At 72.5% G+C, this 57,494-nt stretch carries 51 protein-coding genes, 1 tRNA gene and 1 pseudogene (1 of these 53 only partly in view); 44 read left to right on the top strand and 9 right to left on the bottom strand.

Going from position 1 to position 57,494, the window contains the following annotated elements:
- From ACIO9K_RS19120 to ACIO9K_RS19100, 5 genes are all read left to right on the top strand, one after another.
- Window positions 1–894 carry the 3' portion of an amino acid ABC transporter permease gene (locus ACIO9K_RS19120; RefSeq protein ID WP_363619314.1) on the top strand. It extends 210 nt beyond the left edge of the window, so the window shows 894 of its 1,104 coding nt (coding positions 211–1,104); its start codon lies beyond the left edge, outside the window; it ends in the stop codon at window positions 892–894.
- Window positions 891–1,682, top strand: a complete 792-nt coding sequence (locus tag ACIO9K_RS19115) for an amino acid ABC transporter ATP-binding protein (protein WP_363619313.1) — start codon at window positions 891–893, stop codon at window positions 1,680–1,682. Before ACIO9K_RS19120 ends, ACIO9K_RS19115 begins: the two co-directional genes overlap by 4 nt.
- Before the next feature lie 107 nt (window positions 1,683–1,789).
- Window positions 1,790–2,773, top strand: a complete 984-nt coding sequence (locus tag ACIO9K_RS19110; RefSeq protein WP_400331244.1) for an ABC transporter substrate-binding protein — start codon at window positions 1,790–1,792, stop codon at window positions 2,771–2,773.
- A gap of 93 nt (window positions 2,774–2,866) precedes the next feature.
- A complete protein-coding gene (locus ACIO9K_RS19105) occupies window positions 2,867–4,075 on the top strand; it encodes a serine/threonine-protein kinase (protein WP_400331241.1) in 1,209 nt (402 codons plus the stop codon).
- Window positions 4,076–4,283: 208 nt separating this feature from the next.
- Entirely contained in the window at window positions 4,284–5,135 is an 852-nt protein-coding gene (locus ACIO9K_RS19100; protein ID WP_400331238.1) for a fumarylacetoacetate hydrolase family protein, read from the top strand.
- A gap of 51 nt (window positions 5,136–5,186) precedes the next feature.
- Here the strand turns inward: ACIO9K_RS19100 and ACIO9K_RS19095 are convergent, their stop codons facing one another.
- Complete coding sequence (locus ACIO9K_RS19095; RefSeq protein ID WP_363619309.1) at window positions 5,187–5,942, bottom strand: TetR/AcrR family transcriptional regulator; 756 nt, start codon at window positions 5,940–5,942, stop codon at window positions 5,187–5,189.
- A gap of 162 nt (window positions 5,943–6,104) precedes the next feature.
- On the opposite strand from ACIO9K_RS19095, the gene ACIO9K_RS19090 reads away from it, so the two are divergent.
- From ACIO9K_RS19090 to ACIO9K_RS19075, 4 genes are all read left to right on the top strand, one after another.
- Window positions 6,105–7,811, top strand: a complete 1,707-nt coding sequence (locus tag ACIO9K_RS19090) for a DUF885 domain-containing protein (RefSeq protein ID WP_363581966.1) — start codon at window positions 6,105–6,107, stop codon at window positions 7,809–7,811.
- Between the two features lie 179 nt (window positions 7,812–7,990).
- A complete protein-coding gene (locus ACIO9K_RS19085; protein ID WP_400331234.1) occupies window positions 7,991–9,511 on the top strand; it encodes an MFS transporter in 1,521 nt (506 codons plus the stop codon).
- A gap of 81 nt (window positions 9,512–9,592) precedes the next feature.
- Window positions 9,593–10,510, top strand: a complete 918-nt coding sequence (locus tag ACIO9K_RS19080; RefSeq protein WP_400331231.1) for a carbohydrate kinase family protein — start codon at window positions 9,593–9,595, stop codon at window positions 10,508–10,510.
- A 116-nt stretch (window positions 10,511–10,626) separates the two neighbouring features.
- Window positions 10,627–11,655 (top strand): serine protease, encoded by a 1,029-nt coding sequence (locus tag ACIO9K_RS19075; RefSeq protein WP_363619307.1) that lies wholly within the window; start codon window positions 10,627–10,629, stop codon window positions 11,653–11,655.
- A 109-nt stretch (window positions 11,656–11,764) separates the two neighbouring features.
- On the opposite strand, the gene ACIO9K_RS19070 is transcribed toward ACIO9K_RS19075, so the two are convergent.
- A tRNA-Arg gene (locus ACIO9K_RS19070) sits at window positions 11,765–11,836 on the bottom strand.
- 198 nt (window positions 11,837–12,034) lie between these two features.
- Here ACIO9K_RS19070 and ACIO9K_RS19065 point away from each other — a divergent pair.
- From ACIO9K_RS19065 to ACIO9K_RS18940, 26 genes are all read left to right on the top strand, one after another.
- Window positions 12,035–12,454 (top strand): response regulator, encoded by a 420-nt coding sequence (locus ACIO9K_RS19065; protein ID WP_363582150.1) that lies wholly within the window; start codon window positions 12,035–12,037, stop codon window positions 12,452–12,454.
- Window positions 12,455–12,538: 84 nt separating this feature from the next.
- Window positions 12,539–14,200, top strand: a complete 1,662-nt coding sequence (gene argS / locus ACIO9K_RS19060) for an arginine--tRNA ligase (protein WP_363619306.1) — start codon at window positions 12,539–12,541, stop codon at window positions 14,198–14,200.
- An 85-nt stretch (window positions 14,201–14,285) separates the two neighbouring features.
- Window positions 14,286–15,728 carry a diaminopimelate decarboxylase gene (gene lysA, locus ACIO9K_RS19055; RefSeq protein ID WP_363581972.1) on the top strand — a complete coding sequence of 481 codons (1,443 nt, stop codon included), beginning with the start codon at window positions 14,286–14,288 and terminating at the stop codon, window positions 15,726–15,728.
- Window positions 15,729–15,866: 138 nt separating this feature from the next.
- Window positions 15,867–17,159 (top strand): homoserine dehydrogenase, encoded by a 1,293-nt coding sequence (locus tag ACIO9K_RS19050; RefSeq protein ID WP_363581974.1) that lies wholly within the window; start codon window positions 15,867–15,869, stop codon window positions 17,157–17,159.
- 9 nt (window positions 17,160–17,168) lie between these two features.
- Complete coding sequence (gene thrC, locus ACIO9K_RS19045; protein WP_063347816.1) at window positions 17,169–18,266, top strand: threonine synthase; 1,098 nt, start codon at window positions 17,169–17,171, stop codon at window positions 18,264–18,266.
- A 361-nt stretch (window positions 18,267–18,627) separates the two neighbouring features.
- Entirely contained in the window at window positions 18,628–19,566 is a 939-nt protein-coding gene (thrB, locus tag ACIO9K_RS19040) for a homoserine kinase (protein WP_400331225.1), read from the top strand.
- 596 nt (window positions 19,567–20,162) lie between these two features.
- Entirely contained in the window at window positions 20,163–22,280 is a 2,118-nt protein-coding gene (gene rho, locus ACIO9K_RS19035) for a transcription termination factor Rho (protein ID WP_363581978.1), read from the top strand.
- A gap of 138 nt (window positions 22,281–22,418) precedes the next feature.
- Complete coding sequence (locus tag ACIO9K_RS19030; protein ID WP_400331222.1) at window positions 22,419–23,519, top strand: LCP family protein; 1,101 nt, start codon at window positions 22,419–22,421, stop codon at window positions 23,517–23,519.
- 138 nt (window positions 23,520–23,657) lie between these two features.
- The gene (rpmE, locus tag ACIO9K_RS19025; RefSeq protein ID WP_030057539.1) at window positions 23,658–23,879 is read left to right on the top strand and encodes a 50S ribosomal protein L31; all 222 of its coding nucleotides are present in this window, start codon (window positions 23,658–23,660) and stop codon (window positions 23,877–23,879) included.
- A 156-nt stretch (window positions 23,880–24,035) separates the two neighbouring features.
- On the top strand, window positions 24,036–25,112 hold the full coding sequence (gene prfA, locus ACIO9K_RS19020) for a peptide chain release factor 1 (RefSeq protein ID WP_363581982.1): 1,077 nt from the start codon (window positions 24,036–24,038) through the stop codon (window positions 25,110–25,112).
- A 62-nt stretch (window positions 25,113–25,174) separates the two neighbouring features.
- A complete protein-coding gene (gene prmC / locus ACIO9K_RS19015) occupies window positions 25,175–26,041 on the top strand; it encodes a peptide chain release factor N(5)-glutamine methyltransferase (RefSeq protein WP_063347810.1) in 867 nt (288 codons plus the stop codon).
- Window positions 26,042–26,177: 136 nt separating this feature from the next.
- Entirely contained in the window at window positions 26,178–26,825 is a 648-nt protein-coding gene (locus ACIO9K_RS19010) for an L-threonylcarbamoyladenylate synthase (RefSeq protein WP_063347809.1), read from the top strand.
- Window positions 26,826–26,857: 32 nt separating this feature from the next.
- Window positions 26,858–27,499: a protein-tyrosine-phosphatase gene (locus tag ACIO9K_RS19005; RefSeq protein ID WP_363372045.1), complete on the top strand. Its 642-nt coding sequence runs from the start codon at window positions 26,858–26,860 to the stop codon at window positions 27,497–27,499.
- Window positions 27,500–27,679: 180 nt separating this feature from the next.
- Window positions 27,680–28,960, top strand: coding sequence for a serine hydroxymethyltransferase (gene glyA, locus ACIO9K_RS19000; protein WP_363581984.1), 1,281 nt, complete (start codon window positions 27,680–27,682; stop codon window positions 28,958–28,960).
- Between the two features lie 175 nt (window positions 28,961–29,135).
- Window positions 29,136–30,413 carry an MraY family glycosyltransferase gene (locus ACIO9K_RS18995; protein WP_363581986.1) on the top strand — a complete coding sequence of 426 codons (1,278 nt, stop codon included), beginning with the start codon at window positions 29,136–29,138 and terminating at the stop codon, window positions 30,411–30,413.
- A gap of 301 nt (window positions 30,414–30,714) precedes the next feature.
- Window positions 30,715–31,158, top strand: a complete 444-nt coding sequence (locus ACIO9K_RS18990) for a hypothetical protein (protein WP_363581988.1) — start codon at window positions 30,715–30,717, stop codon at window positions 31,156–31,158.
- A gap of 285 nt (window positions 31,159–31,443) precedes the next feature.
- Window positions 31,444–32,259, top strand: coding sequence for a F0F1 ATP synthase subunit A (gene atpB / locus ACIO9K_RS18985; RefSeq protein WP_350879603.1), 816 nt, complete (start codon window positions 31,444–31,446; stop codon window positions 32,257–32,259).
- Between the two features lie 93 nt (window positions 32,260–32,352).
- On the top strand, window positions 32,353–32,589 hold the full coding sequence (atpE, locus tag ACIO9K_RS18980; RefSeq protein WP_350879602.1) for an ATP synthase F0 subunit C: 237 nt from the start codon (window positions 32,353–32,355) through the stop codon (window positions 32,587–32,589).
- 34 nt (window positions 32,590–32,623) lie between these two features.
- Complete coding sequence (locus ACIO9K_RS18975; protein ID WP_363581990.1) at window positions 32,624–33,181, top strand: F0F1 ATP synthase subunit B; 558 nt, start codon at window positions 32,624–32,626, stop codon at window positions 33,179–33,181.
- Window positions 33,178–33,993 carry a F0F1 ATP synthase subunit delta gene (locus ACIO9K_RS18970; RefSeq protein ID WP_363619302.1) on the top strand — a complete coding sequence of 272 codons (816 nt, stop codon included), beginning with the start codon at window positions 33,178–33,180 and terminating at the stop codon, window positions 33,991–33,993. The genes ACIO9K_RS18975 and ACIO9K_RS18970 overlap by 4 nt, the downstream gene beginning before the upstream one ends.
- A gap of 161 nt (window positions 33,994–34,154) precedes the next feature.
- Complete coding sequence (atpA, locus tag ACIO9K_RS18965; RefSeq protein WP_363581994.1) at window positions 34,155–35,729, top strand: F0F1 ATP synthase subunit alpha; 1,575 nt, start codon at window positions 34,155–34,157, stop codon at window positions 35,727–35,729.
- 32 nt (window positions 35,730–35,761) lie between these two features.
- Complete coding sequence (locus ACIO9K_RS18960; RefSeq protein WP_363619301.1) at window positions 35,762–36,676, top strand: F0F1 ATP synthase subunit gamma; 915 nt, start codon at window positions 35,762–35,764, stop codon at window positions 36,674–36,676.
- Between the two features lie 2 nt (window positions 36,677–36,678).
- The gene (gene atpD / locus ACIO9K_RS18955; protein ID WP_363581998.1) at window positions 36,679–38,124 is read left to right on the top strand and encodes a F0F1 ATP synthase subunit beta; all 1,446 of its coding nucleotides are present in this window, start codon (window positions 36,679–36,681) and stop codon (window positions 38,122–38,124) included.
- Window positions 38,125–38,306: 182 nt separating this feature from the next.
- Window positions 38,307–38,690: a F0F1 ATP synthase subunit epsilon gene (locus ACIO9K_RS18950; protein ID WP_363582000.1), complete on the top strand. Its 384-nt coding sequence runs from the start codon at window positions 38,307–38,309 to the stop codon at window positions 38,688–38,690.
- A gap of 149 nt (window positions 38,691–38,839) precedes the next feature.
- Window positions 38,840–39,340 carry a DUF2550 domain-containing protein gene (locus tag ACIO9K_RS18945; RefSeq protein ID WP_063347798.1) on the top strand — a complete coding sequence of 167 codons (501 nt, stop codon included), beginning with the start codon at window positions 38,840–38,842 and terminating at the stop codon, window positions 39,338–39,340.
- A gap of 211 nt (window positions 39,341–39,551) precedes the next feature.
- Complete coding sequence (locus tag ACIO9K_RS18940; protein WP_363582002.1) at window positions 39,552–40,124, top strand: cob(I)yrinic acid a,c-diamide adenosyltransferase; 573 nt, start codon at window positions 39,552–39,554, stop codon at window positions 40,122–40,124.
- 28 nt (window positions 40,125–40,152) lie between these two features.
- Here ACIO9K_RS18940 and ACIO9K_RS18935 read toward each other — a convergent pair whose 3' ends face one another.
- Complete coding sequence (locus ACIO9K_RS18935; protein WP_363619300.1) at window positions 40,153–40,755, bottom strand: hypothetical protein; 603 nt, start codon at window positions 40,753–40,755, stop codon at window positions 40,153–40,155.
- Window positions 40,756–40,911: 156 nt separating this feature from the next.
- On the opposite strand from ACIO9K_RS18935, the gene ACIO9K_RS18930 reads away from it, so the two are divergent.
- The 5 genes from ACIO9K_RS18930 to ACIO9K_RS18910 all read left to right on the top strand — a co-directional run bounded on the left by ACIO9K_RS18930 (window position 40,912) and on the right by ACIO9K_RS18910 (window position 47,289).
- Window positions 40,912–42,114 carry a histidine kinase gene (locus tag ACIO9K_RS18930; protein ID WP_363619299.1) on the top strand — a complete coding sequence of 401 codons (1,203 nt, stop codon included), beginning with the start codon at window positions 40,912–40,914 and terminating at the stop codon, window positions 42,112–42,114.
- Window positions 42,111–42,761: a response regulator transcription factor gene (locus ACIO9K_RS18925; protein ID WP_350879592.1), complete on the top strand. Its 651-nt coding sequence runs from the start codon at window positions 42,111–42,113 to the stop codon at window positions 42,759–42,761. The genes ACIO9K_RS18930 and ACIO9K_RS18925 overlap by 4 nt, the downstream gene beginning before the upstream one ends.
- Window positions 42,762–43,006: 245 nt before the next feature.
- Window positions 43,007–43,876: a 3-hydroxyacyl-CoA dehydrogenase family protein gene (locus ACIO9K_RS18920; RefSeq protein WP_350879591.1), complete on the top strand. Its 870-nt coding sequence runs from the start codon at window positions 43,007–43,009 to the stop codon at window positions 43,874–43,876.
- Window positions 43,877–44,264: 388 nt separating this feature from the next.
- Complete coding sequence (locus tag ACIO9K_RS18915) at window positions 44,265–44,585, top strand: STAS domain-containing protein (RefSeq protein ID WP_363582008.1); 321 nt, start codon at window positions 44,265–44,267, stop codon at window positions 44,583–44,585.
- A gap of 313 nt (window positions 44,586–44,898) precedes the next feature.
- Window positions 44,899–47,289, top strand: a complete 2,391-nt coding sequence (locus ACIO9K_RS18910; RefSeq protein WP_363619298.1) for an ATP-binding protein — start codon at window positions 44,899–44,901, stop codon at window positions 47,287–47,289.
- A 4-nt stretch (window positions 47,290–47,293) separates the two neighbouring features.
- On the opposite strand, the gene nucS is transcribed toward ACIO9K_RS18910, so the two are convergent.
- Window positions 47,294–47,953, bottom strand: coding sequence for an endonuclease NucS (gene nucS / locus ACIO9K_RS18905; RefSeq protein WP_280676005.1), 660 nt, complete (start codon window positions 47,951–47,953; stop codon window positions 47,294–47,296).
- A gap of 480 nt (window positions 47,954–48,433) precedes the next feature.
- Between nucS and ACIO9K_RS18900 the strand changes: the two genes are divergently transcribed.
- The gene (locus ACIO9K_RS18900) at window positions 48,434–48,826 is read left to right on the top strand and encodes an SCO5389 family protein (RefSeq protein WP_063347790.1); all 393 of its coding nucleotides are present in this window, start codon (window positions 48,434–48,436) and stop codon (window positions 48,824–48,826) included.
- Between the two features lie 284 nt (window positions 48,827–49,110).
- Here ACIO9K_RS18900 and ACIO9K_RS18895 read toward each other — a convergent pair whose 3' ends face one another.
- Window positions 49,111–50,271: an LLM class flavin-dependent oxidoreductase gene (locus tag ACIO9K_RS18895; protein WP_363619375.1), complete on the bottom strand. Its 1,161-nt coding sequence runs from the start codon at window positions 50,269–50,271 to the stop codon at window positions 49,111–49,113.
- A 390-nt stretch (window positions 50,272–50,661) separates the two neighbouring features.
- On the opposite strand from ACIO9K_RS18895, the gene ACIO9K_RS18890 reads away from it, so the two are divergent.
- A complete protein-coding gene (locus tag ACIO9K_RS18890) occupies window positions 50,662–50,985 on the top strand; it encodes an ATP/GTP-binding protein (RefSeq protein WP_363371918.1) in 324 nt (107 codons plus the stop codon).
- A 5-nt stretch (window positions 50,986–50,990) separates the two neighbouring features.
- Here the strand turns inward: ACIO9K_RS18890 and ACIO9K_RS18885 are convergent, their stop codons facing one another.
- The gene (locus tag ACIO9K_RS18885; RefSeq protein ID WP_363619297.1) at window positions 50,991–51,758 is read right to left on the bottom strand and encodes an ABC transporter permease subunit; all 768 of its coding nucleotides are present in this window, start codon (window positions 51,756–51,758) and stop codon (window positions 50,991–50,993) included.
- Between the two features lies 1 nt (window position 51,759).
- A complete protein-coding gene (locus ACIO9K_RS18880) occupies window positions 51,760–52,764 on the bottom strand; it encodes an ABC transporter ATP-binding protein (RefSeq protein ID WP_400331205.1) in 1,005 nt (334 codons plus the stop codon).
- Window positions 52,765–52,856: 92 nt separating this feature from the next.
- Between ACIO9K_RS18880 and ACIO9K_RS18875 the strand changes: the two genes are divergently transcribed.
- On the top strand, window positions 52,857–53,654 hold the full coding sequence (locus ACIO9K_RS18875) for an alpha/beta hydrolase (RefSeq protein ID WP_363582020.1): 798 nt from the start codon (window positions 52,857–52,859) through the stop codon (window positions 53,652–53,654).
- A complete protein-coding gene (locus ACIO9K_RS18870; protein ID WP_363582022.1) occupies window positions 53,651–53,962 on the top strand; it encodes a hypothetical protein in 312 nt (103 codons plus the stop codon). The genes ACIO9K_RS18875 and ACIO9K_RS18870 overlap by 4 nt, the downstream gene beginning before the upstream one ends.
- A gap of 141 nt (window positions 53,963–54,103) precedes the next feature.
- Here the strand turns inward: ACIO9K_RS18870 and ACIO9K_RS18865 are convergent, their stop codons facing one another.
- Window positions 54,104–55,033, bottom strand: coding sequence for a hypothetical protein (locus tag ACIO9K_RS18865; protein WP_063347784.1), 930 nt, complete (start codon window positions 55,031–55,033; stop codon window positions 54,104–54,106).
- A gap of 107 nt (window positions 55,034–55,140) precedes the next feature.
- Window positions 55,141–57,494: pseudogene (locus ACIO9K_RS18860) on the bottom strand (hypothetical protein); the annotation flags it as partial.

The following is a 57,494-nucleotide window of genomic DNA, read 5'->3' as shown; positions in this document are numbered from 1 at the left end:
GCCGCCCTCGTCGTGCTCGCCCAGTTCGCCCACGGCCTGGCCACCAATCCCGGCTGGGACTGGGCCACCTTCCGGGTCTACTTCACCGCCGACACGATCGTCCAGGCGGTCGGCCGCACCCTCGAACTCACCGTCTACGGCACCGGGCTGGGCTTCCTGCTGGGCGCCGTGGTGGCCGCGATGCGGCTGTCCCGCAGCGCGATCCTCCAGTCCATCGCCTGGGCGTACGTGTGGGTGTTCCGCTCGATCCCGCTGATCGTCCAGCTGGTGTTCTGGTTCAACCTCTCGTACCTCTACAAGCGGTTCGGGATCGGCATCCCGTTCGGCCCGACCTTCGGGGACTTCGAGACGGTCGGCGTGCTGAGCGCGCTCGGCGCCGCCGTGCTCGGCCTCGGGCTGCACCAGGCCGCGTTCGCCGCCGAGATCATCCGCGGCGGCGTCATCGCGGTGGACGCCGGCCAACGGGAGGCCGCCACCGCGCTCGGCATCCCGCGCTGGCGCCAGGGCTGGCGGATCGTGCTGCCGCAGGCGATGCGCGGCATCCTGCCGGCCGCCGCCAACGAGGTGATCTCACTGCTCAAGGGCACCTCGGTGGTCTACGTGATGGCCATCGGCGAGCTCTTCTACCAGGCCCAGGTGGTCTACGGCCGGACCGGCCGGGTGGTGCCGCTGCTGATGGTCGCCACCGTCTGGTACGTGCTGCTGACCACGGTGCTGTCCATCGGCCAGTACTACGTCGAGCGCTACTTCGCCCGCGGCGCGCAGCGCACCCCGCCGCCCACCCCGCTCCAGCGCGCCCGGGCCTTCGTCCGGAGCCTGCCCGCCCGCCCGCCGACCGCCCGCACGCCGACCACTCGCGCAGCGACCGCGCGCACCACCGGAGGACGTCGATGACCACGCTCACCAAGACCGAACCGGCGGCCGCACCGATGGTGCAGGTCCGCGGCCTGCACAAGAGCTTCGGGCCACTGGAGGTGCTGCGCGGCGTCGACCTGGACGTCCCGGCCGGCTCGGTCACCGTGGTGCTCGGCCCGTCCGGCTCCGGCAAGTCCACGCTGCTGCGCGCGATCAACCACCTGGAGAAGCTCGACGGCGGCTACGTCGCCATCGACGGCGAGCTGATCGGCTACCGGCGTTCCGGCGACCGGCTGTACGAGCTCAGGGAGCGCGAGGTGCTGCGCCAGCGCACCCACATCGGCTTCGTGTTCCAGAACTTCAACCTGTTCCCGCACCTCACCGTGCTGGAGAACCTGGTCGAGGCGCCGATCGCCGCGCTGCGCCGCCCCAGGGCCGAGGCCAGGGCGGCTGCGCTGGCGCTGCTGGAGCGGGTCGGGCTGGCCGACAAGGCCGCCGCGTACCCCCGGCAGCTCTCCGGCGGCCAGCAGCAGCGGGTGGCGATCGCCCGGGCGCTGGCCCTGGAGCCGAAGGTGCTGCTGTTCGACGAGCCCACCTCGGCGCTCGACCCGGAGCTGGTCGGCGAGGTGCTGGACGTCATCAAGGACCTCGCCCGGACCGGCACCACCATGATCGTGGTCACCCACGAGATCGGCTTCGCCCGCGAGGTCGCCGACACCGTCGTCTTCATGGACGGCGGCGTGGTGGTCGAGCAGGGCCCGCCGGCCGAAGTCCTGGACCGCCCCCGGCACGAACGCACCCGGGCCTTCCTCGCCAAGGTGCTCTGAGCCGAGGTGTCCTGAACCGAGGTGTCCTGAACCGAGGTGCCCTGAGCCAAGGTGCTCCAGCCCTCCCCGCCGCACCGAAACCCCCTTCACCGAGCAGGAGTTCCGCCATGCCCCTACCCCGTCGCGCCCTGGTGACCGCCGCCGGCGCCCTCGCCGCCGCCCTCGCCCTGACCGCCTGTGGCGGCGCGTCCTCGGGAGCCACGGCGGAACTCGCCCCGGCCAAGGGCAGCACCGCGCCGAACGGCGCCGTGGTGAACCTGACGGCCGAGCAGAACCGGGTGACCACGGCCAAGGTCGACGCGATCGCGGCGCTCGTCCCGGAGGAGATCAGGAGGAAGGGGACGCTGGCCGTCGTCGACTCCCTCGGCACCACCCCGCCGCTGGACTTCTACGCCAACGACGACAGGACCGTCATCGGCGTCGAGCCGGACATCGCCGCCCTGGTCGGCAACGTGCTCGGCCTCAAGGTCGAGTTCAACCCGGTCTCCTGGGAGAACATCTTCGTCGGCCTGGACAGCGGCAAGTACGACGTCGGCCTGTCCAACATCACCGTCACCGAGGCGCGCAAGGAGAAGTACGACTTCGCCACCTACCGGCTGGACGTCCTCGGCTTCGAGGCCAGGAAGGGCAGCGGCCTCAAGGTCGCCGGCGCCAAGGACCTGGCGGGCAGGTCGGTCGGCGTCTCCTCCGGCACCAACCAGGAGAAGCTGCTGATCTCCTGGAGCGAGGAGAACACCAGGAACGGCCTCAAGCCGATCGACATCAAGTACTTCCAGGGCACCGAGTTCTACCTGGCGCTCTCCTCCGGCCGGATCGACGCCTACGTCGGCCCCAATCCCAGCCTGGCCTTCCACGTCGCGCAGACCGGCGAGACCGAGATCGTCGGCACCTACTCGGGCGGCGGCGCGGACGTCCTCGGCAAGATCGCCGCGACCACCCGCAAGGACAACGGGCTGGTCCGGGCGCTCAACGAGGCGCTGAACGAGGTGATCAGGAACGGCAGCTACGGCCAGGTGCTCAAGCGCTGGGGCCTGGACAACGAGGCCGTGCCGACCTCCGAGGTCAACCCGCCCGGGTTGCCCAAGCAGTAGGGCCTCTCCGTTCACCCGTTCGCCGCCCCCCGCCGCTATGGTGACCCCTCCGGCGGCGAACACCGCCCGGACACGGCGGACTTGGGGGAGGACATGCAGCAGGGGGAGGTGCTCGACGGCCGCTACCGGCTGGACGAGTGGCTGGGCAGGGGCGGCTTCGGCGTGGTCTGGAAGGCGACCGACCAGCGGCTCGACCGAGAGGTCGCGGTCAAGCTGCTGCTGGCGGAGCACGCCGCCGACCGGGAGGCCGTCGGGCGGTTCGTCCGCGAGGCCCGCACGGCCGGCGGTCTCTCCAATCCGCACATCGTGACGGTGTACGACTACGGACTGGTCACGACCGCCGCCGGGGGGACCCACTACCTGGTGCTGGAACTCGTCCGCGGCCGGGCCCTGTCCGACATCCTCAAGGACGGCGCCCCGGACCAGGAGGCCGCGCTGAAGTGGATGCGCCAGGTCTGCAAGGCACTGGACGCCGCGCACCGCTCGGGCGTCGTCCACCGCGACATCAAGCCCGAGAACGTGATGGTCGACGCGGGCGGCAAGGCCAAGGTGCTGGACTTCGGCATCGCCCGGCTGCTCACCCAGTCCGCGGTGCTCACCTCCACCGGCAGCGTGGTCGGCACCGTCCCGTACCTGGCGCCCGAGTGCTGGTCCGGCGCCGCCGTGGACGGCCGGGCCGACCTCTACGCGCTCGGCGTCATGCTGTACGAACTCTGCACCGGGCGGCGCCCGTTCCGCGCCTCCTCGGCCGCCGAGTACATGTACAAGCACCTGGAGGAGACCCCGCCCCGGGTGCGCAGCACCGATCCGGCGCTGGCCGACCTGGTCGCCGGGCTGCTCGCCAAACGGCCCGCGGACCGGCCGGCCACCGCCGCCGAGGTGCTGGAACGGCTGCGCCGGATCCGGCCGGGGGTGCTCCGCCCGGACGACCCCAGCCCGGAGCAGCTGCGCCGCCGGGCCGACCAGGCCTGGCGGCGCGGCGCGCAGGGCGCCCCCGGGGAGGCCGTCGAGATGCTCACCGCGCTCATCCCCGACCTCGCCCGGATCTGCGGCCCGGCCGACCCGCGCACCCTGCGCACCTGCCACGACCTGGCCCTCTGGCTGGCCCAGGACGGCAGCCCGGGCACCGCCGTCGCGCTGCTGCGCGAGCTGGCCGCGGAGCCGGCCGCCGAACCGGACGTCCGGGCCGACGCGCTGCGCGACCTGGACCGCTGGCACCGGGAGGCCGCCCGGAGCGGGCCGGGCCGGCCGCGGGCGCTGAGCCTGGCCGGCCTGCTCGGCGGCGGCCCGCAGGGCGGCTGAGGGCCCTCGGCGCCGTTCGGGCGGGAGGCTGTCAACCGTGCGGGCCGCTGATTCGGCGCCTGCGGCGACTGTGGGAATTGATAGGAATCCGCCCATCGGGACTGTCTGGTCCACCGACCGGTGGCGTTGATATACCTCGTTGCCGGAGTCGGGTGCGGTGTCTTCGGCCGCCCCGGCGAGCTGCGACGAAAAGGCTGGTGACGGATCGATGAAGCTCCTCCGCGTCGGACCCCCGGGCGCCGAGCGCCCGGTCGTGCTGGGCCGGGACGGCATCGGGTACGACCTCTCCGGGCGTGCCCGGGACATCGACGGGGCCTTCCTGGCCGGGCTGGACGCCGCCGCCCTGGCGCGGGACGTGGCCGCCGGGGCGCTGCCCCGGGTGGACCTCGCCGGGCAGCGGGTGGGCGCGCCGGTCGCCCGTCCGGGCAAGGTGGTCGGCATCGGGCTCAACTACCGCGACCACGCCGCCGAGGCCGGGGTCGCGGCCCCGGACGAGCCGGTGATCTTCCTCAAGCCGAGCTGTACCGTGGTCGGCCCGTACGACGAGGTGCTGGTGCCGCGCGGCGGCGAGAAGACCGACTACGAGGCCGAGCTGGCCCTCGTGATCGGCCGCACCGCCCGCTACCTGGCCGGGCACGAGGAGGCCGCGGCGGTGATCGCCGGCTACACGATCGCCAACGACGTCACCGAACGGGCCTTCCAGTTCGAGCGCGGCGGCCAGTGGGACAAGGGCAAGTCGGCGGAGACCTTCACCCCGCTGGGGCCCTGGCTGGTCACCGCGGACGAGGTGGCCGACCCGCAGCAGCTGCCGCTGCGGCTGTGGGTCAACGGCGAGCTGCGGCAGGACGGCAACACCGGCAAGATGATCTTCCCGGTGCTCGAACTGGTCCGCTACGTCAGCCAGTTCATGGTCCTGGAGCCGGGCGACGTGATCGTCACCGGCACCCCGGCCGGCGTCACCCTGGGCCACCCCGGTACGCCGTTCCTGGCCCCGGGCGACATCGTCGAGATCGAGATCGAGGGCCTCGGCCGCCAGCGGCAGGTGCTCGGCACGGCGTAACGCCCCGCCGGCGCGGCGCCGGCCGCCCCGACCCCGGGCACGGGGGTCGGGTCACCGGGCCGCCAGTACCTCGCGCAGCCGCTCGGCCCGCGACGCCTGCGGCCCCTCCAGCGCGAGCAGCAGGGCCAGCACCTGCGCGGTCTGCGGGTCGTGCAGCGCGGTCGCCGCCGCCATCGCCGTGAACTGGTCCACCAGCCAGTCGCGCAGCTCGCCCACCGGCAGCGTGCGCCCCTCGTCCAGCCAGGTCAGCGACGCGCCCTCGACCACCGCGATCCACGAGCGCACCAGCAGCGTCAGCCGGGGCCCGGCCTCCCGCACGCCGAGGTGCCGCAGGGTCCGCTTGAGCGCCGCCCGCCGGACGTCGTCGACGATCGCCGAGGTGCGGGCCGTCTCCACCACCGAACCGCCGCGCAGCAGCGCCGAGTAGCCGGCGTCGTGCTCGGCCACGAAGGCGAAGTAGCCGTCCAGGACGGCCGCCAGCTGCTCGGACGGGGTCCCGGCCAGCGGGACGGCGAAGCGGCTGGTCAGCTCGTCGGCCGCGCTGCGCAGCGCGGCCTCGTACAGCTGCTGCTTGCCGCCCGCGAAGTAGCGGTAGACCAGCGGGCGGGAGGCTCCGGCGGCCTCGGCGACGTCGTCCAGGCCCACCTCCTCGGGCGGCCGGGCGGCGAACAGTTCCAGGGCGACCGCGATCAGCTGTTCGCGACGCTGCTGCACCGGCAGTCGCCGGTAGCCGGTGCGGCGCGGGCGGGGGCCGGGTGCGGTCGGGGCGGGCACCTGGTCGGTTGCCGTGGTGGGGCGGGCTTCCATGGCGGTCAGCGTAATGGGCGCGGGCCCGATCGGATCCTGTCGCGCGCGGCGGTTTCCCGAACGTGCGTTTGTCCGGGCCCGCCCGGCGGCGGTCGACCGGTGCATGTCACCGATCGCCCGGTTAAGGCTTGCAATCGGCCCTCGCCACGCCATGATGTCCGAATGGTTGAAGAACTGATCACCTCCGACGCCACCACCCCGCGTCGCATCGCCGACGGTTACGTCCGGGCCCTGGCCGAACTCGACCCGCTGACCGCGGTCTACCTGGGGTTCAGCCCCGAGGACGACCGGCTGCCCGACCTCTCGCCGGCCGGTGCCGAGGCGATCGCCGACCTCGGCCGCCGCACCCTGGCGGCCCTCGCCGAGGCCGAACGCTCCGACGCCGCGCAGGACGAGGCGGAGCGCCGCTGCGCCCGGCTGCTGCGCGAGCGGCTGACCGCCTCCCTCGCCGTCCACGAGGCCGGGGAGAACTTCCGCGCGGTGCGCAACCTGGGCTCCCCGGTGCACGAGGTCCGGGACGTCTTCACCCTGATGGGGACCGACACCGAGGCCGAGTGGCAGGTGGTCGGCCGCCGGCTGGCCCGCGTCCCGCTCGCGCTGGCGCAGTACCGGGAGACGCTGGCCGCCGGCATCGAGCGCGGCCTGCTGTCCGGCCCGCGCCAGGTGGCCACCGTGGTCGGGCAGCTCGGCGAGTGGCTGGAGGGGGACGTACCCGGCGGCTGGTTCGGCGAGTTCGTCCAGGGCGCGCCGGAGGGCCTGCGCGCCGAGCTGTCCGGGCCCGCGCTGGCCGCCGGGGAGGCGCTGGCCGCCCTGCGCGACTGGCTGCGCGACGTCTACGGCCCGGCCGCCGCGGACACCCCCGACACCACCGGCCGCGAGCGCTACCGCCGCTTCGTCCGCTTCTGGACCGGCTCCGACCTGGACCTGGACGAGGCCTACACGTGGGCCTGGGGCGAGTTCCACGACCTGCTCGCGCAGATGGAGGCCGAGGCCGAGAAGGTACGCCCGGGCGCCGGCCCGATGGCGGCGATGAAGTGGCTGGAGGCGGACGGCCCGGCCGTGGAGGGCGCCGAGGCCACCCGCGTGTACCTCCAGGAGCTGATGGACCAGGCGGTCCGGGACCTCCAGGGCACCCACTTCGACCTGGCCGAGCCGATCACCCGGGTCGAGTCGAGGATCGCCCCGCCCGGCAGCGCGGCCGCGCCGTACTACAGCGCGCCCTCGCTGGACTTCAGCCGCCCCGGGCGGACCTGGCTGCCGGCGCTCGGCCGGGAGCGCTTCCCGGTCTGGGACCTGGTCTCCACCTGGTACCACGAGGGCGTCCCGGGCCACCACCTGCAGCTCGCGCAGTGGAACTACGTCGCGGACCGGCTCTCCACCTACCAGGTCAGCCTGGGCGGGGTGAGCGCCAACCTGGAGGGCTGGGCGCTGTACGCCGAGCGCCTGATGGACGAGCTCGGCTACCTCACCGACCCGGGACACCGCCTCGGCTACCTCAACGCGCAGATGATGCGCGCGCTGCGGGTGATCGTCGACATCGGCATGCACGCGGGCCTGGACTTCCCGGCCGACTCCCCGTACCTGCCGGGCGAGCCGGTCAGCCCGGAGGCGGCCCGGGAGTTCTTCGGCCGGTACTGCGGCCTGACCCCCGACTACCTGGACAGCGAACTGGTCCGCTACCTGGGCATGCCCGGCCAGGCGATCGGCTACAAGCTGGGCGAGCGCGCCTGGCTGCGCGGCCGGGCGGCGGCGCGGGCAGCGCACGAGGCGCGCGGCGAGGAGTTCGACCTCAAGGCCTGGCACATGGCGGCGCTCTCGCAGGGCTCGCTGGGGCTGGACGACCTGGTCGAGGAGCTGTCCGCGCTGTAGGGCGGCCTCCGGCCCCGGGCCTCGTCCGCGAGTCCCGGGGCCGCTGGTCCTTTGGCCCGAAAAGGTCGATTTGGCGAGGTTTTTCCTTGCCATCCGCCCGTGCGGGAGCTTCGCTTGAAGGCGACTGCGTGACATCCCCGACTGCGTGACCCCTCCGTACCCCTCCGGAAGGCTGACCAGTGTCTGCGCAAACCGCCACCGGTCATGAGAACGCGGACAGCCGCCGCTGGTGGGTGCTGGCGGTCATCGCCATCGCCCAGCTCATGATCGTCCTCGACGTCACCATCGTGAACATCGCGCTGCCGTCGGCGCAGCGGGACCTGGGCATCTCCGACGCCGACCGGCAGTGGGTGATCACCGCCTACACGCTCGCCTTCGGCGGCCTGCTGCTGCTCGGCGGACGGCTGGGCGACCTCTTCGGCCGCAAACGCGTCTTCACCGTCGGCCTGCTGGGCTTCGCCGCCGCCTCCGCCCTCGGCGGCTCGGCGGACGGCTCCGCCATGCTCTTCGGTGCCCGCGCACTCCAGGGCGGGTTCAGCGCCCTGCTCGCCCCCTCGGCCCTGGGGCTGCTCTCCACCACCTTCACGGACCCCAGGGAGCGCAGTACGGCCTTCGGCGTCTTCGGCGCGATCGCCGCCGGCGGCTCCGCACTCGGCCTGATCCTGGGCGGGTTGCTGACCGAGTACCTGGACTGGCGCTGGTGCCTGTTCGTCAACGTCCCGATCGCCGCCGCCGCGGCCCTCGCGGCCACCGGCCTCCTGGAGCGCGACAACGCCGCCGGGGGGCGCCGGGTCCGGCTCGACCTGCCCGGCGCGCTGCTCGGCTGCGGCGGCCTGCTGGCGATCGTCTTCGGCACCTCCGAGGCCGTCACCCGGACCTGGGGCGACGGGCTGGTGCTCGGTTCGCTGGCCGCCGGCCTGGCGCTGCTCGCGGTGTTCGTCCTGGTCGAGAGGCGCACCGCGCACCCGCTGCTGCCGCTGCACATCGTCGCCGACCGCAACCGCGGCGGCGCCGCCCTCTCGGTCGGCCTGGCCATGATCGGCATGTTCGGCCTGTTCCTCTTCCTCACCTACTACCTCCAGGTCATCAAGCACTTCTCGCCGGTGCTGTCGGGCGTCTCCTTCCTGCCCATGACGGCCGCCATCGTGCTCAGTTCGACCGGCTTCGCGGCCCGGCTGATGACCAGGGTGCCGACCCGGAACCTGGTCTGCCCCGGGCTGCTGCTCGCCGCGGCCGGCATGGCCTGGCTGACCCGGATGACGGTCGACAGCCCGTGGGCCGGCACGGTGCTGCCCGCCGAGCTGCTGCTCGGCTCCGGCATGGGCCTGGTCTTCATGCCGTCGATGAACCTGGCCACCCTCGGGGTCTCCCCGCACGAGGCGGGCGCGGCCTCGGCCACCATCAACTCGGCCCAGCAGGTGGGTGGTTCGTTCGGCACGGCGCTGCTGAACACGGTCGCGGCCAGTGCCACCGCGTCGTTCCTGGCCACCAGGATCGCCTCGTCGCCGGCGGTACGGGCCCAGGGCACGGTGCACGGCTACGTGGTCGCCACCTGGGTGTCGACGGGCGTCCTGCTGCTGGCCGCGCTGATCGCCTTCCGGGTGATCGACCACCGGCCGGCGCCCGCTGTGACGACCGTCGTCCCGGGCGGGGCGCAGGCCCACACGGCCGTCCCGGCAGAGCCCCGACGAGAACCCTGAAATTTTCAGCAAGACCTTGCAGTCAACCTCCGGCGCCTGCTTGACTCCTGGCCACCGTCCAGGAACCGAGGAGGCGCCGTCGTGCTGCCCGAGTTCGACCTGCTCGTCGTCGGCGGCTCCGGCGTCGACACCATCGTCCGGGTGGACCGGCTGGAGGTCCCGCCCGGCGACTCGCTGTTCGTCGGACCCGTCCGCGACTACGTCGGCCACACCGGCAACGGCGTCGCCCTCGGCGCCCACCACCTCGGCCTGCGCACCGCCTTCCTCGACTTCCTCGGCGACGACCCGCAGGGCGCCCTGGTCCGCGCCTCCTACGAGCGCCACGGCCTGCACTTCGCGCACCTGGTGAGCCCGCACGGCACCCCGCGCGGGGTCAACCTGGTGGACGCCGCCGGCCGCCGGTTCTCCTTCTTCGACGGCCGCCACCCCGCCGACCTGCGGCTGCCGCCCGAGTTCTACCTGCCGTACGCGCGGCGCAGCCGGCACGTCCACCTCTCCATCACCGGCGTCAACCGGGACATGTACGCCGACCTCCACCGGCTCGGCCGCACCACCTCCACCGACCTGCACGACTGGGACGGCACCAACCCGCACCACCGCGACTACGCGCTCCGCTCGGACCTGGTGTTCCTCTCGGTGGCCGGCTGCCGCGGCCGGCACGAGCAGGTGATGCGCGCGATCCTCGCCGAGGGCCGCGCCGGTGTCGTCACCGCCACCGCGGGCGCCGACGGCTGCTACCTGCTCACCCGGGACGACGGCGAGGTGCGCCACCTCCCGGCCGTCGACCCGGGCCGTCCGGTGGTGGACACCAACGGCGCCGGGGACGCCTTCGTCGCGGGCTTCCTCGCCGCCTGGTTCCGGGGCCGCCCGCCGCTGGAGTGCGCCCGGGCCGGCTCGGTCGCGGGTGCCTTCACCTGCACCGTCGCCGGGACGCACACCGCCTTCGTCGGGGCCGAGGAGTTGGGGAGCGCGCTGGACCGCTTACTCGTCGACGGGTGAGGTTTTTCTCATGGATATCCCAGCCACCGGTAACGACCTTTCCAGGCTGAAACGGCATAGTCGTTGATCGCACGCAGCCCCCGGGAAACCGTCGATCACTGGCAGGAGAGACAGACATGGGTCAGCACCGCCGCCCGACGTCGCGCCGCCGCCGCAGCCTTCTGGGGCCGACCCTGTTCACCGCGCTCTCGGCGGTGGTGGTGGCCGCCGTGGTCACCGGCACGCACGGGCTGAGCCTGTCCGACGCGACGGCCGCCGGGAAGGCGGCCCGCAGCTCCCGGGCCGCCGTCGCGCCGGCCGCGACCGGGCCCGCGTCCGAGGCGCCCGCCGCACCCGCACCGGTCGACGCCCCCGCTCCGACCGACAGCCCCTCCGCCGCCCCGGCCGACAACCCGACCGACAGCCCGACCGGCAGTGCGAGCGCCGACCCCGGCAGCGCCCCGGCGGCCACCCCGACGCCCTCCGCGCCGGCCACCCCCGACACCCGCGGCGCCGTCCTCGGCACCACCGCCACCGCCGCCGCCACCCCCGAAGCGGCCACCGTGGGCGCGCTGTTCAGCGGCACCGTGGCGGCCGGAAACCACTTCTGCACCGCCAGCGTGCTGCACAGCCCCGGCGGCAACCTGCTGCTGACCGCCGCGCACTGCCTCAGCAGCGCCGGCGGCGTCACCTTCGTCCCCGGCTACCGCGACGGCTCCGCCCCGTACGGCAGCTGGCAGGTCACCGCGGTCCACACCACCACCGGCTGGTCCCAGAAGGGCGACCAGGACGAGGACTTCGCCATCCTGGAGACGGCCCCGAGCAACGGCCGCAACGTCGAGGACGTGGTCGGCGGCAACCGGCTCGGCGCCGACGAGCCCTTCGGCGCGACCGTCCGCCTCTACGGCTACCCCGGCGACGCCGAGGAGCCCCTCCTGTGCACCAACACCACCGGCCGGCAGAGCACCTACCAGCGCGTCATCGACTGCCCCGCCTACCCGTCCGGCACCAGCGGCGGCCCCTGGATCAACGTCGCCACCGGCGACGTGGTCGGCGCCATCGGCGGCTACCAGCAGGGCGGCGACACCGACGACGTGTCCTACAGCGCCTACTTCGACCACACCATCGCCGGGCTGGTCTCCCAGGTCGAGGGCACCTCGTCCTGAGCCCGGCCGGGCCGGCACCGCGCGCCGCCAACCGGGCCCGGACATGACGAAGGCCCAGATCCGTGGATCAACTCCACCGATCTGGGCCTCAGTTGCACTCCTTGCGAAGTGCCCCCGGTAGGATTCGAACCTACGCACCCGCCTCCGGAGGGCGGTGCTCTATCCCCTGAGCTACGGGGGCCTGCTCGGTGTCGTCGGCGTTTCGGCCTCCGACGTGAAGAACACTACCAGGCTCCGGGCGTGGTCCGTGCACGGGTTTGCGGCGGGGGTGCCGGAGCGGGTGCGGGGTGCGCCGGCGGCGGGCGGCGGGGGTCGGTGGAAGTGCCCAAAGGCCGGACGGGGCGGCGGGGGCGCCGATACCCTCGGTGAGGTGTCGGGAGTGTCCGGGCGGGTCCTCGTGGTGGACGACAGCGAGGTGATCCGCCAGCTGATCAGGGTCAACCTGGAGCTCGAGGGCTTCGAGGTGGTGACCGCCGCCGACGGCGCCGAGTGCCTGGAGGTGGTCCGCCGGGTGAAGCCGGACGTGGTGACGCTGGACGTGATGATGCCGCGGCTGGACGGCCTGCGGACGGCGGCCCGGCTGCGCGCGACCCCGGGGACCAGCCGGCTGCCGATCGCGATCGTGAGCGCCTGCACCCCGGCCGATCTGGACCTGGGGGAGGCCGTCGGGGTGGACGGCTACCTCGGCAAGCCCTTCGACCCGGCCGATCTGGTGGCGCTGGTGCGGCGGCTGATGGCCCTGGGCGGACAGCCGGGCGGGTTTCGCCCTGAGCGAACAGAGCGGACCGATCGAGGCTGACACCGCTGACGGGAGGGCCCGCGGGCGTCCCGACCGGCAAACCGGGTGGCGGGCGGGCACCCCGTCTCGCCTACGCTTGGCGTCGTGACACCCGCAGAGCTTTCCCAGGCAGTCCAGGCCGCAGTGAGCGCCGCCGTCGAGGCGGGCGAGCTGACCGTCGCCGTGCCCGAGCACGTGACGGTCGAGCGACCCAAGAACAGGGACCACGGCGACTACGCGATCAACGTGGCCCTCCAGCTCGCCAAGGCGGCCGGCCGCCCGCCGCGAGCCGTGGCGGAACTGCTGGCCGACCGCCTGCGAGGGATCACCGGCGTCGCCAAGGTCGACATCGCCGGGCCGGGCTTCCTGAACATCACCATGGACGCCGCGACCCAGGGCGCGCTGGCGCGCACCATCGTCGAGACGGGCGAGGCCTACGGGCGCAACGAGGCGCTCAAGGGCCTGAAGATCAACCTGGAGTTCGTCTCCGCCAACCCGACCGGCCCGATCCACATCGGCGGCGTCCGCTGGGCCGCCGTCGGCGACTCGCTGGCGCGCGTGCTGCGGGCCAGCGGCGCCGACGTCACCACCGAGTACTACCTGAACGACGCCGGCGTGCAGATCTCCAAGTTCGCCGGCTCGCTGAAGGCCGCCGCGAACGGTCAGCCCGTCCCCGCCGACGGCTACGTGGGCGAGTACATCGGCGACATCGCCAAGGCGATCACCGACGGCGTCCCGGGCGTGCTCGACCTGCCCGACGCCGAGCAGCTGGAGGCCTTCCGCACCGAGGGCCTCAAGCTCATGGTGGCCGAGATCCAGCGCTCGATGCAGGAGTTCGGCACCCACTTCGACGTCTGGTTCTCCGAGAGGACGCTGCACGAGTCCGGCGCGGTCGAGAAGGCCATGGACCGGCTGCGCGAGCAGGGCCACGTCTTCGAGCAGGACGGCGCGGTCTTCCTGCGCACCACCGACTTCGGCGACGACAAGGACCGCGTCCTGGTCAAGGCCGACGGCGAGACCACCTACTTCGCCGCCGACGCCGCGTACTACCTGTCGAAGCGGGACCGCGGTGCCGAGGTCTCCGTCTACATGCTGGGCGCCGACCACCACGGCTACGTCAACCGGCTGAAGGCCATCGTCGCCTGCGCGGGCGACGACATGAACCGCAACATCGAGGTCAAGATCGGCCAGTTCGTGAAGATGCTTCGCGACGGCGAAGAGGTCCGCATGTCCAAGCGGGCCGGCAACATCATCACGATCGACGACGTGATCGAGTGGATCGGCGTGGACGCCGCCCGCTACACCCTGACGCGGTCCCCCACGGACTCCACCATCACGCTCGACATCAACGTGCTGACCAGCCAGTCCAACGAGAACCCGGTCTACTACGTCCAGTACGCGCACACCCGGATGTGCGGCGTGGCCCGCAAGGCCGCGCAGCTCGGCGTCGACAAGGGCGCGGCGGAGGACTTCAAGCCCGAGCTGCTCGCCACCGTGTGGGAGAACGACATCCTCGGTGCCCTCGGCGAGTTCCCGCGGATCCTGGCCACGGCCGGCGAGCTGCGCGAGCCGCACCGGGTCGCCCGCTACCTGGAGGACCTGGCGGGCAAGTACCACCGCCTGTACGAGAACTGCATGTTCCTGCCCAAGGGCGACGAGGAGCTCACGGACACGCACCGCGCCCGGCTCTGGCTGGTCGAGGCCACGCGAACGGTGATGGCCAACGGCCTGACGCTCCTGGGCGTCACGGCGCCCGAGCGGATGTAGGCACCACCCCCAAGTGCGCAGCGGGGGCGGCTGACGGTCAACGGAGACCGTCGCCGCCCCTCGCCATAGGTCAAGGAAGCAGGACATGTCTCGCTCCGCACACCCCGCAGGCCCCCGTCACGGTGACGTGCTGCCCGAGGGCCACTACGCCGCCCCGCCGGCCGACCTGAACGCGCTCGACCCCAAGGTCTGGTCGCGCACCGTCGCCCGCGACGCCGAGGGCGTGGCCACCGTCGGCGGGATCGACGTCAAGTCCCTGGCGGCCGAGTTCGGCACGCCGGCCTACGTGCTCGACGAGGACGACTTCCGGGCCCGGGCGCGGGCCTGGCGCGACGCCTTCGGCACCGAGGCGGACGTCTTCTACGCCGGCAAGGCGTTCCTTTCCAAGGCGATCGTGCGCTGGCTGCACGAGGAGGGCCTGAACCTCGACGTGTGCAGCTCCGGCGAGCTGACGGTGGCGCTGGCCGCCGGGATGCCGCCGCAGCGGATCGCGCTGCACGGCAACAACAAGACGGCGGACGAGCTCGAACACGCGGTGAAGACCGGTGTCGGGCGCATCGTGGTCGACTCCTACGAGGAGATCGAGCGGCTGGCCGCGATCACGGCCCGCCAGGGCGTCCGCCAGCAGGTGCTGATCCGGATCACCGTCGGCGTCGAGGCGCACACCCACGAGTTCATCGCCACGGCGCACGAGGACCAGAAGTTCGGGCTGTCGCTGAGTCTGGCCGCGCCGCGAAGCGGCTCGGTCGAGGGTGGTGGTGGGCGCCGGGAGGGCGGCTCGGCCGCCGAGGCGGTGCGCCGGGTGCTCGGGCACGAGGGCCTGGAGCTGCGCGGCATCCACTCGCACATCGGCTCGCAGATCTTCGACACCGCCGGTTTCGAGGTGGCCGCCCGCCGGGTGGTCGGCCTGCTGGCCGAGATCCGCGACGAGCACGGCGTCGAGCTGCCCGAGATCGACCTGGGCGGCGGCCTGGGCATCGCGTACACCAGCGAGGACGACCCGCGCGAGCCGGCCGAGATCGCGGCCGCGCTGGCCGACATCGTGCGCCGCGAGTGCGCCGCCGCGAACCTGAACACCCCCCGGCTGAGCGTGGAGCCGGGCCGGGCGATCGTCGGCCCGACGGCGTTCACGCTGTACGAGGTCGGCACCGTCAAGCCGCTGGAGGGCCTGCGCACCTACGTCAGCGTGGACGGCGGGATGTCCGACAACATCCGGACCGCGCTGTACGACGCCGAGTACTCGGTGGCCCTGGTGTCGCGCCGCAGCGACGCCGAGCCGATGCTGGTGCGGGTGGTCGGCAAGCACTGCGAGTCAGGCGACATCGTGGTCCGGGACGCCTTCCTGCCGGCCGACCTGGCCCCGGGCGACCTGATCGCGGTGCCCGCCACCGGCGCGTACTGCCGCTCGATGGCGAGCAATTACAACCACGCCCTGAAGCCTCCCGTGCTGGCCGTCAAGGACGGCGCCGCGCGGGTGATCGTCCGGCGCGAGACGGAGGAGGATCTCCTGCGTCTCGATATCGGATGACGAAATCCTTGTCTCAGATCATGGAACGACCGTAGATCCGTGCGGGAAGTCCCCGAGACTGGTACGGACCGAAGTTCCCGGCGGCCCCCAGAATCCCGCCGGAATTACCGAAGCACGAAGAATGCAGAGCGGAGTCGGATGATGCGTACGCGCCCGCTGAAGGTGGCGTTGCTGGGTTGTGGTGTGGTGGGCTCCGAGGTGGCGCGCATCATGACGACGACGGCCGACGACCTCGCCGCGCGCATCGGTGCCCCGGTCGAGCTCGCGGGGATCGCGGTCCGCCGGGCCGGCCGGGTGCGTCCGGGCGTGCCCGAGCACCTGATCACCACCGACGCCGAGGCCCTGGTCAACCGGGGCGACATCGACGTGGTGGTCGAGGTCGTGGGCGGCATCGAGCCGTCCAAACACCTCATCCTGTCGGCGTTCCAGCGGGGCGCCTCGGTGGTCAGCGCCAACAAGGCGCTGCTCGCCAAGGACGGCACCGAACTGCACGCCGCGGCCGCCGCGGCAGGGGTGGACCTGTACTACGAGGCCGCGGTGGCGGGCGCGATCCCGCTGCTGCGCCCGCTGCGCGAGTCCCTCGCGGGGGACAAGGTCAACCGGGTGCTGGGCATCGTCAACGGCACCACCAACTTCATCCTCGACAAGATGGACACCACCGGCGCCGGCTACTCGGAGGCGCTGGAGGAGGCCACCGCGCTGGGCTACGCCGAGGCCGACCCGACGGCCGACGTCGAGGGCTTCGACGCCGCCGCCAAGGCCGCGATCCTGGCCGGCATCGCCTTCCACACCAAGGTCACCGCGGCGGACGTCTACCGCGAGGGCATCACCGAGGTGACGGCCGCCGACATCGCCTCCGCCAAGGAGATGGGCTGCGTGGTCAAGCTGCTCGCGATCTGCGAGCGGGCGGCGGACGGCGAGTCCGTCACCGCGCGGGTCCACCCGGCGATGATCCCGCTGTCGCACCCGCTGGCCTCCGTCCGCGAGGCGTACAACGCGGTGTTCGTCGAGGCCGAGGCGGCCGGTCGGCTGATGTTCTACGGCCCGGGCGCGGGCGGTTCGCCGACCGCCTCCGCGGTGCTCGGCGACCTGGTCGCGGTCTGTCGCAACAAGCTGGCCGGTGCCACCGGTCCTGGTGACTCGGTGTACACGCAGCTGCCCGCCAAGCCGATGGACGAGGTGGTCACCCGCTACCACGTCAGCCTGGACGTGGACGACCGTGCGGGTGTCCTCGCCCAGGTCGCGTCCGTCTTCGCGGAGCACGGCGTCTCCATCGACACCGTGCGCCAGCAGGGCCGCGACGGCGACGCCTCGCTCGTCGTGGTCACTCACCGTGCCACCGACGCCGCGCTGTCGGCGACGGTCGACAAGCTCCGCGCGCTGGACAGCGTGCGGGACGTGGCCAGCATCATGCGGGTCGAAGGGGAGTAAGGAACAGCCATGAACGCCGTTGCCGAGAACGTCGTCCGAGGCGCGCACACCCACCAGTGGCGCGGCCTGATCGAGGAGTACCGGGACCGCCTGCCGGTCACCGCGGCCACCCCGGTGGTCACCCTGCTGGAGGGCGGCACGCCGCTGGTCCCCGCCCAGGTGCTGTCCGAGCGCACCGGCTGCGAGGTCTACCTCAAGGTCGAGGGCGCCAACCCGACCGGCTCCTTCAAGGACCGCGGGATGACGATGGCCATCTCCAAGGCCAAGGAGGAGGGGGCGCAGGCCGTCATCTGCGCCTCCACCGGCAACACCTCGGCCTCCGCCGCCGCGTACGCGGTGCGGGCCGGGATGGTCTGCGCGGTGCTCGTCCCGCAGGGCAAGATCGCCCTCGGCAAGATGGGCCAGGCGCTGGTGCACGGCGCCAAGATCCTCCAGGTGGACGGGAACTTCGACGACTGCCTCACCCTCGCGCGTGAACTGTCCGAGAAGTACCCGGTGGCGCTGGTCAACTCGGTGAACCCGGTGCGGATCGAGGGCCAGAAGACCGCGGCCTTCGAGATCGTCGACATGCTCGGCGACGCCCCGGACATCCACGTCCTGCCGGTCGGCAACGCGGGCAACATCACCGCGTACTGGAAGGGCTACCGCGAGTACTCCGCCGACGGCCTGGCCACGCGCACCCCGCGGATGTGGGGATTCCAGGCCTCCGGCTCGGCCCCGATCGTGGACGGCGCGCCGGTGCTCAAGCCGCAGACCATCGCCACCGCGATCCGGATCGGCAACCCGGCCTCCTGGGACTTCGCGCTCGCCGCGCGGGACGAGTCGGGCGGCCTCATCGACAAGGTGACGGACCGTCAGATCCTTTCCGCCTACCGGCTGTTGGCCGCGCAGGAGGGCGTCTTCGTGGAGCCCGCCTCGGCCGCCTCGGTGGCCGGCCTGCTGGCCAAGGCGGAGGCCGGCCTGGTCGACCCGGGCCAGCGCATCGTCTGCACCGTGACCGGCAACGGCCTCAAGGACCCGGACTGGGCGGTGGCCGGCGCGCCGCAGCCGCAGATCGTCCCGATCGACCCGGAGGCGGCGGCGCAGCGCCTGGGCCTGCTCGACTGACCTGCCGTCGGGCCTCGCGGGCGCCCGACGCCTCGACGGGCCGACCCTTTCGGGGGTCGGCCCGTCGATGTTCTCCGGTGACACTTTTGTGTCAATTACGCCGCGCATTCCGATCCGATTCCGGTACGCATTCCGGCCAGAAGCGGCAACACACCAGATCGGAGGACCACGGGGTGTACCACTGGGGAACCTCTCTTCGATACTCTGGGTTCGGCCGTGTGGCACATGCCCCGGGTCCGGCCTTCTCCAGGCCGCGCCAACGACCGTGACCGCCCGCCCCGCCGGGGCCTGTGGTCCATTCCCCGCCTTCGCACCGACGACGCGATCCGCGCCGCCCGATTTCCCCAGGAGAGTCCACCGCATGGCCGGTCCCGCGTTCCGTGCCGCCGCCGTCCGGGTCCGGGTTCCCGCGACCAGTGCCAACCTCGGCCCGGGCTTCGACGCCTTCGGCCTCGCGCTGGGCCTGTACGACGACGTGGTCGTCCGGGTCGCCGACTCCGGGCTCTCCATCGACATCGCCGGCGAGGGCGCCGACACGCTGCCCCGCGACGAGCGCCACCTGCTGGTCCGCTCGATGCGCGCCGCCTTCGACCGCCTCGGCGGCCAGCCGCGCGGCCTCGAAGTGGTCTGTGCCAACCGGATACCGCACGGCCGCGGCCTCGGCTCCTCCTCGGCCGCGATCTGCGCCGGCATCGTGGCCGCCCGAGCGGTCACCATCGGCGGCCCGTCCGCGCTGGACGACGCCGCGCTGCTGGCCCTCGCCTCCGAGCTGGAGGGCCACCCCGACAACGTCGCGGCCTGCCTGCGCGGCAACTTCACCATCGCCTGGACGGACGAGGAGTCGGCCAAGGCGGTCAGCCTGGAGCCCTCCGACCGGGTCGTCCCGGTGGTGTTCGTCCCCGCTGACGAGGTGCTCACCGAGACCGCCCGCGGCCTGCTGCCGAAGACCGTCCCGCTGACCGACGCCGCCGTCAACGCCGGCCGCGCCGCGCTGCTGGTCGAGGCGCTGACCAGGCGGCCCGAGCTGCTGCTCGCCGCCACCGAGGACCGCCTGCACCAGGACTACCGCTCCTCCGCCATGCCCGACAGCGCCGCCCTGGTGGGCGCGCTGCGCGCGGAGGGCGTCCCCGCGGTGATCTCCGGGGCCGGCCCGACCGTCCTCGCGCTCACCGACGAGGCGGGCGCCGACAAGGTGCTCTCCTTCGCCGGGCACCACGGCCACGGCGGCGACCCGGCGTTCGCCGCGCACCGCCTGGAGCTCGACCGGATCGGGGCCACCGTGCTCCCGCTGGACGGCTGAACGGCCCGTCCGGGCTGCTCGTCCGGCCCGGCCCGGCCACCTGAGAGCCGGGCCGTCCGGACACGATTGGCAAGCGCAAGGCTGGGGAATGTCTGAGGGGGTCGGTAGTGTTAACCTCATTGCTGCACCAGGTGCCCTCCGGGGCTCGGTGCGCCGCGTCCCGATCCCAGCACTCCACTGCCGTGGAGTCGCGGCGATGCACGGGGCGACGATTCTCCGGGAGCCCACCGCAGCGCGTACGCAGCCTGCCTGCGCGACACGCGGCCGCATCCCGAAGCCGTGACGGCACCTGACTCCCACCCGCGGCCTCCCACCTTGAGGCCAGGACGGGCGGAGCGCGGTCCACCGTCACGCGACGGGGGCCCGGGATTCGCAGGCAAGCGTGGGGGTACGCCCGGTCGGCACACGACCGACCGGCCCGCCGCGCCACTCAGCACCACCGTGCTTCACGCACCGCACCTCGCAGCTCTCCCTCGACCGGCTTCCGCCTTTCGGGGGATCACCGCCTCGGACCGACGCAGTCGAGCGTTGGTCAGGACAGCACAACCGGTCGCCGAGCCAGACAGGCCGACGTCCGCTCCAGGGAAGGACCCTTAGTGAGCGACTCCACCGATCTGATGGGCGCGCGCCCGGACGCCGAGGCGTCGGACGCAGCCGCCGCCCCCGCGGCCCCGGCGCGGCGCCGCCGTACCGCCGCCGCCGGCCTGGACGGCATGGTCCTGGCCGAGCTGCAGAAGCTCGCCGGGGACCTGGGCATCACCGGTACCGGACGCATGCGCAAGAGCCAGCTGATCGAGACCATCAAGGAGAAGAGCGGCGGAGACCCGCTGCTCGCCGCCGGTGGTGCTCCGGCCGCCGCCAAGCGCACCGCCGCCAAGGCGGACGCCGCCGAGGCGCCGGCCGAGAAGCCGGCCCGCCGCACCAAGGCCGCCGCCGCTGCCGCTACCGCCGCCGCGGCCCCGGCCGCCGCCGAGTCGCAGGCCCAGATCGAGATCCCGGTCCAGGCCGCCGCCGAGACCGCCGCGCCCGCCCGTGCCGAGCGCACCCGCCGCCGCGCCACCTCGGCCGCCGGTGCCCCGACCGCCGACGCCACGGCCGACGCCGCCGTTGCGGTGGCCGAGCCCAAGCAGGCCGAGACCCGCCAGGCCGAGACCCGCGCCTTCGAGGGCCGCGAGGAGGGCCGCACCGAGACCCGTCGCGACCGCCGGGACCGCCGGGACCGCGGCGACCGCCCGGAGCGGGCCGACCGCCCCGAGCGCGCCGAGCGCCAGGACGGCGGCGAGGCCCAGGACGGCGACTCCCGCGAGTCGCGCCGCGACCGCCGCAACCGCCGCGAGCGCACCGACCGCCAGCCCCAGCAGGGCGGCGGCCAGCAGCAGGCCGGTCAGGGCGACGGCCAGCAGGCCCGCCAGGGCGGCCAGCAGACCCAGCAGCCGCAGGTTCAGCAGGGCGGCTACGACGACGACGAGTTCGGTGACGGCCGCCGTGGCCGCCGTGGCCGCTACCGCGACCGCCGGGGCCGTGGCGCCCGCCGCGAGGGCTTCGAGGCCGGCCCCGCCGAGCCGCAGGTCGGCGAGGACGACGTCCTGATCCCGGTCGCGGGCATCCTCGACATCCTCGACAACTACGCGTTCGTGCGCACCTCCGGCTACCTGCCGGGCCAGAACGACGTCTACGTCTCGCTCGCCCAGGTTCGCAAGAACGGCCTGCGCAAGGGCGACGCCATCACCGGCGCGGTGCGCCAGCCCAAGGACGGCGAGCGCCGCGAGAAGTTCAACGCCATGGTGCGGCTGGACTCCGTCAACGGCATGGACCCGGAGAGCGGCCGCGGCCGCCCCGAGTTCAACAAGCTCACCCCGCTCTACCCGCAGGACCGGCTGCGTCTGGAGACCGACGCGGGCATCCTGACCACCCGGATCATCGACCTGGTGTCGCCGATCGGCAAGGGCCAGCGCGGTCTGATCGTCGCGCCGCCGAAGACCGGCAAGACGATGGTGCTGCAGGCGGTCGCCAACGCGATCACCCACAACAACCCCGAGTGCCACCTGATGGTCGTCCTGGTCGACGAGCGTCCGGAAGAGGTCACCGACATGCAGCGGTCGGTGAAGGGCGAGGTCATCTCCTCGACCTTCGACCGTCCGGCCGAGGACCACACCACCGTCGCCGAGCTGGCCATCGAGCGCGCCAAGCGCCTGGTGGAGCTGGGCCACGACGTGGTCATCCTGCTGGACTCGATCACCCGTCTCGGCCGCGCCTACAACCTGGCGGCGCCGGCCTCCGGCCGCATCCTGTCCGGTGGTGTCGACTCGACCGCGCTGTACCCGCCGAAGAAGTTCTTCGGCGCCGCGCGCAACATCGAGAACGGCGGCTCGCTGACCATCCTGGCCACCGCGCTGGTCGAGACCGGCTCGCGCATGGACGAGGTGATCTTCGAGGAGTTCAAGGGCACCGGCAACATGGAGCTCAAGCTCGACCGGAAGCTCTCGGACAAGCGCATCTTCCCGGCCGTCGACGTGGACGCCTCCAGCACCCGCAAGGAGGAGATCCTGCTCGGCAGCGAGGAGTTGGCCATCGTCTGGAAGCTGCGCCGGGTGCTGCACGCGCTCGACTCGCAGCAGGCGATCGAGCTGCTCCTGGACAAGATGAAGCAGACCAAGAGCAACGCCGAGTTCCTGATGCAGATCGCCAAGACCACCCCCGGCTCCAACGACTGACCGTAGCCGGACGGTTGTCGCCCACCGAACCCCGGACCGCGCGAGCGGTCCGGGGTTCGGTGCGTCCGCTCGGCTTTGTTCCAGAGTTGGGACATCATGAGGCTTTTTGATCATCTTGTCCGTTTTACTCTGGACCGTATGGCCGAGCACAAGAGGGTCCTGACCCGCCGCCGCAAGATCCTGCGGGCGGCCGCCTGCGCGTTCGCCGCGCTCGTCGTCCTCGGCGCCGGAGCGGCCGGGTACGCGTACGTCGAACTCAACGGCAACATCAAGAGCGTCGACATCAACGCCCGCCTCGGCGACGCCCGCCCGCCGGCCGCCACCGACGGCTCGTTCAACGTCCTGGTGCTGGGCTCCGACTCGCGCAACGGCGAGAACGGCGACCTGGCCGGCGGCGACACCGGCGACACCGCCCGCTCGGATACCGCGATGGTGCTGCACGTCAACCAGGACCACTCGCACGCCGAGGTCGTCTCGATCCCGCGCGACACCCTGGTCACCCGGCCCGACTGCACCGACGCCGCGGGCAAGGCGGTGGCCGGCGCCAAGCGCGCGATGTACAACAGCGCCTTCGAGGCCGGCGGCGCGGCCTGCGCGGTCAAGACCACCGAGCAGCTCACCGGGCTGCGGATGGACCACTACGTGCAGATCGACTTCGCCGGCTTCGCCCGCGTCGTGGACGCGATAGGCGGGGCCACCGTGAGCACCGCGGTGGCCATCCACGACAAGGACAGCGGGCTCGACCTGCCACCGGGCGAGCACCACCTGGACGGGCAGCAGTCGCTGGCCTTCGTCCGCACCCGGCACGGCGTCGGCGACGGCAGCGACCTCGGCCGGATCGAACTCCAGAAGCAGATGGTGAAGTCGCTGCTCCAGCAGGCCGGCGGGATCGGGCTGTTCTCCAACCCGGTCAAGCTCTGGTCGATCGGCGACACCATGACCCGCAGCATCACCACCGACTCCGCGCTGGGTTCGGTGAACGCCCTGGTGGGGCTCGTCCAGGAGCTCAAGGGGATCGGGCCGGACCAGCTCGGCATGGTGACCCTGCCGGTGATGACCGCCCCCGGCGACCCCAACCGGGTGGTCGAGCAGCAGCCGCAGGCGGACCAGCTCTGGGCGGCCCTCAAGGCCGACCAGCCGGTCCCGCAGGAGATCGTCTCGGCGCAGCCCGAGAACCCCGCCCAGGCCGCCCCCACGGCCGCCCCCACGGCCCCGGCGAAGGCTCCCGCCAGGCGCTGAGCAGCGCCCGGAATATCCCGGAACACGACCCGGTTTGGGAAGATGCGGCCGGTCCTGGCAGACTGGTCCGTCGGTCCCGGTTCACGTGCGGCGCTCCAGCCGCCGACCCGGTGCCCTCCCGAAACCTAGGAGAACCCCTTGAAGCCCAACGTTCACCCCGAGTACGTGGTCACCCGTGTGACCTGCACCTGCGGCGCCGAGTTCACGACCCGCTCGACCGAGACCAGTGGCGAGATCCGCGCCGAGGTCTGCTCGCAGTGCCACCCGTTCTACACCGGCAAGCAGAAGATCCTCGACACCGGTGGCCGCGTGGCCCGCTTCGAGGCCCGCTTCGGCAAGCAGCACAGCGCGAAGGCCTAGCGCTCCCACGGCGCCGGTTCCCGGTGCCCCCGTACTCGTTCCGGGGGCGCTGGGGGCCGGCGCCGTTCGCATCCCCCAGCACCCCCTCCAGCGGTTCGCACGACCGGCCGGTCCTCACCGGCTTCCAACGGTTCTCACGGGAAGAAGGCCCACTCCATGTTCGAGGCAGTCGAAGAGCTCCTCGTCGAGCACGCCGACCTCGAGAAGAGGCTGGCCGACCCGTCCGTCCACGCCGACCAGGCCAACGCTCGCAAGCTGGCCAAGCGGTACGCCGAGCTGACCCCGATCACCCGGGTCTACCGGCAGTGGCGACAGGCCGGCGAGGACATCGAGGCCGCGCGCGAACTCGCCGCCGAGGAGCCGGAGTTCCTCGCCGAGGTGAAGGAGGGCGAGCAGCGCCGCGAGGGGCTGACCGAGGAGCTGCGGCTGCTGCTCGTGCCGCGCGACCCGAGCGACGACAAGGACGTCATCCTGGAGATCAAGGCGGGTGAGGGCGGCGAGGAGTCCGCGCTGTTCGCCGGCGACCTGCTCCGGATGTACCTGCGCTTCGCCGAGCGGATCGGCTGGAAGACCGAGATCATCGACGCCAACGAGTCCGACCTCGGCGGCTACAAGGACGTCTCGGTGGCCGTGAAGACCAAGGGCAACGCCGAGCCCGGGCAGGGCGTCTGGGCCCGGCTGAAGTACGAGGGCGGCGTGCACCGCGTGCAGCGCGTCCCCGCCACCGAGTCCCAGGGCCGCATCCACACCTCCGCGGCGGGCGTGCTGGTCACCCCCGAGGCGGAGGAGGTCGAGGTCGAGATCGTCGCCAACGACCTGCGGATCGACGTCTACCGCTCGTCCGGCCCCGGCGGCCAGTCGGTCAACACCACCGACTCCGCGGTCCGGATCACCCACCTGCCGACCGGTATCGTGGCGTCCTGCCAGAACGAGAAGAGCCAGCTGCAGAACAAGGAGCAGGCGATGCGCATCCTGCGGTCGCGCCTGTTGGCCGCCGCGCAGGAGGAGGCCGAGCGCGAGGCCTCGGACGCGCGTCGCAGCCAGGTCCGTACGGTGGACCGCTCCGAGCGGATCCGGACGTACAACTACCCGGAGAACCGCATCTCGGACCACCGCACGGGGTTCAAGTCGTACAACCTGGACCAGGTCCTGGACGGCGAACTGAACGCGGTGATCCAGTCCTGCGTCGACGCGGACGCGGCGGCCAAGCTCGCCTCGGCCCAACAGAACTGAGACCGGCGCGCCCAGCCCGAGCGACGGCGCGAGCCGGAGCGCAGAAACAAGAGGTCGTACGGATGAACCTGCTGCTCGCCGAGGTGGCCCAGGCCACCCAGCGGTTGGCCGCGGCCGGCGTGCCGTCGCCGCGCTTCGACGCGGAGGAACTCGCCGCCTACGTCCACAACGTCAAGCGCAGCCAGCTGCACTCGGTGAAGGACGCCGACTTCGACGCCCGCTACTGGGAGGCCGTCTCCCGCCGCGAGGCGCGCGAACCGCTCCAGCACATCACCGGGCGGGCGTTCTTCCGCTACCTCGAACTGGAGGTCGGCCCCGGGGTGTTCGTGCCCCGGCCGGAGACCGAGACGGTCGTCGAGTGGGCCATAGACGCCGTCCGCGACATGGACGTGGCCGAGCCGCTGGTCGTCGACCTGTGCTCCGGCTCCGGCGCCATCGCGCTCGCCCTGGCCCAGGAGCTGCCGCGCTCGACCGTGCACGCCTTCGAACTCGACGAGGGCGCGCTGCAGTACACCCGGCGCAACATCGAGGCCAGCCCCGACCGCGCCCGGGTCACCCTGCACGCCGGTGACGCCACCCGGGCCTTCGCCGACGACCGTTCCTGGGACGGCCGCTTCGACCTGGTGATCTCCAACCCGCCGTACATCCCGCTCACCGAGTGGGAGTACGTCGCCCCGGAGGCCCGCGACCACGACCCGCAGATGTCGCTGTTCTCCGGCGAGGACGGCCTGGACACCATCCGCGGCATCGAGCGGGTGGCCGCCCGGCTGCTGCGCCCCGGCGGCGCGGTGGTGATCGAGCACGCCGACCAGCAGGGCGGGCAGGTCCCGTGGATCTTCAACGAGGAACGCGGCTGGACGGACACCGCCGACCACCGCGACCTGAACAACCGACCGCGCTTCACGACAGCCCGCAGGGCGTCGTTGTGAGCGGTCGAGTGCCGTACGCCCACCCGAGGGGCGTCGTCGTGACCGGCCGGGCCGCGGTACCGCCGCTCGCCCGGCCGCGCCGTGAAGACCGTGCTGTGAACGCTGTGATGAGCCATTCCGGAAGGGGACCGCACCGATGAGCCGCCGTTACGACTGTGCCGACGCCGGGGACCGCGCCACCGGCCTGCGCGAGGCCGCCTCGGCCATTCGCCGGGGCGAACTCGTCGTGCTGCCCACCGACACCCTGTACGGGGTCGGTGCGGACGCCTTCTCGCCGGAGGCCGTCGGCGACCTGCTGGCCGCCAAGGGCCGCGGCCGCAACATGCCCTCGCCCGTGCTGGTCGGCTCGCCGACCACCCTGCACGGCCTGGTCACCGACTTCTCCGAGCAGGCCTGGGAGCTGGTCGACGCGTTCTGGCCGGGCGGGCTCACCCTGGTCGCCAAGCACCAGCCCTCGCTGCGCTGGGACCTCGGCGAGACCCGCGGCACCGTCGCCGTCCGGATGCCGCTGCACCCGGTCGCCATCGAGCTGCTGAACGCCACCGGCCCGCTCGCCGTCTCCAGCGCCAACAAGACCGGCGGCCCGTCCCCGGCCACCTGCGACGAGGCGCAGGCGCAGCTCGGCGACGCCATCTCGGTCTACCTGGACGGCGGACAGGCGGACCACGCGACCGCCTCGTCCATCGTCGACGTCACGGGCAAGGTCCCGGTCCTGCTGCGGGCGGGCGCGATCAGCGTCGAGCAGCTGAGGGAGGTCGTCCCCGACCTGGAGGCCGGCAGTTGACGCCCATCGCCTCGCTCCATGCCGGGCCCGGCATAGCGCCGTACCTGAGCGTGGGTCCCAGGCCGCTGGACCACTTCCGGATCCTGTTCGTCTGCACCGGCAACATCTGCCGCTCGCCGATCGCCGAGCGGCTCACCCGGCGTGAGCTGGACACCCGGCTCAGCCCCCGGGTGGCCGGCCGGATCCTGGTGGAGAGCGCCGGCACCTGGGGCCACGTGGGCGCGCCGATGGAGGACCACGCCGCGACCGTCCTGGACGAGTACGGCGCCGACAGCGGCGGCTTCACCGGCCGCGAGCTGCTGGACGAGCACGTGGTCGAGGCCGACCTGGTGCTCACCGCGACCCTGGACCACCGCGCCCAGGTCATCTCGATGGGCCACGAGGCGGGACTGCGCACCTTCACCCTGAAGGAGTTCACCCGCCTGGTGCGGACGATAGACCCGGGCACCCTGCCCGACCCGCGCCGCGGCGCCGACGTCACCGAGCGCGCCCGCGCCCTGGTCCGGGCGGCCGCCGCGCTGCGCGGCTGGCTGCTCGCCGCCACCCCGGAGTCCGACGAACTGGACGACCCGTACGGGGCCCCGATCGGCATGTTCCGCAACTGCGGCGAGGAGATATTCCACGCGGTCGACCCGGTGGTCACCGCGCTCACCGGCGTGCCCGCGCTGCGCTGACCGCCCGCGCCGCGAGCGGCCCGGAGGCCCCCCGGCGGCCCGGGGACGGCCCGCGGCGGCCGAGCGCCGAATGGCCCCGCGCCGACGAGCCGCCCGGCCCGGCCGGTCCTACGCTGGAGGAACCCACCCTTCCCGGCCCCCATGCCGGGAGGCGCCCCCACGCCGCCCCGGAGCCCCGCCATGACCGTCACCGACGCCCCGACCGGCCCGACCGCGACCAGAGGGCGCCCGTGGGCCTCCGAGGCACTGCACCGGGCCGATCCGCAGGTGGCCGACCTGCTGGCGGCCGAGGCCGAGCGGCGGGCCGAGACGGTCCAGCTGCTGGCGGGGGAGAACCTGACCTCCCCGGCCGTCCTGGCGGCGCTGACCGGGCCGCTGATCGACAAGTACGCCGAGGGCTACCCGGGCCGCCGGCACCACACCGGCTGCGCCCTCGCGGACGCCGCCGAGCTGCTGGCGATCGACCGGGCCCGTGAGCTGTTCGCCGCCCCGCACGCCAACGTCCAGCCCCGGTCGGCGACTTCGGCGATGCTGGCGGCGTACGCGGCGCTGCTGCGGCCCGGCGACGGGGTGCTGGCGATGTCGCTGGAGCACGGCGGCCACCTCAGCTGCGGCTCGCGGGCGAACTTCTCCGGCCGCTGGTTCGCCTTCACCGGGTACGGGGTGCGCGAGGCCGACGGCCTGATCGACCTCGACCAGGTGCGCGACCTGGCCCGCGAGCACCGCCCGAAGGCGATCGTGGCGGGCTCGATCTCGCACCCCCGGCACCCGGACTGGGCCGCCTTCCGGGAGATCGCCGACGAGGTGGACGCCTACCTGATCGCCTCGGTCGCCCAGACCGCCGGCCTGGTCGCCGCCGGGGTGGCGCCCTCCCCGGTGCCGTACGCGGACGTCACCGTGGCGGCCACCCACAAGCTGCTGCGCGGCCCGCGCGGGGGCCTGCTGCTGTCCACCGCGGAGCTGGCCGAACGGATCGACCGGGCGGTGTTCCCGTTCAGCCAGGGCGGGGCGGCGATGAACGAGGTGGCCGGCAAGGCGGTGGCGCTGGCCGAGGCGGCGACGCCCGGCTACCGGGCGTACGCGCAGCGGACGGTGGACGGGGCGCGGGTGCTGGCGACAGGGCTCGCGGCGGCCGGGATGCGCCCGCTGACCGGCGGCACCGACACCCACCTGGTGACGGCGGACGTGAGCCCGCTGGGCGTCACCGGCGCGGAGGCCGAGCGGCGCTGCGCCGTGGCCGGACTGCTGCTCGGCAAGTGCGCGCTGCCCTACGACCCGGCGCCGGCGGCCGAGGCCTCCGGGATCAGGCTGGGCACCGGCACGGTGACCAGCCAGGGGATGGGCGAGGCGGAACTCGCCGAGCTCGCCGGGCTGATCGCCCAGGTGCTCGCCGGGGGCACGGGCGCGCGGGTGGCGAACCGGGTCCGGGAGCTGGCCCTGTCCTTCGCCGACCGGCGGTGAACAAGAGCGTCGTCGACGGATATTCGGATCTCCTACCCGGGAGAGCGAACCGCGATGCGTGCCTTGAGCGTCCGACTCAATAAGGTGTGGGGCGTGGCGACGCACCTCGAACCCCGGGAACGCAGGGGAGTACCTTCGGTACCTCCCCGTTGGACAGTGACGCAGGAGGCCGGTGGTGCGTGAGTATCTGCTGGTGCTGTTCTGCACCGCCGCCGTCACCTACCTGTTGACCGGCCCGGTCCGGAAGTTCGCCATCGCGGCGGGCGCCATGCCGCCGGTCCGCGCCCGGGACGTGCACCGCGAGCCGACACCGCGGCTCGGCGGGATCGCCATGTTCGGCGGGCTGTGCGCGGGCATCCTGGTCGCCTCCCAGCTGGACAACCTGAGCAAGGTGTTCTCCCAGGGCACCGACATCCGCGCGCTGCTGTCCGGCGCCGGGATCATGTGGCTGCTCGGGGTGCTCGACGACAAGTGGGGCGTGGACGCGCTGGTGAAGCTCGGCGGCCAGATGATCGCCGCCGGTGTGATGGTCTGGCAGGGCGTCACGGTGATCACCCTCCCGGTGCCCGGTGTCGGCGCGGTCGCGGTGAGCCCCACCCAGGGCATGGTCATCTCGGTCACCCTGGTCGTCGTCATGGTCAACGCGGTGAACTTCATCGACGGCCTGGACGGCCTGGCGGGCGGCATGGTCTGCATCGCCGCGATGGCGTTCTTCCTGTACAGCTACCGGCTCTGGTACGGCTACACGATCACCGACGCGGCGCCCGCGGTGCTGTTCAGCGTGCTGCTGATCGGCATGTGCCTGGGCTTCCTGGCGCACAACATGCACCCCGCGCGGATCTTCATGGGCGACTCCGGCTCGATGATGCTGGGCCTGATGCTGGCCGTGGCCGCGATCTCCATCACCGGTCGCGTCGACCCGGACCTGATCAGCAGCGAGACCGGTTCGCAGACCGCCACCGTGCACGCCCTGGTGCCGATCTACATCCCGCTGCTGCTGCCGCTGACGGTCATCGCGCTGCCGCTGGCGGACCTGCTGCTCGCGGTGGTGCGCCGCACCTGGGCCGGCCAGTCGCCGTTCGCCGCGGACAAGCGCCACCTGCACCACCGGCTGCTCCAGGTCGGGCACTCGCACAGCCGCGCGGTGCTGATCATGTACTTCTGGGCCGCGCTGATCGCCTTCGGCACGGTGGCCTTCTCGGTCACCAACACCGGCCGCACGGTGGTGCTGACGCTCGCCGGGCTCTGCCTGGTCGGCCTGGTGGTGCTGCTGACGCCGCAGTTCCGGCCGCGCGCGCCGAAGGCGGTGCAGGCCTTCGTGCCGCCGCGCTACCGGCGCCGTCCGTCCGCCCCCATGGCTGAACTGTCGGCAAAGGACAAGCAACTTCTTGGTGAAGCCGACCGGGGAGCCTCCGCGCTCGACGACCACGGCCGGGCCACCGGCCGTCGCTAGCAAGGCAGTTGATGTTCCGTCAAATAGCCTCACCCGTTCGGCCGCACCGTTGCGCCGTCGGTGTGACAGGTGCCACACATTCATGGTAAAGCTCTCATCAAATAGTTTGTGATACCGTTCACGAGTACCGAGAACACGCCGAAAGACCTGACAGGTGGAGGACTTCCGTCCCTGGTCGGTCTCCCTCGACGGGCCCGCCGCTCCAGCGGGCGGCCCGGGCGGCGGCCTCTCGGTCCGGTGTCACCCACCACCTTCTGTGCCCCGTCCCCCGTCACATCGACATGCCGCCGGAGCTGCCGACATGCCGTCCACCGACGCCCGGATCCTCCGAGGCGCCGCGATTCCCACTGCGGCCGCCGGGATCATCGCCATGGCGATCTCGTTCGCCGTCGCCGGTGGGAAGGGGCTGCTCGGCGCCCTCTTCGGCGCACTCCTGGTGATGGCCTTCTTCAGCTTCGGCCAGGTCGCGCTCGACCGGCTGACCAGGTCGAACCCGCACATCATGATGGCCGCGGCGCTGCTCGTGTACACCACACAGATCCTGCTGGTCGGCATCGTGCTGGCGGTCTTCAAGAACACCGGGCTCTTCAACCGGCAGGCCTTCGCCTTCACCCTGCTCGGCTGCGCGCTGATCTGGACGGGGTTCCAGGTGCGCGGTGCGCTGAAGGCCAAGACCTTCTACGTCGACCCCGACGCCTCCGAAAACAAGGGCGACAAGCCCTCCGACTCGGGGCGTCAACAGTGACGAGCCCTGGCTGTCCCCCCAACGAGGGGGGCGGTGTTTATGTCGCACTGACGGACTGCTATCGTCCGTCGCAACAACGGAGTACGGGAAGCGGCCAGGTCTGTCCGAACAGCGGACGGATCGCCCCCCGGATCCGCGCAGTCTTCGATGATCCCGCTGTGGTGCGGCGCACCGGCGCGCGGGATCCGCGAGAAACCCATCAAGTTCCAGTGCCGCTCCGTGGCCGCAGGCCACGCCGACACACCGAGGTTGCCGTAACCATGCGTCACGACGAAGGAGTCCGTGGTGAGTGCTGATCAGCTCACGTTCCTCGCCTCAGGCAGTTGCCACTTCGGGGACGCTGGCTGCGGCTTCCCGGCCCCGGGTCTGAACGAGTTCCAGTTCAAGCCGATCTTCTCGATCGGCAGTATCGAGTTCAACAAGCCGATGCTGCTGTCGGTCATCGTTGCGCTGCTGGTCGTCGTCTTCTTCTGGGCCGCCTTCGCCAAGCCGCGCCTGGTCCCCGGCAAGCTGCAGCTCGTCGGCGAGATCGGCTATGACTTCGTCAAGCGCTCCATCGTGCTGGAGACGATCGGCAAGAAGGGCGAGAAGTACGTCCCGATGCTCGTCTCGATGTTCTTCTTCATCTGGCTGATGAACATCATGTCGATCATCCCCTTCGCGCAGTTCCCCGTCTCGGCGGCGATCGCGTTCCCGGCCGGCCTCGCTGCGGTCGTGTGGATCACCTACATGACGCTGACCTTCAAGAAGCACGGCTTCGTCGGCGGTCTGAAGAACCTCTGCTGGCCCTCGGGCATCCCCGGCTGGGTCATGTTCATCCTGGTGCCGATCGAGTTCTTCTCGAACATCTTCGTGCGCCCCTTCACGCTCGCGGTCCGAGCCTTCGCGAACATGTTCGCCGGCCACCTGCTGATCGTGATGTTCTCCATCGCCTCCTGGTACCTGCTCAGCCCGACCCTGGGTGCGCTCTACGGCTCGGCCTCGTTCATCGTCGCCGTCGCGCTGACCGCCTTCGAGCTGCTGGTCCAGTTCCTGCAGGCCTACATCTTCGTGATGCTGGCCAGCAGCTACATCGCCGGTGCCCTCGAAGAGGCGCACTGAGCCAGGGGGCTTCGGCCCTCCCTGAACCAACCTCTCCGGATTGCCCGGTGGCCAATCACCACCGGTTCACCACCCCTGCAAAGGACAACGTCAATGAGCATCCTCGCTGAGGGCAACGTCTACGGTTCCGTCGCCTCCATCGGCTACGGCCTCGCCGCGATCGGCCCCGGCATCGGCGTCGGTCTGATCTTCGGCAACGGTGTCCAGGCCATGGCCCGTCAGCCCGAGGCTGCCGGCCTGATCCGCTCCAACATGTTCATCGGCTTCGCGCTGACCGAGGCGCTCGCCCTCATCGGCATCGTCATGCCGTTCGTCTTCGGCAACAAGTAATCCTGCCGCAGACCCATTCGAGGAAGGTCCAGATATGAGCATCGCGGTTACGCTCGCGGCCGAGGAGAAGATGAACCCTCTCCTCCCCGCGTGGCCCGAGATCATCATCGGCCTGCTCTGCTTCTTCATCGTCTTCGGTCTCCTCGGCAAGAAGCTCCTCCCCAGCATCGAGAAGGTGCTGTCGGAGCGTCGGGACGCCATCGAGGGCGGCATGGAGCGCGCCGAGGCCGCTCAGGCGGAGGCCCAGGCCCTGCTTGAGCAGTACCGCGCCGAGCTCGCCGAGGCGCGTCACGAGGCTGCCCGCATCGTCGAGCAGGCTCGCGAGCAGGGCGCTGCCCAGCTCACCGAGATGCGCGAGGAGGGCCAGCGTCAGCGCGAGGCCATCGTCGCCGCCGGCCACGCGCAGATCGAGGCCGACAAGAAGCAGGCGACTGCCGTCCTGCGCCAGGACGTGGGTTCGCTGGCCTCCCAGCTGGCTTCCCGCATCGTGGGCGAGTCCCTCGAGGACAGCGCTCGGCAGAGCGGCGTGATCGACCGCTTCCTGGACGAGCTGGAGGCCAAGGCCGCCGTTGCTCAGGGTGCGGCCAAGTGATCGGCGCCAGCCGCGAGGCCCTCGCCGCCGGCCGGCAGAACCTGGAGAGCCTGACCGACTCCACCTCGGTGGACGCGGCCAAGCTCGCCGAGGAGCTCACCGCCGTCACGGCCGTGCTGGACCGTGAGGTGTCGCTGCGCCGTGTCCTGACCGACCCGTCCCGGTCGGGTCAGGACAAGGCCCAGCTGGTCTCCTCGCTGCTGACCGGTCAGGTCTCCGGCGAGACCGTCGACCTCGTCTCCGGTCTGGTCCGCTCCCGCTGGTCGGGCTCGCGCGACCTGGTGGACGGGACCGAGGAGCTGGCCGCGTACGCCGAGGTCATCGCGGCGGACAGGGCAGGCGCCCTGGACGACGTCGAGGACGAGCTGTTCCGGTTCAGCCGGGTGGTGGGCGGCTCGCACGAGCTGCGCGCCGCGCTGACCGAGCCGAAGGCCGGCATCGCCGCGAAGGCCGCGCTGATCAAGAAGCTGCTCGGCGGCCGCGCCCACCCGGGCACCGTCCGGCTGGTCACGGCCATCGTCAACGCGCCGCGTGGCCGTAGCCTGGAGCAGGGCCTGGAGTCCTACTCGAAGCTCGCCGCCGCGCGCCGCGGCCGCGTGGTGGCCCTGGTCACCACCGCGGTGCCGCTGTCGGACACCCAGAAGGAGCGCCTGTCCGGTGCTCTGGGCCGGATGTACGGCCGCCAGGTCCACCTGAACATCGACGTCGACCCCGAGGTCGTCGGCGGTGTCCGGGTGCAGGTCGGCGACGAGATCATCGACGGCACCGTGTCGAGCCGCCTCGAAGGCGCTCGCCAGTCGCTCGAAGGCTGAGCACACCGAAGCAGCAGCACATCCGACCCTCGGTCGGGAAACCGGCTCCCCAAGGAGCCGGCACATCGGACGGCCGGTTCGGCAGACCCGGCCGAGAGTCGAATACTTGCGGCCCTCAATGGCGGGCCGAGGATCGCAAACTAGGAGAGCAGGGAAGCCTGATGGCGGAGCTTACGATCCGTCCGGAGGAGATCCGGGACGCGCTGGCCGACTTTGTCCAGTCGTACCAGCCGGACGCCGCTTCTGTGGAAGAGGTCGGCACGGTCACTGACGCGGCGGACGGCATCGCGCATGTCGAGGGCCTGCCCTCGGTCATGGCGAACGAGCTGCTGAGGTTCGAGGACGGCACGCTCGGCCTCGCGCTGAACCTCGACACCCGCGAGATCGGTGTCGTCATCCTCGGTGAGTTCGGTGGCATCGAAGAGGGCCAGACCGTGCGCCGCACCGGCGAGGTCCTCTCGGTTCCGGTCGGCGACGGCTACCTCGGCCGCGTCGTGGACCCGCTGGGCAACCCGATCGACGGTCTGGGCGACATCGCCTCCAGCGGCCGCCGCGCCCTGGAGCTGCAGGCCCCCGGCGTCATGGCCCGCAAGTCGGTCAAGCAGCCGCTGCAGACCGGCATCAAGGCCATCGACTCGATGACCCCGATCGGCCGTGGCCAGCGTCAGCTGATCATCGGTGACCGCCAGACCGGCAAGACCGCGGTGGCCGTCGACACGATCATCAACCAGCGCGACAACTGGCGCTCGGGCGACCCGGAGAAGCAGGTCCGCTGCATCTACGTCGCCGTGGGCCAGAAGGGCTCCACCATCGCGTCCGTCCGCGGCGCCCTGGAGGAGGCCGGCGCGCTGGAGTACACCACCATCGTGGCTGCTCCCGCCTCCGACCCGGCCGGCTTCAAGTACCTCGCCCCGTACACCGGTTCGGCCATCGGCCAGGAGTGGATGTACGACGGCAAGCACGTCCTGATCATCTTCGACGACCTGTCGAAGCAGGCCGAGGCCTACCGCTCCGTGTCGCTGCTGCTGCGCCGTCCGCCGGGCCGCGAGGCCTACCCGGGCGACGTCTTCTACCTGCACTCCCGCCTGCTGGAGCGTTGCGCCAAGCTGAACGACGCCCTGGGCGGCGGCTCGATGACCGGTCTGCCGATCATCGAGACCAAGGCCAACGACGTCTCGGCGTACATCCCGACCAACGTCATCTCCATCACCGACGGCCAGTGCTTCCTGGAGTCCGACCTGTTCAACGCCGGCATCCGCCCGGCCGTGAACGTCGGTATCTCGGTCTCCCGCGTCGGTGGCTCCGCCCAGATCAAGGCCATGCGTTCGGTTGCCGGCCGTCTGCGTCTGGACCTCGCCCAGTACCGCGAGCTGGAGGCCTTCGCCGCCTTCGGTTCCGACCTGGACGCGGCCTCCAAGGCCCAGCTGGAGCGCGGTGCGCGCATGGTCGAGCTGCTGAAGCAGGGCCAGTACCAGCCGTTCCCGGTCGAGGAGCAGGTCGTCTCCATCTGGGCCGGCACCACCGGCAAGCTGGACGACGTCCCGGTCGCCGAGATCCGCCGCTTCGAGCGCGAGTTCCTGGACCACGTGCGCCTCCAGCACAAGGACCTGCTCGCGGGCATCGTCGAGACCGGTCTGCTCGCCGAGGGCACCGTCGACGCGCTGACCAGCGCCATCGACGCGTTCAAGCAGGGCTACCAGACCGCTGACGGCAAGCTGCTCTCCGAGCAGGCCTGAGTCCGGTAGCGAGGGAAAGGACGTAACGACCCATGGGAGCACAGCTTCGGGTCTACAAGCGCCGGATCCGCTCTGTCACCGCGACGAAGAAGATCACCAAGGCGATGGAGATGATCTCCGCGTCGCGCATCGTCAAGGCGCAGCGCGCGGTGGCCGCCTCCACTCCGTACGCCGATGAGCTCACCCGTGCGGTGACGGCGGTGGCCACCCGGTCCAACGCCAAGCACCCGCTCACCACCGAGAACCCGAGCGCCTCGCGCGCCGCCGTCCTGCTGATCACGGCGGACCGCGGCCTGGCGGGCGGTTACTCGACCAACGCCATCAAGGCCGCGCAGTCGCTCAGCGAGCGTCTGCGGGCCGAGGGCAAGGACGTGGTGACGTACATCGTCGGTCGCAAGGGCGTCTCGTACTACACGTTCCGCGGCTTCGAGATCGCGGAGTCGTGGACGGGCTTCTCGGACAAGCCGACCTACGGGGACGCGAAGACCGTGGCGGCCGACCTGATCGAGGCCTTCACGGCCGAGACGGGCGGCGTGGACGAGCTCCACCTGATCTCGACCAAGTTCGTGTCGATGCTGACGCAGAACGCGGTCGAGGCCCGGCTGCTGCCGCTGAAGCTGGACGAGGTCCAGCTCAGCGACGACCAGCCGGCCAAGGCGGAGATCTTCCCGCTGTACGACTTCGAGCCGTCGGCGGAGGGCGTGCTGGACGCGCTGCTGCCGCGGTACGTCGAGAGCCGGATCTACAACGCGCTGCTGCAGTCGGCCGCCTCCGAGCACGCCGCCCGCCGACGCGCGATGAAGAGCGCGACGGACAACGCCGGCGAGCTCATCAAGTCGCTCACGCGGCTTGCCAACTCGGCCCGTCAGGCCGAGATCACCCAGGAAATCAGCGAGATCGTCGGCGGTGCCAACGCCCTCGCCGACGCTAGCCGCGGGAGCGAATGAGAATGACCACCACTGTTGAGCCGACCACGGCGACGGGCCGCGTCGCGCGGGTCATCGGCCCGGTCGTCGACGTGGAGTTCCCCGTCGACGCTATTCCGAACATGTTCAACGCCCTGCACGTCGAGGCGGAGAACCCCGACGGCTCGGGCAAGAAGACCCTGACCCTCGAGGTCGCCCAGCACCTGGGCGACGGCATGGTCCGCGGCATCTCGATGCAGCCGACCGACGGTCTGGTCCGTGGCACCCAGGTCACCGACACCGGTGCCGCCATCTCGGTGCCCGTCGGCCAGATCACCAAGGGCAAGGTCTTCAACGCCCTCGGCGACGTGCTGAACGTGGACCAGAAGGAGTTCGACCAGCAGGTCGAGGTCCGCTGGCCGATCCACCGCAAGGCGCCGGAGTTCAAGGACCTCGAGTCCAAGACCGAGATGTTCGAGACCGGCATCAAGGTCATCGACCTCCTCACCCCGTACGTCCAGGGTGGCAAGATCGGTCTGTTCGGTGGTGCCGGTGTCGGCAAGACCGTTCTGATCCAGGAGATGATCTACCGCGTCGCCGAGAACTTCGGTGGTGTGTCGGTGTTCGCCGGCGTCGGCGAGCGCACCCGTGAGGGCAACGACCTCATCGACGAGATGGTCGACTCGGGCGTTCTGGACAAGACCGCGCTGGTCTTCGGCCAGATGGACGAGCCGCCGGGCACCCGTCTGCGCGTCGCGCTCTCCGCGCTGACCATGGCGGAGTACTTCCGTGACGTCGAGAAGCAGGACGTGCTCCTCTTCATCGACAACATCTTCCGGTTCACCCAGGCCGGTTCCGAGGTGTCGACCCTGCTCGGCCGCATGCCCTCCGCGGTGGGCTACCAGCCGAACCTGGCCGACGAGATGGGCCTCCTCCAGGAGCGCATCACCTCGACCCGCGGTCACTCGATCACCTCGATGCAGGCGATCTACGTCCCCGCGGACGACCTGACCGACCCGGCCCCGGCCACCACCTTCGCCCACCTGGACGCGACGACCGTTCTGTCGCGCCCGATCTCGGAGAAGGGCATCTACCCGGCCGTCGACCCGCTGGACTCCACGTCCCGCATCCTCGACCCGCGGTACATCGCGCAGACCCACTACGACACGGCCCTCCGTATCAAGGGGATCCTGCAGAAGTACAAGGACCTCCAGGACATCATCGCGATCCTCGGTATCGACGAGCTGTCCGAGGAGGACAAGGTCACGGTTCACCGTGCCCGTCGCATCGAGCGCTTCCTCTCGCAGAACACCTACGTGGCGAAGCAGTTCACCGGTGTCGAGGGTTCGACCGTGCCGCTGTCGGAGACCATCGAGGCCTTCAACGCGATCGCGGACGGCAAGTACGACTCCATCCCGGAGCAGGCCTTCTTCATGTGCGGTGGCATCGAGGACCTCGAGAAGAACGCCGCCGAGCTGGCGAAGAAGTAGTCGCGGCCGGTAGCAGCTGAGTGACCGTGAGGGGTGGCCCCGAGCCCGGGACCACCCCTCGCGTCGCATCGGCTGTGATTCCGGTCAAATCCGTGCCGCCGGTTTCATGCCGGAGGCGCGCGGCCGTTATTCTTACCGAAACTCCCGAGTAATCGGGGGTTGCATGAGCCTAGGAGCCCACGTTGGCTGAGCTGCACGTCGAGCTGGTCGCAGCCGACCGCAAGGTGTGGTCCGGTGCGGCCACCATCGTCGTCGCCCGTACGGCCTCCGGCGACACCGGCATCATGCCGGGTCACACCCCGGTGCTGAGCGTGCTGGAGACCGGTCCGGTCACCATTCGCACGGCGGACGGCGGCACCGTGATCGCCGCGGTGCACGGCGGCTTCATCTCCTTCGCCGACAACAAGCTGTCTCTGCTCGCGGAGATCGCCGAGCTGGCGGACGAGATCGACGTCGCCCGTGCCGAGCGCGCGCTGGAGAAGGCCAAGTCGGGCCTTGACGAGCACGCCGAGCGGCGCGCCGAGGTCCGCCTGTTCGCGGCGCGCGGCCTCAAGGCCCACGTCTGAGTGCGCCAAGACCCTGGTTCAGCGGGGTCGACCGACGGTCCCGGGGACGCGTGAGCGTGACCCCGGGACTGTCGTCGTAGTTGGTAGGTCAACGCGGTCGCTTGATACGACCGATACGGGGAACGCGGGTAGCGAGGAGGTAGGTGAGCATGGTCCTCGCGCTTGTGGTGTGTGCGGCGGTCGTGGCGCTGGGTGTGATCGGCCTGGTGGCGTTCGCGGTACGACGCCGCCTGATCCAGCGGGTCGGCGGCACGTTCGACTGCAGTTACCGACTCAAAATGCCCGCCGACGCCTCGACGCAGCCCGACCTCGACGAGAACGGCAAACCCACCTCGGCCCCGGTCCCCCAGACCGACGGCAAGGGGTGGGTTTTTGGTATCGGCCGCTACAGCGGTGACTCGATCGAGTGGTTCCGGGTCTTCTCGTACGCCCCGCGCCCGCGCAGGGTGCTGCCGCGCCGGGAGATCGAGGTGCTCGGCCGGCGCTACCCGGAGGGCCAGGAGGAGCTCGCCCTGCTCTCCGGCTCGGTGGTGCTGCGCTGCCTGCACAACGGGGAGCCGCTGGAGCTGGCGATGAGCGAGGACGCGCTCACCGGCTTCCTCGCCTGGCTGGAGGCCGCCCCACCCGGGCAGAGGGTCAACGTCGCGTAGCGGCGAGACCCTCGGGGTGGGGGTACCCCCGGCCGGAGGCTGGGGGAGGTCAACGTCGCGTAGCGGCGAGACCCTCGGGGTGGGGGTACCCCCGGCCGGAGGCTGGGGGAGGTCAATGTCGCGTAGCGGCGAGACCCTCGGGGACAACGCCGGGTAGGGCTGGTCCCGCTCGGGGTTAACGCCGCCTAACCCGTCCGGCTACGCTGGCCGCATGGTGAATCTGACGCGCATCTACACCCGCACCGGCGACGACGGCACTACCGCGCTCGGCGACATGAGCCGGACCACCAAGACCGATCCCCGCCTGGTCGCGTACGCCGACACCAACGAGGCGAACGCGGCGATCGGCGTGGCCGTCGCCGCCGGATCGCTGCCCGAGGACATCGTCACGGTGCTCGTCCGGATCCAGAACGACCTGTTCGACGTCGGCGCGGACCTGTCCACGCCGGTGGTCGAGGACCCGAAGTACCCGCCGCTGCGGGTGCTGCCGTCGTACGTCGACCGGCTGGAGGGGGACTGCGACCACTACCTGGAGCAGTTGGAGAAGCTGCGCAGCTTCATCCTGCCCGGCGGTACGCCCGGCGCGGCCTACCTGCACCTGGCCTGCACGGTGGTGCGGCGGGCCGAGCGGGCCACCTGGGCGGCGATCGCGGAGTACGGGGACAGCGTCAACCCGCTGACCGCGAAGTACCTCAACCGGCTCTCCGACCTGCTGTTCATCCTGGCCCGGGCGGCCAACAAGGAGCGCGGCGACGTGCTCTGGGTGCCGGGCGAGAACCGCTAGCGGTCCCTCAGAACCGCCGGCAAGCCCCTCAGAGCCGCTTCTCCGGGACGCCGGCGACGGGCTGCTCGGCGATCGGGTCGTCCGCGTCCTGCTCGCCGGCCGGCGGCTGCTTCGGCCAGAGCGTGTAGCTGACGGCGATGACCACGTTGACCACGGCGGCGATGCCCAGCTTGAGGTACCACTGGAGGAAGGTGCCGAAGTGCGCGGAGCCTCCCGACAGCGGCACCAGCAGGGTGATCAGGCTCAGTGTGATCGCGGCCGAGACCACCGTGCGGCGGCAGATCTGCCACTCGTACCGGGACCGCGCCAGGCCGTACTTCGGTGAGCGCGGCGGCTTGGGGCCGCCGGCGAAGCGGTACATGAAGTGCCGGTCGGCCCAGCGGACCAGGGAGGGCCCGTACCCGATCGAGAAGCCCGCGTAGCTCGCCGCGAGGGCGTGCGTCCAGCTCGCGGCGGCGCCGCCGCGCAGGTCGAGCACGGTGAGCACGTACAGGGTGAGGTCCACCACCGGCAGGCCGACCAGCAGGGCGGTGCTGGTGCGGCGCCACCGGAGCAGGTAGCGGGCGGTGAGACCGAGGCCGAGCAGGATCCAGAAGGAGATCTCGGCCGCGACGATGAGGGTGACGATCACGTTGTGCTCCCGGGCGGTCGGCGGTGCCTCCAGCCTGGCGCGCGGGCGTGGCCGCGTCGTCGTCGCCGGGTGCCGTCCCGGCCTGCACCTTTCGATGTACGGCGGCTCCTCCGGGGACCGGAGCCGGGCGGCGCCCGGGGATGGTGAGATGGAGGTGTGCTGAGACCGACCCTCACCCCGCGCCAGGAGGACCGGGGGATCGCCCTGCTCGGTCTGCTCGGCGGAGCGCTGCTGATCGCGCTCCAGGTCTACGACAACTCCTCGCGGATCCCGCGCGCGGCGGTGGTGCCGGCGCTGCTGGTCATGGCGGTGCTGGAGCTGTTCCGCCGGACCAGGCCGGTGCTCACCGCGACGCTGGGCGGGCTCGCCTTCGGGTACAGCATCTTCACCGGCGCCCTGCTGGCGACCAGCCTGATGTACACCGACCTGCTCTACGCGGCGGTGCTCTACGGGACCCCGAGGATGTCCCGGATCCTGCACCTGACCGGCACGGGTTCGGTGCTGGTGCTGTCCACCCTGGTGCTGATCTACAGCGACGCCTCGAACGCGGTGGCGGTGGTGGTGCTCACCGTCCTGATCTACCTGGCGCCGGTCTGGACCGGGGACGTGGTCCGCAAGCACCGCGACCGGGCGGTGAGCGAGCGGCTGCGGGCCGAACAGACCGCGCTGCTCTCGGAGATGGACCGGCGTGAGGCCGTCGTCGCCGAACGCGCGAGGATGGCAAGGGAGTTGCACGACGTGGTGGCCAACCACCTGTCGGCGATCGCGATCCACGCGACCGGCGCGCAGTCCGTCGCCCGGCGCCGTCGGCTGGCCGGGGACGACCCGCTGGTGGAGGTGCTGGCGGTGATCCGGGAGAGCAGCGTCCAGGGTTTGGCCGAAATGCGCCGCATGATCGGACTGTTGCGCGACAGCGGCGGGGGAGAGGCGGACGAGTCGTACGCGGCGCCCGACCTGGCCGCCGTGGACGCCCTGCTGGCCAAGGCCCGGGCGGCCGGCCAGGACGTCGGGCTGGACTTCGAACTCGCCGAGCGGGGCGAGCGCGGGGAGGTCCCGGTGCCGGTCCGGCTGGCCGCGTACCGGATCGTCCAGGAGTCGCTGACCAACGCGCTCAAGCACGCCGGGCCCGGACTGGTCAGCGTGCGGATGGAGTTCGGCCCCGAGGAACTGCGGATCGCCGTCGACAGCCCGTACCGGCACGGACCGGGCCGCGAACTGCCCGGCGCCCGGGCCGGGCTGGTCGGCATGGCGGAGCGGGCCGGGCTGCTCGGCGGCAGCTTCGAGGCGGGGCCGCGGAACGACTACTGGAGCGTGCGCGCGGTACTGCCGCGCGGGCGGGAGAGCGGGGCAGGGGCATGACGATCCGGGTGCTGGTGGCCGAGGACCAGGCGGCGGTACGGGCGGCGCTGGTGATGATCCTGCGGGCCGAGCCGGACATCGAGGTGGTCGGGCAGGCCGCCGACGGCGAGGAGGCCGTCCGGCTGGCACTGGAGCTGCGGCCCGACGTGGTGCTGATGGACGTGCAGATGCCCCGGCTGGACGGCGTCTCGGCGACCCGGCAGGTGGTCGCCGCCGGGGCCGGCCAGGTGCTCGTGCTGACCACCTTCGACCTGGACGAGTACGTCTACGGCGCGCTGCGGGCCGGCGCGGCCGGGTTCCTGCTCAAGGACCTGGAGGCGGACACCCTGGTCGAGGGCGTCCGGACGGTGGCGCGCGGGGACGGCATGCTGGCGCCCTCGGTGACCAGGCGGCTGATCGGCGCCTTCGCCCGGCCGGACCGGGCGGTCGGGCCGGAAGCCAGGGAGGCGGTGGCCGGACTGACCCCGCGTGAGCGGGAGGTGCTGGCCTGCATCGGGGCCGGGCTGTCCAACGGGGAGATCGCGGCCCGGCTGGAGATGGCGGAGGCGACCACCAAGACGCACGTCAGCCGGATCCTGGCGAAGCTGCGGCTGCGCAACCGGGTGCAGGCGGCGATCCTGGCGCAGGACCTCGGGCTGACCGTCTGAGCGTCTGACGGTCCGGTCGGCCGGTCCGGTCAGATGGTCCGGTCGGCCGGTTCGATCGGCTGGTCACGGCGGGTCTGGGTCGCCCGACCAGGTCGGGCGCAGATCACACTCCCGATTGACACCACGGGGCCGGATTGGGCATTAGAGTCCCGGCAACGAGCGACGCGGCTCTCCGGCGGTGACCCCTGCCCTGAGCCGCCTTCAGGGCCCGCCCCAGGGCGGCGACGGCATCGGGAGACCCAGCCATGAGCAATGCGTCCAGCAAGCAGATCGCCGTGATCGGTGCCGGCCTGATGGGCGCCGGCATCGCCCAGGTGTCCGCGCAGGCCGGCCACCCGGTGGTGCTGCGGGACGTCACGGAGGAGGCCCTGCAGCGCGGTCTCGCGGGCATCCGCGCCTCCTACGCGAAGTTCGTCGCCAAGGGCCGGCTGAGCGCCGAGGACGCCGAGGCCGCGCTGGGCCGGATCACCACCACCACCGACCTGGGCGCCGTCGCCGAGGCCGACATCGTGGTCGAGGCCGTGTTCGAGCAGTTCGAGGTCAAGGAGGGCGTCTTCCGGGAGCTCGACAAGCTCGCCAAGGACGGCGCGGTGCTGGCCTCCAACACCTCCGCCATCCCGATCACCCGGATCGCCGCCGCCACCCGGCGCCCCGAGTCGGTCGTCGGCGTGCACTTCTTCTCGCCGGTGCCGCTGATGAAGCTCGTCGAGCTGGTCCGCGGCTACAAGACCAGCGACGAGACCCTGGCCGCCGCCCGCGCCTTCGCCGAGGGCGTCGGCAAGGACGTCGTGGTGGTCAACCGGGACGTGGCCGGCTTCGTCACCACCCGCCTGATCACCGCGCTGGTCGTCGAGGCCGCCAAGCTGTACGAGTCGGGCGTCGCCACCGCCGAGGACATCGACACCGCCTGCCGCCTCGGCTTCGGCCACCCGATGGGCCCGCTGGAGACCGCCGACCTGACCGGCGTGGACATCCTGCTGCACGCCGCCCGCAACATCTACGACGAGACCCAGGACGAGAAGTTCGCCGCCCCGGAGATCATGGCGCGCATGGTCACCGCCGGCGACCTCGGCCGCAAGAGCGGCCGCGGCTTCTACCCGTACGAGGGCAAGTGAGCCCCCGCCGGAACGGGTGAACGACGACGCCCGGCGACCGGGCGGGCCGTGCGGCGGAACACCGTACGGCCCGCCCGCTCGGGGGCGGGTGAGTTTCCTCACGCCAGGTGCCGCAGACGGGTGATTTGGGCGGTAATCGAGCGTAGGTGTGGAGACTGACTGCGTATATTCCCTCGGACGAGTGAAGTTGCTTCAGATCTGGCCGGAACCAGCAACCTGCGCTGCTGGTTCGCCGTCAGAAGAGGGAGACCCGGCCCAGCACGACGAGGCTGCGACCGGACCCGGGCGAGGGGCCACGGCCCGCCCGGATGGACACCCCCACCCCCCGCCCCGGCACGGCCGGGTCGGACCACCCCCGTACCGGACCGGTCAGGCGAAGGAGGAGAGCATGCGCATCACCGGCGACCACAGGGCGCTGGCCATCGAAGGCCGCCTCGACGTGCGCACCGCCGCCGATGCGCGCGCCCGGCTGCACCAGGCCGTGGACGGCGGCCTCGGCGACCTCGTGCTCGACCTCGCCCGGCTGGAGTTCTGGGACGCCACCGGCCTCGGCGTGATCATGGGCACCCACCGCAGGGCCGGCCGGATCGGCCGGCGGCTGGTGCTGCGCTCCGTCCCGGCCCAGCTCCAGCGGCTGCTGGTGGCCACCAAGCTGCACCGCATCCTGGCCGTGGACGGCGTCACCGAGGCCCACGGGATCGCCCTCTAGGGCCTGGCCGCTCCTGCCCCCGTCCGGTCCCGGCGCTCGTTCGGTCCCTGCCTTCGTTCGGTCCCCGCCCGCTCTTCGTCCGGCTCCGACCTGGCTCTGATCGGCCGTCGCCCGGGCCCTGAGCTGGCTCTGATCAGCCGTCGTCCGGCCCCCGACCGGGCCGCCCCTGCGCGGGCGGGCCCGGATGTGCAAGAGTCTGCCCGTCAGATGACGGCCGCCCCAGCCAGCTGCCCCCAGCCCGCGCGCGGCCGCGACCGAGACGTCAGCCGGCCGGCGCGGGACGCCGGCGGCCGAGCAGGATGCGGAGCAGAACGTGGCACAGCCAACCGGGGAGTTCCGGCAGGAGGCCGCCCGCACCCGAGGCGGCGAACTCGTCTCCGGCGCCCTGCTGGTCGGCGTCGGCGCCCCGGACGGCTCCGAGGTCAGGCCCTGCCCCGAGGAGTGGCGGCCCCGCCCGCGCCGGATCGAGCGCAGCGAGCCCGCCCGGGGCCCGGTCGGCGGGGTCGGCCGCGCGGTCGGCCCGCTCGCCCTCGGTGCCGGGCCCGCCGACCTGCCGCTGCTCGACCGCGAGGCCGACGTCGCCGAACTCCTCGGCCTGCTCGCCGAGGGCCGCTCGATACGCCTGGTCGGCCAGGCCGGCTCGGGCCGCAGCGCGCTGCTGTCGGCCGTCGCCGAGGCCGCCGCCGACCTCGCCCCCGGTGGCGTCGTCCAGCTCTGCGGGCACCGCCGCACCGCCGCCGACCTGCTCCAGGACCTCTTCGCGGCCACCCACCACGCCCCCGGCTACCGGCCCGACCCGGGCCAGCTGGCCGTGCACCTCGCCGAGGTCGGCGCGATCGTGGTCGTCGACGGCGCGGAGCAGTCCGGCGCCGAGCTGGAGGACCTGCTCGCCCTCGCCCCGGGCTGCGCCTTCCTGATCTCCGCCGCCCCCGGGAGCCCGGCGCCGCCACCCGGCTCCCGCTTGCAGGACCACCTGGTCGCCGGTCTCTCCCGCTCCGCCTGCCTCGCCCTCGCCGCCCGCCAGGCCGGGCGGCCGCTGGACGTCGAGGAGAAGGCCTGGGCGGTCGACCTCTGGTTCGAGTCCGAGGGACTGCCGCTGCGCTTCGTCCAGGCCGCCGCGCTGCTGCGCCAGCGGGACGTGGCGGTGGACGCGCTGGTCGCCGCCGAGGAGGACCGGATGGGGGTCTTCGGCGCGGTCGAGGAGCCCGTCCACGACCCCGATCCGGCCGTCCGTGAGAACGCGCTGCGCCGCACCGTCCCGCTGCCGTCCGTCGCCGAGACCGCCTCACCCGCCGTCCGGCTCGCGGAGGGGCTGAGCGAGCCCGCCCAGGCCGTCCTGAGGCTCGCCGTCGCGCTCGGCGGCGAGTGTCCCACCGCGCCGCACCTGCCCGCGCTGATCGACGTCGGCCAGGGCGAGAGCGCCCTCGCCGAACTCGCCGACGCCGGGCTGGCGGTGTCCATCGGCGGGCACCACCGGCTGACCGCCGGGGTGCTGGACCTGCTCGCCCCGCACTGGCCGGCCCGCGGCTGCCTGGACGGCGCAGCCCAGCACTTCGCCTGGTGGGTCGGGCACAGCTCGGTGTCGCTGGAACAGGTCGCGGCCGAGGCGGAGGTGGTGGTCGGCGTGCTGGTCGCGGACCGGGCGGCCGGCCGGCACGACGCCGTCGTGCGCCTGGCCCGGGCGGCCGCGCCCGCGCTGGCGCTGGCGCTGCGCTGGGGCGCCTGGGAGAGGGTCCTGGAGCTGGGGCTGGAGGCGGCCCGCCGGACGGGCTCCGGCACCGACCAGGCCTGGTTCCACCACGAGGCGGGCGTGCACGCGTTCTGCGTCCGGGAGCCGTCCCGGGCGATGGCCGAGCTGGAGACGGCGCTCACCCTGCGGTCCGCCGCCGGCGAGCAGCGCGGCGTCGCGGCAGCCGGCCGGATGCTGGACCTGCTGCGCGCCGACGGGCGGCAGCTGCCGCCCGCGGCGTCCCCCGGGCCGGCGCCCGTGCGGCGGCCTGTCATCCGCGCGATAGCCAAGGTGCCGTCCAGCCTGCGCTCCGGGACCAGGCGTCGGGTGATCGCCGCGTCGGCGGCCGTCCTCGCGCTCGGGGCGCTCGGGACGGCGGTGGCGATGAGCGCCACCGGTCCGGAGCAGCACCCGGGCAACGACCCGCACACCCGGCTCGACGACCCCGACGGCGGGCAGGGCGGGCCGCTCCCGTCCCCGCACGTCGGTGGCCCGACCGCCGGCGCCGGTGCCACCGGTACGGGGGCGCCGGGCACGGGGGCGCCGGGGACGGACGCGGGGGGCGGTGCGGCGGCGGGCGGGACCAGCCCGGAACCGTCGGCGAGCGGTGGCGCCTCGCACTCGCCGAGCGCGTCGAAGAAGCCGAGCCGTGGGCCGAGCGAGACCGCGGGGGCCACCGAGCAGTCGCAGCAGTCGCAGCCGCCCGCACCGGGACAGTCGCAGCCGCCGGCCCAGCAGTCCGGCCCGCCGCAGGGTGGCAGCGGCGGCGGTAGTGGTGGCGGCACCGGCGGTGGCAGCGGTGGCGGTGGCAACTCCGGGGGCACTCAGCCCGGCGGAGGCGCCAGCACGCCGCCCCCGCCGAAGCCGTCGACCACGTCGCCCTCGGCGACCGCGACCACCCAGCCGCCCGCCACGGGCCCCGCGACCGGGACGTCCAGTCCTCCGCCGACGACGCCCTCGCCGTCCGCGAGCTGACCGGTCAGAACAGCTTGAGCTTGTCGTCGTCGATGCCGCGCAGCTCGTCGTAGTCCAGCACCACGCAGCCGATGCCCCGGTCGGTGGCCAGCACGCGGGCCTGGGGCTTGATCTCCTGGGCGGCGAAGATGCCCTTGACCGGGGCCAACAGCGGGTCCCGGTTGAGGAGTTCGAGGTAGCGGGTGAGCTGCTCGACGCCGTCGATCTCGCCGCGGCGCTTGATCTCGACGGCCACCGTGGCGCCGTCCGAGTCGCGACAGAGGATGTCGACCGGGCCGATCGCGGTGGGGTACTCGCGGCGGATCAGGGACCAGCCGGCGCCGAGCACCTCCATCCGGTCCGCGAGCAGCTCCTGGAGGTGCGCCTCGACGCCGTCCTTGATCAGGCCCGGGTCCACCCCGAGTTCGTGGGAGGAGTCGTGCAGCACCTCCTCCAGCGTGATGATGAGCTTCTCGCCGGCCTTGTTCTCCACCGTCCAGACCCCGTCCGCCTCCTTGAGCGCGCACGGTGGGGACATCCAGTTGAGCGGCTTGTAGGCGCGGTCGTCGGCGTGGATGCTGACGCTGCCGTCGGCCTTGACCAGGATGAGCCTGGTGGCGGAGGGCAGATGGGCGGAGAGCCGACCGGCATAGTCGACTGAGCAGCGGGCAATTACGAGACGCACGGTCGACCACGCTAGCCCACCGGGGCCAGTTGATGCGATTCCACGACGACCGGGTGAAGAAACCGGGAACCCCGCGAACATGGAGGCTCGGCAATTCCGCTCACCGCCCGTCGCGGTCTGGCGCCCACGTCCTGGGGTCGCTACCGTACGTGACGGCACGCGTGCGGGATCGCTGTCAACGGGGACGGAGACTTCAGATGAACGATCCGACGGGATCCGGCCAATGTGGTGCACCGCCGCGTATTTCCGAAGCAATCCACAGGAATGACCGGCCCGTCCCGCCGTTGACTGCCACGCTGTTCCGAGCGCGGTCGGTGTCCGGGACGTCACGTCCCGTGGTGCCGCCGCCTTCGCAGGGTGTCAAAAACGCCCGTTCCACGGCGTTCCGGACACCACGCGCGATCCGCCCACCCTCACTGTGAGCTTGGACTACGCACGACCACCCGGGCGCCGCGCGGGTGGACCGCGAGAGGAGAATCCATGTCGCTCGACGTCTCACCGGCCCTGCTGGAAAAGGCCGAGCGGGGCGAGGTCGACGAGCGGGAATTCGTCGACTGCGTCCGCGTCTCGCTGCCGTACGCCTGGGACCTGATCAGCTCGCTGGTCGCCCAGGCGAAGGTCGACGGTACCGACTTCGCCGACAACCAGGTACCGCCGCCCAGCGAGCAGGCCCGCGGCCAGCTCCTGCGGGCCCTCGCCAGCGACGCCATCCGGGGGGCCCTGCAGCGGCACTTCGGGGTGCGGCTGGCCTTCCAGAACTGTCACCGGGTGGCGGTCTTCCTGCCGTCGGACGCCAACGAGGCACGGCACGCACGCTTCACCTCGGTCCGGGAGCAGCTGCTCAACCAGTCCGAGGAACTGCGGGACTGCTGACCCGGCAGCACCGCCGATGCCGGGCCCTAGGTCCTGTCCGGCCGACCTTGCCGGGCCCGCGACGCCGGACATCCCGCCTGGACGCACGCCCGAATCGCCCAAGTACGCCCAGTACGAGGGCGATCCGGGCGCACGCCCAGCCGGGCGCCCAACGCCGCGGGCTGATCCGCCAAGATCGACCGGATAGGACCTAGCGGCCCGGAAGGTCGTCGGGCCGCCCCCGTCCCCCGGTGCGGGGGGAGGGGCGGCGGCCCGGACCGGGCCCGGCCGCTCCACCCCCGGGCTCACCCCAGCTGCGGCAGCACCTCGGAGCCGAGCCGGGCGATGTTGTGCAGGGTCGCCTCGCGGTCGCCGCTGCCCTCCGCGAGCAGCGCGAAGCGGCGGATGCCGGTCCGCTCGGCGGTGGCCAGCAGCCGGTCGGCGCACTGTCGCGGCGTGCCCACCGCGTGCAGGTCGCAGAGGAGTTCGGTGTACTCGCGCGGGTCGCGCATCTTGCGTTCCCGGCCGTCCACGGTGCGGTGGGCGCCGAGCCCGTACTCGAACCAGCCCGGCATGGCGTTCAGCAGGGTGGCGCGGGCCGCCGAGGTGCGGTCGTCGACCTGGGCCACCCCGGCCGCGACGTGCCGTCGGTTCACCCGGCGCAGCTGCTCCTCGCCGCGCCCGGCGGCCAGCCAGGCGCTGCGGTACAGCTCCAGCATGCGCAGCTTGTCGTCGTCGCCGGAGTGCATGCCGAGCAGCATCGGCAGGCCGCGTTCGGCGGCCAGCCGCACCCCGCTCGGAGAGGTGCACGCGACCACCATCGGCGGGCCGGCCACCGGCCGCCCGGACGGGTCGAGTTCCTCACCGACGCCCTCGCCGAGGCCCTCGACGTCCTGGCGCTGGCGCGGGAAGCGCACCGGACCGGACCGCTCGCCGAGACCGAGCCAGCTGCCCAGTCCGGACCGGCGCACCGGTTCGGTGGCGCGCGGCACCACCGCCACCTCGGGGAAGGCGAACTGCGGGCCGTCCGCGCCGACCCGGGAGCCGCGCAGCCAGCGCAGCAGCAGGTCCAGCCGCTCCGGGAAGCCGTTCTCGAAGGCGTCCACGCCGCCGCCGAACACGTCCAGGTCGATCCAGGGGCCGCCGCGGCCCACCCCGAGCGTGAAGCGCCCGTCCGAGGTGAGGTGCAGCAGCGCGGCCTGCTCGCCGAGCGCCACCGGGTGGGCGGTGGAGAGCACGCTGACCGCCGTGCCGACGCCGATCCGGCGGGTGCGGCCGAGCAGCAGCGCGGCCAGCGTGGCGGCGTTGGGGCAGACCCCGTACGGGACGAAGTGGTGCTCGGCCAGCCAGACGCTGTCCAGGCCCGCGCGTTCGGCCTCGACGGCGGCCCGGACGGTGCGGTCCAGCGCCTCGCGGTGGCTCTGCCCGGGGAACTGCGCGGACAGCAGGAACGCGCCGACCCGCACCGGCGCGGTGTCCGGCGGGAGCGCGCCCGCCCGCTGCGGCACGGGCAGCGGCTCGCCCGCCGCGGCCGTGACCGGGAGGGGCGAGGTCAGCACCGGCCCGGGGGCGGGCGGCCGGACTCCGACGGGCCGACGGGTCTCGGCACGGGCGCTGGTCTTGGTCATGGTGGGGCCTCCTCGGGTGCGCGCAGGGTCTGCGGGCCCCGCCTGTTCCCCTTGTGGGTATCCGATGTCATGTGCCAATGGCACGCGGAAACCCGGATTTCGTCGAAGATCGGGTGGATCTCGGCAAAAACGCGGGAGCGTCGGACGATGCCGTGATAGTGGCCTGCCGGAGGGGCGGCCGGCCGTAGGCTGGAACGACCCGAAATCCCGGAAGAGAGGTAGTCCGACGTGTCGCCGCGCCGCAACCGGATCAAGAGCGCCGACCCGGGCGGGAGCGCCGAGCAGGCCTCCCCGCTCGGCGGATCGCTGCGCCGCACCGAGAGCCACCAGGGCGACGACTGGGTGGTCCAGACGGTCGCCGGGACGGCCGGGCGGCACTACCGGTGCCCGGGCTGCGACCAGGAGATCCCGCCCGGGATGGGCCACGTGGTGGCCTGGCCGATGCACGGCGCGGGCGTGGACGACCGGCGGCACTGGCACCGCGCCTGCTGGGGCGCGCGGGAGCGCCGGGCCTCCAACGTCCTGCGGGGCCGCGGCGCTCCGCGGTACTGAGCCGGTCAGGCGTCCCGGTTCTTGAGCACCAGCGCGCCGCCGAGCAGGGCGGCGAGCGTCCAGGCCAGGCAGATCACGAAGCCCGCCCACGGCCCGTACGGCTGGCCGTGCTGCTCGTACACCAGCAGCATCCGCGACCCCGCGTAGTCCGGGAAGTAGTGGGCCAGGGTCTTGACCTTCGGCACCGCCGAGAGGATCGGCGAGAGCAGGAAGAAGAACGGGACCAGTACGCCCAGTGCCAGCGTCTGGCTGTGCAGCATCGTGGTGACGCCGGCCGAGAACAGGCAGAGCATCGTCAGGTACAGCGCGGCGCCGAACACCGCGCGCAGCACGTGCGGTTGGTCGAGGCTGGTGGAGTGCGAGCCGAGCAGCGCCTGGCCGGTGAAGAAGGTGACGAAGGCCGTCACCACCGAGACCGCCAGGGCCATCGTGCCGAGCACCACCGCCTTGCCGGTGAGCAGGGTGCCGCGCTGCGGGACGGCGGCCAGGGTGACCCGGATCATGCCGGTGCTGTACTCGTTGCCGATGGCCAGCACGCCGAACACGATGATGGCGAGCTCGCCGAGCATGATGCCGGAGAAGGCCGTGCCGGTGGCGTCGAAGACGGACTGGTCGCCCCGCCGGAACTCGCCGAAGTTGCTGTTGGTGAGCAGGGACAGCAGCGCGCCGATGCCGACGGTGACGACGAAGGTCAGCGCGAGCGTCCAGATCGTCGAGCGGACGCTGCGGATCTTCGTCCACTCGGAGCGCAGGATCGCCGGGAAGGACGTCATCTCAGTTCTCCTCCTGCCGGGCCGCCGCGGTCCGCGGGGCGCCGTCCGCCTTCCAGCCGGCGCCCCAGACGCCGGGTGCGCCGGCCGCGTCCCGGCCCGGGCCGTCGCCCGCGTGGTACTCCACCGAGTCGGCCGTCATCTGCATGAACGCCTCCTCCAACGAGGCCTGTTGCGGGCTGAGTTCGTGCAGGACGACGCCGTGGGCCGAGGCCAGGTCGCCGAGCCGGGCGAGATCGCCGTCGACCACCTCGTAGGAGCCGCCGGGCCCGGGTTCGGACCGGAGACCGGCGCCGGACAGGGCGTCGAGCAGGCGCTCGGGGTGCGGGGTGCGAAGCCGGACGGCGGAGCGGGAGTTGCGCCGGATGAACTCCGGCATCGGCAGGTCGGCGAGCAGCCGGCCCTTGCCGATGACCACCAGGTGGTCGGCGGTGACGGCCATCTCGCTCATCAGGTGGGAGGAGACGAAGACGGTCCGGCCCTCGGTGGCGAGCCGCTTCATCAGGTTGCGGATCCAGAGGATGCCCTCCGGGTCCAGTCCGTTGACCGGCTCGTCGAACATGACGATCTCCGGGTCGCCGAGCAGTGCGGAGGCGATGCCCAGGCGCTGGCCCATGCCGAGCGAGAAGCCGCGGGCCCGCTTGCGGGCGACCGGGGCGAGGCCCACCAGGTTGAGCACCTCGTCCACCCGGCGGGTCGGGATGCGGTTGCTCTGGGCGAGCCAGAGCAGGTGGTCGCGGGCGGTGCGGCCGGGGTGGACGGCCTTGGCCTCCAGCAGCGCGCCGATGTACTTGAGCGGTTCGCTGAGCTGCCCGTAGCGCTTGCCGTCGATGGTGACCCGGCCGCTGGTGGGGCGGTCGAGGTCGAGGATCATGCGCATCGTGGTGGACTTGCCCGCGCCGTTGGGGCCGAGGAAGCCGGTGACCACGCCCTGGGGGACCTGGAAGCTGAGCCGGTCCACCGCGAGGGTCCTGCCGTAACGTTTTGTCAGGTCGTGCAACTCGATCATTCGCGCTCCCTTACTTTTGGTAAGGCTAGGACAAAGCGGATATCGCGGCCCGCTGAGTGGGCCCGCCGGGCGTGCCGGAATACGGTGGGCCCATGACCCAGCCCCCCTCCGCAGTGTCGGTCCGCGAGAGCGGCACCGGAACACCCCTCGTGCTGCTGCACGCCTTTCCGTTGAACGCCTCGATGTGGTCCGCCCAACTGGACGCGCTGCCCGGTCTGACCGGCGACGAGGCCCGGGTGCTCGCCCCGGACCAGCGCGGCTTCGGCGGCACCGAGCTGGGGGCCGACGAACCCTCGCTGGACCTGGTCGCCGACGACCTCGCCCTGCTGCTGGACGCGGCCGGGATCGAGCGCGCGGTGGTCGGCGGGCTCTCCATGGGCGGCTACGTGGCGCTGGCCTTCGCCCGCCGCCACCCGGACCGGTTGGCCGGACTGCTGCTGGCCAGCACCCGTGCCACGGCCGACACCGACGCCGTCCGGGCCAACCGGGAGCGGATCGCGGCCGCCGTCACCGCCCGGGGCAGCGTCCAGCTACTGCTCGACGAGGAGGTCGCCGCCGGGCAGCTCGGGCCGGACTCGCTGCACCTGGTGGAGCGGGTGCGGTCGCTGGTCGCGGCCGCGTCGCCGGCCGCCGTCGCCTGGGCCCAGCGGGCCATGGCGGCCCGGCCGGACGCGCTGGACGTGCTGGCCGGGCTGCGGGTGCCCACCGCCGTCGTCGCGGGCGCGCAGGACGGCCTGGTGGCGCCGGAGGAGGCCGAACCGATGCTCCGGGCCCGGCCGGACGCCGAACTGACCGTCATTCCCGGGGCGGGCCATCTGAGCGCCCTGGAGGCACCGGAGGCGTTCAACACCGCCGTCCGCGACCTGCTGGCCCGGGTGACGGCGGGATGAGGGAGGAAGCGACCGGCTGGGACTTCTCGGCGCTGGAGGTGACCGGCCGGATGCCCGTGACCAACCGCGGCGAGGGCCTGGTCGAACTGACCCTGGAACCGCTCGGCGAGGACTACTGGCTGCGCCCCGGCGAGACCTTCATCGTCACCTCGTACGGCGACCACGGTTCCGGCCACCCGTTCGAGGTGCAGTACTGGCCGGACTCGGTGTCGGTCTGGTGCACCTCGTGGTTCGGCACCGTCTCCGACGACGAGGGCAACCAGCTCAGCAGCGGGCACCAGCGGCCCGACGGGGCCTACCCCAGGTGACGCCCGCTCACCCAGGTCACCCGAGATGATGACGGTGGAAAGACGGCAGGCCCTCACCCGGGTGGGTGAGGGCCTGCCTGCTGTTCCGCACGTGCCGTCCGTTCCGCACGTACCACCGGGCGCCGGCGCCCGGCGGCGGCGTCAGCGCGACTGCTGGGCGGGCACGCCCATGGTGTCGTCGCCCGGCAGCGAGGCGGCGGCCACGGCCGCGCCGGTCAGCGTCGCCAGCATCTCGCGGACGTTGGTCAGCTGGGCGTTGATGCTGTCGCGGCGGTTGGTGAGCGCCGCCAGCTCGCGCTCGGACTCGCTGCGGATCCGGTCGGCCTTGGCGTTGGCGTCCGCCACGATGTCCTCGGACTGGCGCTGCGCCGTCTCGACGGTCTGACGGGCGCGGCGCTCGGCGTCGGTGCGCAGCTTCTCGGCCTCCAGGCGCAGCTGCTCGGCCCGGTGCTCGATCTCGGCCAGGCGCTTCTCGGCCTTGGCCTGACGGGCGGCCAGGTCACGCTCGGACTGCTCGCGGCGCTTGGCCAGGTTGGTCTCGAACTCCAGCGCGGCCTGGGCGGCCTTGGTGCGGGTCTCCTCGAAGAGGGCGTCCGCCTCCTCGCGCTTGTTCTGGGCGTCCTTGTTGGCCTCGGCGCGCAGCTGGGCGCTGTCGCTCTTGGCCTTGTCGACGATCCGCAGACCCTCGTCCTCCGCCTTGGCCTTGCGGTCCTTGGCGTAGTTCTCGGCCTCGGTGCGGACCTGCTGGGCAGCGGCCTCGGCGAGCTCGCGGTGCTGCTCGGAGGCGCGGTGCGCCTCGTCGCGCAGGTCCTTGGCCTCCTCCTCGGCCAGTCGCAGGATCTTCTCGACCCGGGCGCCGAGACCGGCGTACGAGGGCTCCGCCTCGGTGACCGCCGCCTGCGCGGTCTGGGTCTCCAGGTGGAGTTCCTCGATGCGCTTCTCGAGCGCGCTGATCCGGGTCAGGGCACTGTCACGGTCGGCCACCAGCTTGGTGATCCGCTCGTCGACCTGGGCGCGCTCGTACCCACGGCGCACCAGGTCGAAGCCGTGAGGGGAGTGACTGTCGCTCATGGGGTTCTGGGCTTCCTGTCGTCAAACCGCTGAGGTGGTTGAGGGAATCCTGACACGGTACCGGAGTGTCGACGGCGAGATGCCGTCGTCCCGCGGACAATGTCCGCTCAATCGGGTGGTGCGTTCTTGGAACGATTGCCGCCCGACCGGGGGGAACCAATTCCGGCACCCGCCTTGGCACCCCCGTCCTTCTTGGTGCTGCTTCCCCCGTTGGTCTGGGCGACCGGTGCCGGTGCCTCGAACGCCTCCAGCGCGGACAGCACGTCCTGCACCCTGGAGATCTCGGTGTTGATGTCCTTGCGTCGCCGCACCAGTTCGTCCAGCTCGCGCCGGCCCTCGTCGGTGACCCGCTTCGCCTCGGCCTGCGCTTCGGCGAGCAGCCGTTCGGCCTCCGCCTTGGCCAGTTCGACCTGCTCGTCCGCGCTGCGGTCGGCGTCCCGCAGCCGCTTCTCCGCCTCGGTGGCGGCGTTCTCCAGCCGCTCCTCGGCCTCGGCCTCGGCCGACTGGAGCTTGGCCTCGGCCTTGACGATGAGCGCCTCGGCGCGGCTGGTGGAGTCGGCGAGCTTGGTCTCCGCCTCCTTCAGCAGCCCCTCGGCCTTGCGGACGGCCGAGATCCGGACCTTGCTGGCCTCCGCGGACGCCTCCGAGGTGAGCTCGCCCGCGCGGTCCTCGGCGGCCGCGACCAGCGCCGCCGCCCGGTCCTCGGCCTCGGCGACGGTGGCCACCGCCTGCTCCTCGGCCTCGGTCAGCTGCTCCTGAGCGGCCGTCACCAGGGCGTCGACCCGCTCGCCGGCCGACTTCATGGCCGCCGCGTTCTCCTTGCGGGCGCGCTCGTGCAGCGCCTCCACCTCGGCGTCGGTGCGCTCGCGCAACTCCTCGGCGCGCTCGCGGATCGCGGTGGAGTCCCGGCGGGCCTCGGCGAGCAGCGTGTCGGCGTCGGACCGGCCCTTCTCCACCGCGGCCTGGCCGGCCGCCTCGCCGGCGGCGACCAGCCGGTCGGCCTCCTTGCGGGCGGCGGCGACCATCGCATCCGCCTGTTCCTCGGCGGCGGCGGTGGTGGCCAGTGCGGTGGTCTGGGCGTCCTCGCCGAGCGACTCGGCGTCCGCGAAGGCCTTCTCCAGGACGGAGTTGGCCTGCTCGCGGGTGGCCTTGTCGAACTGCTCGGCGGCCTCCCGGGTCTCCGCGTCGTACGCGTCGGCGCGGCCGTGGGCGGCGGCGTCGTACTCGTCGGCGAGGGTCCGGGTGGCGAGCGCGTACTCCTCGGCCTCGGCGCGCAGGGCGGCGGCCAGCTCCTCGGCGTCGGCGACCAGACCGGCCGAGCGCTCGTCGGCGGCGGCCATCGTCCGGACGGCCTGGGCCTCGGCGTCCGCGCGCAACTGCCCGGCGGCCTCCCGGGCCGCGTGCAGTACGGCGTCGGCCTCCGCCCGCAGGTGCTCGTCGTAGGCCTGGGCCTCGGCGCGCTGACGGCCCAACTCGGCCTCGTGGGCCTCGCGTTCGGCGGCCAGCTCGCGTTCGGTCAGCTCGCGCAGGGCGGTGGTCTCGGCGTCGGTACGGGCGCGCAGTTCGGCGGTCTCGTGGTCGGCGAGGGCCCGCTGCTCGGTGGTCTCGGCGTCGGCGAGTTCGCGCAGGGCGGTGGTCTCGGCGTCGGCGAGGGCCCGCTGCTCGGCGGTCTCGCGCTCGGCCAGCTCGCGCAGTTCGGCGGCGGCCTGCTCGGCCCGGTCGCGGACCTTGGCGGCCTCCCGTTTGGCGGCGGCCTTCCGCTCGGCGATCTGCTCGGCGGCGGCCTCGTGCATGCCGGCCACCGACTGGCGGACCTCGGCGGCCTCCTCCTCGGCGGCCTCGACCAGGGCGGCGCCCTCGACGCGGGCGGCGGCGACCAGCTCCTCGCCGTCGACCCGGGCCTGCTCCAGGACGGCGGTGGCCTCGGCCCGGATGCTGTCGGCGGTGGCGCGGGCCTCGGACAGCTCGCGGCCGGCCTCGGCGCGGACCGTCTCGGCCTGCTCGGCGGCGAACGCCAGCTCGGCGGCGGCCTTCTCCCGGACGGCCTTGGCGTCCCGGGCGGCCTCGGCCTGGCGCTGCTCGGCGGCGCTCCGGGCGCCCTCCAGCAGTTCCTCGGCTTCGGCACGCTGGGCGGCGACGTGCTGTTCGGTCGCCTCGCGCTGTTCGGTGGTCTCGGCGGTGGTGCGTTCGGTGAGTTCGGTGGCGGCCTGTTCGGCCTTGGCCCGGACGTCGGCGGCGTACGCCTCGGCGGCGGTGCGCTGCTCGGTGGTCTCGCGTTCGGCGAGTTCGCGCAGTTCGGCGCTCTCCCGCTCGGCCAGCTCGCGCAGTTCGGTGGTCTCGCGTTCGGCGAGTTCGCGCAGCTCGGCGACGTGCTGTTCGGTCGCCTCGCGCTGTTCGGTGGTCTCGGCGGTGGTGCGTTCGGTGAGTTCGGTGGCGGCCTGTTCGGCCTTGGCCCGGTACG

Source organism: Kitasatospora sp. NPDC087271, assembly GCF_044744605.1.
Taxonomy (GTDB): domain Bacteria; phylum Actinomycetota; class Actinomycetes; order Streptomycetales; family Streptomycetaceae; genus Kitasatospora.
This window is presented reverse-complemented; position numbering and strand designations above follow the sequence as displayed.

Coding starts and splice junctions, on each gene's coding strand:
- ACIO9K_RS19115 (WP_363619313.1), top strand. CDS start 891: ATGACCACGCTCACCAAGACCGAACCGGCGGCCGCACCGATGGTGCAG.
- ACIO9K_RS19110 (WP_400331244.1), top strand. CDS start 1,790: ATGCCCCTACCCCGTCGCGCCCTGGTGACCGCCGCCGGCGCCCTCGCC.
- ACIO9K_RS19105 (WP_400331241.1), top strand. CDS start 2,867: ATGCAGCAGGGGGAGGTGCTCGACGGCCGCTACCGGCTGGACGAGTGG.
- ACIO9K_RS19100 (WP_400331238.1), top strand. CDS start 4,284: ATGAAGCTCCTCCGCGTCGGACCCCCGGGCGCCGAGCGCCCGGTCGTG.
- ACIO9K_RS19095 (WP_363619309.1), bottom strand. CDS start 5,942: ATGGAAGCCCGCCCCACCACGGCAACCGACCAGGTGCCCGCCCCGACC.
- ACIO9K_RS19090 (WP_363581966.1), top strand. CDS start 6,105: ATGGTTGAAGAACTGATCACCTCCGACGCCACCACCCCGCGTCGCATC.
- ACIO9K_RS19075 (WP_363619307.1), top strand. CDS start 10,627: ATGGGTCAGCACCGCCGCCCGACGTCGCGCCGCCGCCGCAGCCTTCTG.
- lysA (WP_363581972.1), top strand. CDS start 14,286: ATGTCTCGCTCCGCACACCCCGCAGGCCCCCGTCACGGTGACGTGCTG.
- ACIO9K_RS19050 (WP_363581974.1), top strand. CDS start 15,867: ATGATGCGTACGCGCCCGCTGAAGGTGGCGTTGCTGGGTTGTGGTGTG.
- thrC (WP_063347816.1), top strand. CDS start 17,169: ATGAACGCCGTTGCCGAGAACGTCGTCCGAGGCGCGCACACCCACCAG.
- thrB (WP_400331225.1), top strand. CDS start 18,628: ATGGCCGGTCCCGCGTTCCGTGCCGCCGCCGTCCGGGTCCGGGTTCCC.
- ACIO9K_RS19030 (WP_400331222.1), top strand. CDS start 22,419: ATGGCCGAGCACAAGAGGGTCCTGACCCGCCGCCGCAAGATCCTGCGG.
- prfA (WP_363581982.1), top strand. CDS start 24,036: ATGTTCGAGGCAGTCGAAGAGCTCCTCGTCGAGCACGCCGACCTCGAG.
- prmC (WP_063347810.1), top strand. CDS start 25,175: ATGAACCTGCTGCTCGCCGAGGTGGCCCAGGCCACCCAGCGGTTGGCC.
- ACIO9K_RS19010 (WP_063347809.1), top strand. CDS start 26,178: ATGAGCCGCCGTTACGACTGTGCCGACGCCGGGGACCGCGCCACCGGC.
- glyA (WP_363581984.1), top strand. CDS start 27,680: ATGACCGTCACCGACGCCCCGACCGGCCCGACCGCGACCAGAGGGCGC.
- ACIO9K_RS18990 (WP_363581988.1), top strand. CDS start 30,715: ATGCCGTCCACCGACGCCCGGATCCTCCGAGGCGCCGCGATTCCCACT.
- atpE (WP_350879602.1), top strand. CDS start 32,353: ATGAGCATCCTCGCTGAGGGCAACGTCTACGGTTCCGTCGCCTCCATC.
- ACIO9K_RS18975 (WP_363581990.1), top strand. CDS start 32,624: ATGAGCATCGCGGTTACGCTCGCGGCCGAGGAGAAGATGAACCCTCTC.
- atpA (WP_363581994.1), top strand. CDS start 34,155: ATGGCGGAGCTTACGATCCGTCCGGAGGAGATCCGGGACGCGCTGGCC.
- ACIO9K_RS18960 (WP_363619301.1), top strand. CDS start 35,762: ATGGGAGCACAGCTTCGGGTCTACAAGCGCCGGATCCGCTCTGTCACC.
- atpD (WP_363581998.1), top strand. CDS start 36,679: ATGACCACCACTGTTGAGCCGACCACGGCGACGGGCCGCGTCGCGCGG.
- ACIO9K_RS18945 (WP_063347798.1), top strand. CDS start 38,840: ATGGTCCTCGCGCTTGTGGTGTGTGCGGCGGTCGTGGCGCTGGGTGTG.
- ACIO9K_RS18940 (WP_363582002.1), top strand. CDS start 39,552: ATGGTGAATCTGACGCGCATCTACACCCGCACCGGCGACGACGGCACT.
- ACIO9K_RS18925 (WP_350879592.1), top strand. CDS start 42,111: ATGACGATCCGGGTGCTGGTGGCCGAGGACCAGGCGGCGGTACGGGCG.
- ACIO9K_RS18920 (WP_350879591.1), top strand. CDS start 43,007: ATGAGCAATGCGTCCAGCAAGCAGATCGCCGTGATCGGTGCCGGCCTG.
- ACIO9K_RS18915 (WP_363582008.1), top strand. CDS start 44,265: ATGCGCATCACCGGCGACCACAGGGCGCTGGCCATCGAAGGCCGCCTC.
- ACIO9K_RS18900 (WP_063347790.1), top strand. CDS start 48,434: ATGTCGCTCGACGTCTCACCGGCCCTGCTGGAAAAGGCCGAGCGGGGC.
- ACIO9K_RS18885 (WP_363619297.1), bottom strand. CDS start 51,758: ATGACGTCCTTCCCGGCGATCCTGCGCTCCGAGTGGACGAAGATCCGC.
- ACIO9K_RS18880 (WP_400331205.1), bottom strand. CDS start 52,764: ATGATCGAGTTGCACGACCTGACAAAACGTTACGGCAGGACCCTCGCG.
- ACIO9K_RS18875 (WP_363582020.1), top strand. CDS start 52,857: ATGACCCAGCCCCCCTCCGCAGTGTCGGTCCGCGAGAGCGGCACCGGA.
- ACIO9K_RS18870 (WP_363582022.1), top strand. CDS start 53,651: ATGAGGGAGGAAGCGACCGGCTGGGACTTCTCGGCGCTGGAGGTGACC.
- ACIO9K_RS18865 (WP_063347784.1), bottom strand. CDS start 55,033: ATGAGCGACAGTCACTCCCCTCACGGCTTCGACCTGGTGCGCCGTGGG.